This window comes from Secundilactobacillus similis DSM 23365 = JCM 2765, assembly GCF_001311075.1.
Taxonomy (GTDB): Bacteria; Bacillota; Bacilli; order Lactobacillales; family Lactobacillaceae; genus Secundilactobacillus; species Secundilactobacillus similis.
In genome coordinates this window covers 1-57,671 of the sequence record NZ_BBAD01000003.1, presented here as the reverse complement: position 1 = coordinate 57,671, position 57,671 = coordinate 1, and the positions used below count along the sequence as shown (strand labels likewise).

At 46.0% G+C, this 57,671-nt stretch carries 50 protein-coding genes and 6 pseudogenes (1 of these 56 running past the window's edge); 16 read left to right on the top strand and 40 right to left on the bottom strand.

Features of this window, described 5'->3' with window-relative positions:
* Positions 1-653, bottom strand: a pseudogene (locus JCM2765_RS01410) (NADH-dependent flavin oxidoreductase) (it extends 531 nt beyond the left edge of the window).
* Between the two features lie 127 nt (positions 654-780).
* On the opposite strand from JCM2765_RS01410, the gene JCM2765_RS01405 reads away from it, so the two are divergent.
* Together JCM2765_RS01405 and JCM2765_RS01400 are read left to right on the top strand one after the other, a co-directional pair.
* Positions 781-1,698 (top strand): LysR family transcriptional regulator, encoded by a 918-nt coding sequence (locus tag JCM2765_RS01405; RefSeq protein WP_054732896.1) that lies wholly within the window; start codon positions 781-783, stop codon positions 1,696-1,698.
* A gap of 226 nt (positions 1,699-1,924) precedes the next feature.
* Positions 1,925-3,109 (top strand): oxidoreductase, encoded by a 1,185-nt coding sequence (locus JCM2765_RS01400; protein WP_054732894.1) that lies wholly within the window; start codon positions 1,925-1,927, stop codon positions 3,107-3,109.
* Positions 3,110-3,132: 23 nt separating this feature from the next.
* On the opposite strand, the gene JCM2765_RS01395 is transcribed toward JCM2765_RS01400, so the two are convergent.
* From JCM2765_RS01395 to JCM2765_RS01355, 9 genes and pseudogenes are all read right to left on the bottom strand, one after another.
* Positions 3,133-4,047: a LysR family transcriptional regulator gene (locus JCM2765_RS01395; protein WP_054732891.1), complete on the bottom strand. Its 915-nt coding sequence runs from the start codon at positions 4,045-4,047 to the stop codon at positions 3,133-3,135.
* 111 nt (positions 4,048-4,158) lie between these two features.
* A pseudogene (locus JCM2765_RS01390) lies at positions 4,159-5,453 on the bottom strand (Y-family DNA polymerase).
* Complete coding sequence (locus JCM2765_RS01385; RefSeq protein ID WP_054732888.1) at positions 5,446-5,820, bottom strand: hypothetical protein; 375 nt, start codon at positions 5,818-5,820, stop codon at positions 5,446-5,448. The pseudogene JCM2765_RS01390 and the gene JCM2765_RS01385 overlap by 8 nt, the downstream one beginning before the upstream one ends.
* A gap of 140 nt (positions 5,821-5,960) precedes the next feature.
* On the bottom strand, positions 5,961-6,170 hold the full coding sequence (locus JCM2765_RS01380) for a hypothetical protein (protein WP_369404022.1): 210 nt from the start codon (positions 6,168-6,170) through the stop codon (positions 5,961-5,963).
* Positions 6,171-6,297: 127 nt separating this feature from the next.
* On the bottom strand, positions 6,298-6,750 hold the full coding sequence (locus JCM2765_RS01375; protein ID WP_054732886.1) for a hypothetical protein: 453 nt from the start codon (positions 6,748-6,750) through the stop codon (positions 6,298-6,300).
* A gap of 97 nt (positions 6,751-6,847) precedes the next feature.
* Positions 6,848-8,449 carry a FlxA-like family protein gene (locus JCM2765_RS01370; protein WP_054732883.1) on the bottom strand — a complete coding sequence of 534 codons (1,602 nt, stop codon included), beginning with the start codon at positions 8,447-8,449 and terminating at the stop codon, positions 6,848-6,850.
* Between the two features lie 454 nt (positions 8,450-8,903).
* Positions 8,904-10,265, bottom strand: a complete 1,362-nt coding sequence (locus JCM2765_RS01365) for an amino acid permease (protein WP_054732881.1) — start codon at positions 10,263-10,265, stop codon at positions 8,904-8,906.
* A 95-nt stretch (positions 10,266-10,360) separates the two neighbouring features.
* Positions 10,361-11,184: pseudogene (locus tag JCM2765_RS01360) on the bottom strand (bifunctional 5,10-methylenetetrahydrofolate dehydrogenase/5,10-methenyltetrahydrofolate cyclohydrolase).
* A 340-nt stretch (positions 11,185-11,524) separates the two neighbouring features.
* Positions 11,525-11,769: pseudogene (locus JCM2765_RS01355) on the bottom strand (YdeI/OmpD-associated family protein).
* A 294-nt stretch (positions 11,770-12,063) separates the two neighbouring features.
* On the opposite strand from JCM2765_RS01355, the gene pnuC reads away from it, so the two are divergent.
* A complete protein-coding gene (pnuC, locus tag JCM2765_RS01350; protein ID WP_054732878.1) occupies positions 12,064-12,807 on the top strand; it encodes a nicotinamide riboside transporter PnuC in 744 nt (247 codons plus the stop codon).
* A complete protein-coding gene (locus tag JCM2765_RS01345; protein WP_054732875.1) occupies positions 12,804-14,360 on the top strand; it encodes an alpha-L-rhamnosidase-related protein in 1,557 nt (518 codons plus the stop codon). The genes pnuC and JCM2765_RS01345 overlap by 4 nt, the downstream gene beginning before the upstream one ends.
* A gap of 118 nt (positions 14,361-14,478) precedes the next feature.
* Here the strand turns inward: JCM2765_RS01345 and JCM2765_RS01340 are convergent, their stop codons facing one another.
* The 15 genes from JCM2765_RS01340 to JCM2765_RS01265 all read right to left on the bottom strand — a co-directional run bounded on the left by JCM2765_RS01340 (position 14,479) and on the right by JCM2765_RS01265 (position 30,385).
* The gene (locus JCM2765_RS01340; protein ID WP_054732872.1) at positions 14,479-16,170 is read right to left on the bottom strand and encodes a mucin-binding protein; all 1,692 of its coding nucleotides are present in this window, start codon (positions 16,168-16,170) and stop codon (positions 14,479-14,481) included.
* A complete protein-coding gene (locus JCM2765_RS01335) occupies positions 16,157-16,399 on the bottom strand; it encodes a mucin-binding protein (RefSeq protein WP_054732868.1) in 243 nt (80 codons plus the stop codon). Before JCM2765_RS01335 ends, JCM2765_RS01340 begins: the two co-directional genes overlap by 14 nt.
* Positions 16,378-17,949, bottom strand: a complete 1,572-nt coding sequence (locus JCM2765_RS01330; protein WP_054732860.1) for a mucin-binding protein — start codon at positions 17,947-17,949, stop codon at positions 16,378-16,380. Before JCM2765_RS01330 ends, JCM2765_RS01335 begins: the two co-directional genes overlap by 22 nt.
* Positions 17,946-21,032, bottom strand: a complete 3,087-nt coding sequence (locus JCM2765_RS01325) for a hypothetical protein (RefSeq protein ID WP_156301632.1) — start codon at positions 21,030-21,032, stop codon at positions 17,946-17,948. The genes JCM2765_RS01330 and JCM2765_RS01325 overlap by 4 nt, the downstream gene beginning before the upstream one ends.
* Positions 21,033-21,040: 8 nt before the next feature.
* Complete coding sequence (locus JCM2765_RS01320; protein WP_054732855.1) at positions 21,041-21,499, bottom strand: KxYKxGKxW signal peptide domain-containing protein; 459 nt, start codon at positions 21,497-21,499, stop codon at positions 21,041-21,043.
* 405 nt (positions 21,500-21,904) lie between these two features.
* On the bottom strand, positions 21,905-22,555 hold the full coding sequence (locus JCM2765_RS01315; RefSeq protein WP_054732851.1) for a phosphatase PAP2 family protein: 651 nt from the start codon (positions 22,553-22,555) through the stop codon (positions 21,905-21,907).
* A 5-nt stretch (positions 22,556-22,560) separates the two neighbouring features.
* Positions 22,561-23,505: a glycosyltransferase family 2 protein gene (locus JCM2765_RS01310; RefSeq protein WP_054732848.1), complete on the bottom strand. Its 945-nt coding sequence runs from the start codon at positions 23,503-23,505 to the stop codon at positions 22,561-22,563.
* An 803-nt stretch (positions 23,506-24,308) separates the two neighbouring features.
* Positions 24,309-24,530, bottom strand: a complete 222-nt coding sequence (locus JCM2765_RS01300) for a hypothetical protein (RefSeq protein WP_054732843.1) — start codon at positions 24,528-24,530, stop codon at positions 24,309-24,311.
* 84 nt (positions 24,531-24,614) lie between these two features.
* Positions 24,615-24,827, bottom strand: a complete 213-nt coding sequence (locus JCM2765_RS01295) for a hypothetical protein (RefSeq protein WP_054732839.1) — start codon at positions 24,825-24,827, stop codon at positions 24,615-24,617.
* A 257-nt stretch (positions 24,828-25,084) separates the two neighbouring features.
* Positions 25,085-25,306, bottom strand: coding sequence for a hypothetical protein (locus JCM2765_RS01290; RefSeq protein WP_054732835.1), 222 nt, complete (start codon positions 25,304-25,306; stop codon positions 25,085-25,087).
* 14 nt (positions 25,307-25,320) lie between these two features.
* Entirely contained in the window at positions 25,321-25,908 is a 588-nt protein-coding gene (locus JCM2765_RS01285; protein ID WP_054732833.1) for a hypothetical protein, read from the bottom strand.
* Between the two features lie 28 nt (positions 25,909-25,936).
* Positions 25,937-26,371, bottom strand: coding sequence for a MarR family winged helix-turn-helix transcriptional regulator (locus JCM2765_RS01280; protein WP_054732831.1), 435 nt, complete (start codon positions 26,369-26,371; stop codon positions 25,937-25,939).
* 6 nt (positions 26,372-26,377) lie between these two features.
* On the bottom strand, positions 26,378-27,763 hold the full coding sequence (locus tag JCM2765_RS01275) for an MFS transporter (RefSeq protein WP_054732829.1): 1,386 nt from the start codon (positions 27,761-27,763) through the stop codon (positions 26,378-26,380).
* A 496-nt stretch (positions 27,764-28,259) separates the two neighbouring features.
* Entirely contained in the window at positions 28,260-29,672 is a 1,413-nt protein-coding gene (locus tag JCM2765_RS01270) for a sensor histidine kinase (protein ID WP_225351910.1), read from the bottom strand.
* An 11-nt stretch (positions 29,673-29,683) separates the two neighbouring features.
* Positions 29,684-30,385: a response regulator transcription factor gene (locus tag JCM2765_RS01265; protein WP_054732824.1), complete on the bottom strand. Its 702-nt coding sequence runs from the start codon at positions 30,383-30,385 to the stop codon at positions 29,684-29,686.
* A 340-nt stretch (positions 30,386-30,725) separates the two neighbouring features.
* On the opposite strand from JCM2765_RS01265, the gene JCM2765_RS01260 reads away from it, so the two are divergent.
* The 4 genes and pseudogenes from JCM2765_RS01260 (at position 30,726) to JCM2765_RS17380 (ending at position 34,042) form a co-directional block, all read left to right on the top strand.
* Positions 30,726-31,403 carry a VTT domain-containing protein gene (locus JCM2765_RS01260; RefSeq protein WP_082404939.1) on the top strand — a complete coding sequence of 226 codons (678 nt, stop codon included), beginning with the start codon at positions 30,726-30,728 and terminating at the stop codon, positions 31,401-31,403.
* A complete protein-coding gene (locus JCM2765_RS01255; RefSeq protein ID WP_054732821.1) occupies positions 31,384-32,064 on the top strand; it encodes a phosphatase PAP2 family protein in 681 nt (226 codons plus the stop codon). The genes JCM2765_RS01260 and JCM2765_RS01255 overlap by 20 nt, the downstream gene beginning before the upstream one ends.
* 949 nt (positions 32,065-33,013) lie before the next feature.
* A pseudogene (locus tag JCM2765_RS19350) lies at positions 33,014-33,115 on the top strand (hypothetical protein); the annotation flags it as partial.
* A gap of 57 nt (positions 33,116-33,172) precedes the next feature.
* Complete coding sequence (locus JCM2765_RS17380) at positions 33,173-34,042, top strand: hypothetical protein (protein ID WP_162231381.1); 870 nt, start codon at positions 33,173-33,175, stop codon at positions 34,040-34,042.
* A 140-nt stretch (positions 34,043-34,182) separates the two neighbouring features.
* Here JCM2765_RS17380 and JCM2765_RS01240 read toward each other — a convergent pair whose 3' ends face one another.
* From JCM2765_RS01240 to JCM2765_RS01220, 5 genes are all read right to left on the bottom strand, one after another.
* Positions 34,183-35,595 (bottom strand): DHA2 family efflux MFS transporter permease subunit, encoded by a 1,413-nt coding sequence (locus tag JCM2765_RS01240; protein ID WP_054732813.1) that lies wholly within the window; start codon positions 35,593-35,595, stop codon positions 34,183-34,185.
* Between the two features lie 195 nt (positions 35,596-35,790).
* A complete protein-coding gene (locus JCM2765_RS01235; RefSeq protein WP_054732810.1) occupies positions 35,791-37,176 on the bottom strand; it encodes a HAMP domain-containing sensor histidine kinase in 1,386 nt (461 codons plus the stop codon).
* Entirely contained in the window at positions 37,166-37,867 is a 702-nt protein-coding gene (locus tag JCM2765_RS01230) for a response regulator transcription factor (protein ID WP_156301631.1), read from the bottom strand. Before JCM2765_RS01230 ends, JCM2765_RS01235 begins: the two co-directional genes overlap by 11 nt.
* 67 nt (positions 37,868-37,934) lie before the next feature.
* The gene (locus JCM2765_RS01225) at positions 37,935-38,576 is read right to left on the bottom strand and encodes an alpha/beta hydrolase (protein WP_054732807.1); all 642 of its coding nucleotides are present in this window, start codon (positions 38,574-38,576) and stop codon (positions 37,935-37,937) included.
* On the bottom strand, positions 38,576-38,776 hold the full coding sequence (locus JCM2765_RS01220) for a hypothetical protein (RefSeq protein ID WP_054732803.1): 201 nt from the start codon (positions 38,774-38,776) through the stop codon (positions 38,576-38,578). The genes JCM2765_RS01225 and JCM2765_RS01220 overlap by 1 nt, the downstream gene beginning before the upstream one ends.
* Before the next feature lie 282 nt (positions 38,777-39,058).
* Between JCM2765_RS01220 and xerS the strand changes: the two genes are divergently transcribed.
* The gene (xerS, locus tag JCM2765_RS01215) at positions 39,059-40,141 is read left to right on the top strand and encodes a tyrosine recombinase XerS (RefSeq protein WP_054732800.1); all 1,083 of its coding nucleotides are present in this window, start codon (positions 39,059-39,061) and stop codon (positions 40,139-40,141) included.
* Positions 40,142-40,213: 72 nt separating this feature from the next.
* Here the strand turns inward: xerS and JCM2765_RS01210 are convergent, their stop codons facing one another.
* Positions 40,214-41,110 (bottom strand): 3-hydroxyacyl-CoA dehydrogenase, encoded by an 897-nt coding sequence (locus JCM2765_RS01210; RefSeq protein ID WP_054732797.1) that lies wholly within the window; start codon positions 41,108-41,110, stop codon positions 40,214-40,216.
* A gap of 79 nt (positions 41,111-41,189) precedes the next feature.
* Positions 41,190-41,606 (bottom strand): DUF5839 family protein, encoded by a 417-nt coding sequence (locus tag JCM2765_RS01205; RefSeq protein ID WP_054732792.1) that lies wholly within the window; start codon positions 41,604-41,606, stop codon positions 41,190-41,192.
* A gap of 580 nt (positions 41,607-42,186) precedes the next feature.
* Here JCM2765_RS01205 and JCM2765_RS01195 point away from each other — a divergent pair.
* Positions 42,187-43,362, top strand: a complete 1,176-nt coding sequence (locus JCM2765_RS01195; RefSeq protein WP_054732786.1) for a coiled-coil domain-containing protein — start codon at positions 42,187-42,189, stop codon at positions 43,360-43,362.
* A 76-nt stretch (positions 43,363-43,438) separates the two neighbouring features.
* On the opposite strand, the gene JCM2765_RS01190 is transcribed toward JCM2765_RS01195, so the two are convergent.
* A complete protein-coding gene (locus JCM2765_RS01190) occupies positions 43,439-44,302 on the bottom strand; it encodes an aldo/keto reductase (protein ID WP_054732783.1) in 864 nt (287 codons plus the stop codon).
* Between the two features lie 2 nt (positions 44,303-44,304).
* A pseudogene (locus tag JCM2765_RS01185) lies at positions 44,305-45,179 on the bottom strand (aldo/keto reductase).
* A 128-nt stretch (positions 45,180-45,307) separates the two neighbouring features.
* On the opposite strand from JCM2765_RS01185, the gene JCM2765_RS01180 reads away from it, so the two are divergent.
* The 4 genes from JCM2765_RS01180 (at position 45,308) to JCM2765_RS01165 (ending at position 50,597) form a co-directional block, all read left to right on the top strand.
* Positions 45,308-46,186, top strand: coding sequence for a LysR family transcriptional regulator (locus JCM2765_RS01180; RefSeq protein WP_054732780.1), 879 nt, complete (start codon positions 45,308-45,310; stop codon positions 46,184-46,186).
* A gap of 306 nt (positions 46,187-46,492) precedes the next feature.
* Positions 46,493-49,444: a mucin-binding protein gene (locus tag JCM2765_RS01175; protein ID WP_054732777.1), complete on the top strand. Its 2,952-nt coding sequence runs from the start codon at positions 46,493-46,495 to the stop codon at positions 49,442-49,444.
* 134 nt (positions 49,445-49,578) lie between these two features.
* Positions 49,579-49,833 carry a hypothetical protein gene (locus JCM2765_RS01170; protein WP_054732774.1) on the top strand — a complete coding sequence of 85 codons (255 nt, stop codon included), beginning with the start codon at positions 49,579-49,581 and terminating at the stop codon, positions 49,831-49,833.
* 311 nt (positions 49,834-50,144) lie between these two features.
* On the top strand, positions 50,145-50,597 hold the full coding sequence (locus tag JCM2765_RS01165; protein ID WP_054732771.1) for a hypothetical protein: 453 nt from the start codon (positions 50,145-50,147) through the stop codon (positions 50,595-50,597).
* Between the two features lie 306 nt (positions 50,598-50,903).
* Here the strand turns inward: JCM2765_RS01165 and JCM2765_RS01160 are convergent, their stop codons facing one another.
* From JCM2765_RS01160 to JCM2765_RS01135, 6 genes are all read right to left on the bottom strand, one after another.
* Entirely contained in the window at positions 50,904-51,974 is a 1,071-nt protein-coding gene (locus tag JCM2765_RS01160) for a 2,3-butanediol dehydrogenase (protein WP_054732768.1), read from the bottom strand.
* A 304-nt stretch (positions 51,975-52,278) separates the two neighbouring features.
* Positions 52,279-52,785: a serine hydrolase gene (locus JCM2765_RS01155; protein WP_054732764.1), complete on the bottom strand. Its 507-nt coding sequence runs from the start codon at positions 52,783-52,785 to the stop codon at positions 52,279-52,281.
* 35 nt (positions 52,786-52,820) lie between these two features.
* Positions 52,821-53,195, bottom strand: coding sequence for a hypothetical protein (locus JCM2765_RS01150; RefSeq protein ID WP_054732761.1), 375 nt, complete (start codon positions 53,193-53,195; stop codon positions 52,821-52,823).
* Between the two features lie 210 nt (positions 53,196-53,405).
* Complete coding sequence (locus JCM2765_RS01145) at positions 53,406-54,035, bottom strand: NmrA family NAD(P)-binding protein (RefSeq protein ID WP_054732758.1); 630 nt, start codon at positions 54,033-54,035, stop codon at positions 53,406-53,408.
* A complete protein-coding gene (locus tag JCM2765_RS01140; protein WP_054732755.1) occupies positions 54,032-54,247 on the bottom strand; it encodes a hypothetical protein in 216 nt (71 codons plus the stop codon). Before JCM2765_RS01140 ends, JCM2765_RS01145 begins: the two co-directional genes overlap by 4 nt.
* A 27-nt stretch (positions 54,248-54,274) precedes the next feature.
* Positions 54,275-55,258: a zinc-dependent alcohol dehydrogenase gene (locus JCM2765_RS01135; RefSeq protein WP_054732752.1), complete on the bottom strand. Its 984-nt coding sequence runs from the start codon at positions 55,256-55,258 to the stop codon at positions 54,275-54,277.
* Positions 55,259-55,381: 123 nt separating this feature from the next.
* Between JCM2765_RS01135 and JCM2765_RS01130 the strand changes: the two genes are divergently transcribed.
* Together JCM2765_RS01130 and rsgA are read left to right on the top strand one after the other, a co-directional pair.
* Positions 55,382-56,257 (top strand): LysR family transcriptional regulator, encoded by an 876-nt coding sequence (locus JCM2765_RS01130; protein WP_054732749.1) that lies wholly within the window; start codon positions 55,382-55,384, stop codon positions 56,255-56,257.
* 215 nt (positions 56,258-56,472) lie between these two features.
* Positions 56,473-57,543, top strand: coding sequence for a ribosome small subunit-dependent GTPase A (rsgA, locus tag JCM2765_RS01125; RefSeq protein WP_054732746.1), 1,071 nt, complete (start codon positions 56,473-56,475; stop codon positions 57,541-57,543).
* Positions 57,544-57,671: the final 128 nt, after the last annotated feature.

The window sequence follows — 57,671 nt, the reverse complement described above, 5'->3', positions numbered from 1 at the left end:
TACTTTTCGACCATGGTATGGCAAGTTTTGATGACTTCTAATGCGAAAGTCATCCGTTTTTCAACGGAACCGCCCCATTTGTCAGTTCGGCGATTGGAGTGTGGAGAGAAGAATTGCTGTAACAGATATGTGTTAGCCCCATGAAGTTCGATACCATCAAAACCAGCTTCAATTGCCCGACGAGTCGCTTCGCCAAAGTCCGTGATGATTTGTTCAATCTCGTCATTGGTCAATTCGCGTGGCGTTTCAGCGTTTGGTCGTTCAGCAGCTACGGCACTGGCGCTAACGGTTTGTTCACCACGTAAAATTTTAGAATTCGACATTCGTCCAGCGTGAAAAATTTGTAATACCGCTTTAGTCCCGTTTTGTTTCATTGCGGAAGCCATTTTGGTTAGTCCTGGTAAGAATCGGTCATCTGTGATTGATAATTCGCCTTCAAACCCTTTACCGTTTTCAGAGACGTTAGCGACTGGTGAGATAAATAAACCAACACCGCCGCTATGAATCTTAAAATAACGTAATTCATCAGACGTGATTGAACCATCTTCAAACCCAGAAGCCTCAGTCATTGGAGGTATAACAATTCGGTTCTTGACTTTAAGGCCACTTTTAAATTCAAAACCATTCAAAAAGCTGTATTTCGTTTTTGACATCATTATCATCCTTCCACGTATAACAAGTGATTTAACTTACAAATTAAGTATAGTATAATTAATCACAAAGTCGAATACCGTTTTTTAAGTAAACTCATAACAGTTTTGTTATAAAAGAAGGATAAATATGGAAAACCAAAAAACAATTGCGGATATTTTGATTGCCATTGAACATCTTGGCAGTATTACAGCTGCTGCTAAACACTTATATGTCTCACAGCCGTATGTTAGTCGACTGATTACCCAGACGGAGTCGACATTGGGGACTCAGCTTCTTGACAGAACGGCCAAGCCGCTTAAATTAACTTATGCTGGCAACATTTATTTACATGGTCTGCAAGAAATTATTTCACAGCAAGCCAGCTTAAATGAAATTATGAATGAAATTTCACAATCGAAATCAGGCAATATTTCGATTGCGTTAAGCTCGCATCTTAATCAGTTAGAAATTGGTCGGTTATTTGCAGAATTCATTCAAAAATACCCACAGTATCACCTCGAAGTCCATGAAGCTCCGTCCGTGGCCGCTGAAAAGACTGTCCGAGATAATCAAAGCGATCTCTATATCGGACCGAAGTCTAAACGTACAAGTAACTTTTCTTATCGGATTTATCGTGAAACAACCTTCAGCATCATCACGCCAACTGATTACCCCGATATTGCAACTGCTGATCAACTCAGAAAACTGGTAGAACGCCCCTACATTGCTATTGATACTTCGATGATTACAGGTGAATTGGTTAAAGACTACCTAAAGCATCAACGACTATCTTTGATTCCAGTATTAAACGTCAGCGATCCTAAGCTCGTGGTACAATTAGTCCAAAATAAAGCCGGTTGGTCGATCGTGCCGACCAGCTATCTGACGAATTCGCGGTTAATGATTCAGCGTATCGCGATACCAATCAACCAATTAAAGCATACATTTATTATGGCGCACCGTGACAGCAAGGAAAACACACCGGAAATGGACGCACTATTATCAGTATCTCAGCATGTCTATGGGATCAACCCCGACCGGCAGCAAAAGTTACATGACCAATAACAGAATTTAAATAATTATTGATGCCGTCACATCAGGAATGATAATGTTTTTATCGAGGAGAGTAATAGCCATTACTCAGCAACCTAACGATTTAATTTAAAAATAGCAATTCAATTATTAATTTTTAGGTGTTCACCAAACCTGAACACCCCGACCGCTTTCTCGATATTCCCAAGCTACTTGTGAAAAGATACACTTGGTGTATTAAATACAGGAGGCTTCAATCATGAAAAAACTCACCGATACTGTTACTTTTCGCCACGGTGCAACGATTGATACTCGAATCGCCCAATCACCAATGTTAACAAATAGTGGTTCAGACGAAAAAGTCACTCAGGATACGATTGATTACTATAGTGCGCGTTCTAAGTCCGCTGGAATGGTCATCGTCGAATACACCAGTGTTAGCCCTAACGGTGGTCCATCTCGTTCTTGGGCCCCGGATCGTGAACAGTTAGCAATCTACAACGATGATTTCAAACCCGGCTTTAAGCGAATTGCCGATGGTCTAAAGAAAGATGGTAACAAAGCAATCCTGCAAATCGTTCATTCTGGACGTGAAGCACAGTACCGTTACGAGTTAGGTGGCCGAGTTGAGGTACCAACTGACATGGACTTCCCATGGATCGACTACCCGTTGCATGAATTGACCGAAGATGAAGTTTGGGATATTGTTCATGATTTTGGCGCCGCCACGAAGCGTGCCATTGACTGTGGCTTTGATGGCATTGAGATTCACGGGGCTAACCACTACTTGCTTCAGGAATTCTTCTCTGCTTTTTCTAACCATCGGACCGATTTTTGGGGTGGTAGCTTAGAGAAACGGATGAATTTTGCGATTGAAGTGTCTCGCGAGGTCTTTAAGACCGTTAAGGCCTACGCACCTGATGACTTTATCGTCGGTTACCGGATCAGTCCGGAAGAAATTCATGGTGAAAACGTTGGCTACACTTGGCACGAATCACAGCAACTGGTTCAAAAATTGACTGAATTATTTGAATTTGACTACGTTCACCTATCAACGAATGATTATGCCAAAACGCCAACTGATTCGGACCAGAATTTTGCCCAATTACTAGGGACTGGTGTTAAAGCACCTGCCCTATTGATGATTGCTGGTGGCCTCAATACAGTTGCTAAAATGGAAGATGTTTTAAACTACGTTGACATTGCAGCCCTTGGTCGAGCAACCTTAATTGACCCACAAATTGCTGAAAAGATCAAAACGGGTCACGCTGACGATATTTTGTTAGAATTCAACAAAGAATCGGTTGATGCATCAAAGCTCACACCGGGATTGATTCAGTTACTAGCGAACACCCCTTACTTTGCAATGCCGGGCACGGATTACTTGCAAACGTTAACGGATGTTAAGCTTTCTGATGCTGTGACTCATGATGGGACTAAATAAGTTACGCAAAAAAAGAATGCCAGTCAGGCATTCTTTTTTAGTTGTGCACTTATTTCATCGATCAAGCTGCGGGCCTGTTCTGATAATTTGTGGTTCGGATTGGTCAACCAGCCAAGCACAAAGGTGTCATCGATAATGTTGCTGACGTCGATCCAGCTTAAATTGGAAAGCTCGTTGGTGCTGGAAAGGTTGCCTTGAAAGACGCGGCCAAAGCAGACCGTATTTAATTTCGTCACGACCTGTTCCATTGCCCAAGAGTCGTCGATTCTAGCAATCAGTGGCAGTGGCCCACATTGAAATTGTAGGCGGTCAAACAATCTATCATGGAACTCATCGTTAAACATGCTGAATCGCTGCGTTTTTAGATCCGCCATTGTAATTGGTCGATTTAAATGCGTCAGCTCATTATCCGGCGCACACATCAGGACTAACTTGCTGGTGCTGACCGGTGTGAATTCTAAATCAGCAATTGAGTCATCTAAAGCACTGCTAATGGCGACGAACCCAGCATCAATCTCTTGATTCGCTACACGATGGACAATCGAGCTGAATTCGTGACAGCTGATGTTCAACTGCAAATTGTGATACTTGGTCGAGTAACCATCAATAAAAGTGGTCATGAATGGCTTAAGCATAATGTTCATGTATTGAATGGACAAGCTTTGATGCTCTTGGGGACTAGCAACCACCGAAGCGATGTTTTCGAGTTGATTTTTATCGCGCAAAATATCGGAAACCGATGATAGTAATTGGCGGCCTTCAGGCGTTAATTTGGTTCCACTGGTCGATTTGTCGAAGAGTTGTACGCCCAGCTCAGTTTCTAACTGACTGATGGCGCCACTCAAACCGGATTTGCTGATATGCAGGGCATCCGCAGCCTTTTGCATCGAGTTATGCTGAGACAGGACTTCGGTGTAGAGTAATTGTTCAAAATTCATGGTGGTTGGCCTCCAGCTTCTTGGATATTCACGGAATCCTTACCTATCCAGTTTATCATAATGGGTGAAATTTCCAGTGAGCGTATGTGAAACGAGACCTAATACCATCAATTATGCATGGTGTCCCCCAACCAACCCACTCCGTTCAATTGCTGTGCCACCCGCAGTCAACGATGACGCGCGAACCAGCGCCTTATACCCGTATTTCTTCCGGATACGGTCAATCGTAATCGCTAGTTGCTGCTTATGTAACGTTAATGCCGGGTCCTCAAATAATGAAAACTGAATCAGTCGTTGCTGAGAGACCTTAGCGCACCGTACCCCAACCGAGCGCACTGGACTGCATCCCACTTAGCATATAGGAGGTACCAGATGGCTTCAGTGAGCTGGCGGGTATCATTGGTTGCTTCCACGTGCATTTGAGCCGAGAATCGGGTTTTACCGGCTTTATCGGTATCTGCAAAGCCAATCGATAAACTGACCAGTTCACTGACGACGTGATGGTCGCGTAACCGAGTAGCGACCTGATCCGCAACTTCAGCGAGGACCGTTTCTAGTTCGCGTGGGTTCGTGTAATCACGCATCAGAATTTGGGAGTTACCGTAGCCCTTGTTATCGCTACGGGGGACGTATTTTTTACTGAGATCCGAATAATCGATGCCCCATGCTTGGTAGTAAAGCTGTTCACCTAGAACGCCGAATTGGCGCTTTAAGCGCTTGATATCGGCGTGCGCCAATTCGTTCACGCTAAAAATACCGATGGCGTTCAGGCGCTTCGCAATTTTATCCCCAATCCCCCACATATCAGTAAGCTTCGGAATCGCCCAAATGGTTTCTGGTACCCGCTCATACCCCCATTCAGCAATCCAAGGCGCCTGTCGCTTAGCATCGTTATCTAATGCCAGCTTTGCCATCAATGGATTCGGGCCAATGCCAATCGTGGTAATGATTCCTGTCTGGTTGAAGACCCGTTGCTGAATTTGACGCGCAATCGCTCGATTATCACCAAACAGGCGGTGGCTGGCACTGACGTCGATAAAGGATTCGTCGATCGAATACGGAAACCAGTGCGCGTCATCAGTGAACTGGCGGTAAATGGTGTTAATGCGGTAGTTGAGTTTGATGTAGTCCTGCATATGTGGCTCGACCAGTTCAAGGTTCATGGTGTCGTTGAGTTCAAAGCGACGCGTTCCCAGTTTGACCCCATAGGTCTGTTTGCTGTAGGGACTCGCCGCTAGGATTAAACCACCACTAGACTCCTCACGTGACAGGACTGCAATCTTGGCGGAGGTTGGAAATTCACCGCGTTTGATGGCTTCAGTTGACGCATAGAACGATTTGCAGTCGATGCACATGACATCGTGAACGGGTAGGTAATCAGGATCTGATAAGGGCGTCTCAAACATCTTGCACCCACCACTTTTCCCGTTTGATTAGTTCCGCGTGGCGAATCGCGTTAAATAAAATCGTCAGCATGCCGGTATCCGTCTGTAAAAAAACAAAGGGCCGTTCAAACCCGATGATGATTCCCTGATGGTTGGCTAGATGATTACTGACCTCAATTTGTAAATTAACGGTCTTAGTGTGTTCCCAGCTTTGCTGTAGCAGTGAATCAATTGTTTCGGCTGGTTGTTGAGGTAACCGCGTTAACGCTTGTTCATTGGCGCGCTCCTGATCCATAAAGTTGGTGTGATCAGACATGAAAAAGCCCAGCCATTTCACCATTCCGCGGTCGCGGTATAGCCATTTTTCTTTAGGTACTTCGTGAATCATGCTGATCACCCCTTTAAACTTAATCTGTCAATCTTATCCATGGCCGTGAATGGGATCGTTAGTGATGTCTCTGGTCGGATGGATAAGCTGATGCGTGTTGCGGTAATAGATCGTTAACGCTGAAAATGAGTGCAAGTCGGCTAGTACGTGTTCGTATAAGGCTTATCTCTGGGAATTGCTAGCAACTCGTGCGAATGTAAGAGCGCCGTTCCCAGTTTCTGCTTTTCGAGAAAGAAGTAGTACTGGTCGAAGAAATGATTATCAACTACTAGTAACCAATAGCGGAAACGATACTCACGTAGAAAGTAGTAATCATATTGGGCCTTCAGTTGCCTAGATTCCTTTATCATCCCAACCACCTCTTGAATATATTATACGAACGTATGTTCTGATAGTCAACTATTCTTGAAAAGTGGGTACGAACACGCAAAAACGACCCAGTCTCGAGGGTGAGAGCTGAGTCATTTGTTGTTCAAGTTATTGTTTGTAGTATAGATGGCCTTCGGGACCATAACCCTTGGTAAACTTGCTATTGTGATAAATGAGATAGTTGGTGGCTTTGAACTTATTACCAACTTTGTAGAAGCGATAATAGTATATGTCATGACCAGCAGTATACAACCATTCATGTCCGCGAACGTAGTAATAACGACTACCGGCCTTGTGGTGATAAGCAGTCTGCTTTAGATGCGTCCCATCACCAGGGCCACCGCCACTTGATAGCGTTGATTTACCTAAGATAAAGTTATAACGGAACTTATATTGAGAAACCGGTTTAGTTTCCCAAGTTCCTCGTAACGCAACTGGCGTACCCTTGTGCCAAGTTGTCGCATGGGCAGTTGTAGTTCCGGCAGTGCTAACGCCAATCAATAGGCCAGTTGAAGCAACTACTCCCAAGAACAAGGCTTTAACGTGCTTATTCAATCCCATCTTTGATTCATCCCCTAATCTTATCAAGATATCTTATTATAGCATTATCTATCTATAAATTTTAGGTAGTTGATTGTTTGATGCGTTGCTTAAAGCGTTATTTGCTAAGATCCATGTTTTGCCAAGTTTTGGTTGTGGCATTATAGCGCCATTGAATTGTAACACCATACTTAGCGTTCAAACTGTATTGTTTATAATGAGCATCATTTGCCAGTGGAAATTTAAAACTTACATCTTTTGGTTCGATGGTTCCCCAACCAACATCATCAGGTAGATTTGAAAGGCAATAATAACTGGTATTTACAGCAATTTGACTTACAACATAATCTGGAACGTACCCTTGTTGGCCGTTAATTTCTACTGGGAGTGTATGAACATGATTATCTGCGTTCCAGTACGGCAAGGTTTCGTTATTTTTTACAGGTGGTAACTGTCCGAATACCTTAATACTCTTAATTCTGTCTGCATCATTACGAGGTGAATTCATAATTTTTGTAGCGTATCCCTGGGCTTGTCTATCGGGAAATAAATAAAAATCACCGTATCCTTCAATATAGTATTCGGTTGGTGTACCTGAGAATGGGTCAGTAGTATCAGTTTCATTATCTTTATCGATGTTAGAACTTGTAGAATGCCATTCGTTATCCCAACTCTTAGTATCAGCATGGTAATACCAATACTTCTCGTTACCGTTTGTACCGTTCATGGTAATTTGTGTCCAACGAGCACCGTCCATAGGTGAATGCGTAAATTTAACCTCATCAGGTTTCATCGTTCCAGTGCCTAGATCATCAGGTAAATTAGTCAAGCGGTAATAGGAATCTCCAACTGCAAGACCTTTTAACGAATCCATTTGCACATAGCGCTTTTTACCGTTAACTTCAATCAACATTGTGCCAAATTTTGATGACGGGTAATTAGTGTTATACCATGAGGGGAGTTCTTTATTGTTTTCAGGTTTTGGTAAATGGCCATATATCTGAACAGTTATCATTTTTGATTCCGAATCAGTTCCCTGTGTAAGAATCTCAGCCTGCCCTTTTCGCTCCATATCTGGATACATATAGATTTTTCCGTATGGATAGATATAATATTCTGTTGTTTTTTCATCGAATGGAACTGTTGGCCTTTCGTTATCTAGTTCAGTTGTATCTTTTGAAAAATTATTTGATTTGTTACCAGCCTTGCTCTGCGCCACTTTCGCCTGAACAGCAGCCAATTCATTTTTCAAACTAGCAATCTGATTCTTTAAATCACTCGATTGTACCGATACATCCGTATTGTTTGTGTTACCCAATTGAGCCAATTGTTGCTGCAATGCATTGATCTGACTTTGTAGTGCCGTAATTTGCTGGTTAGTTTTAGCGGTCGTCTTAGGCTTAACAACATAACGCTTCAACACCTTACTCTGATACCCCTTCTTAGTAGCCACCACCTTATAATGCCAGCCACCTTTGAGCTTAACCTTGGCTTTAAACTTAAACGTCCCCTGCTTGGTTGCCTTCCCCGTCGCATACGTCTTAGCATACCGCGTCACTCGAATTTTCGCGCCGGGTGTGGCCTTTCCAGAAATCGTCTTCGCCCCGAATTTTAACGTAGTGACCTTCAAGTTGACGGTCTTGGTCTTGGCATTGACCGTTGGAGCGCCGCAAATTGTTAATGCGGTGGCGGCAGTTAATACTAAATATCTACTTTTCATGATGATACCCCTTTCATTGATAAATTAACTCTAACAGATTAATAAAATAGAATATATAAAAACTTGAGTCATCAAGGGCGTAAACTATTGATTTACCGGCATAATGCCGTGAAAACCATGGCAATGAATTAAAGTAAAATTATAAAAATTATGGAAATACCATCATCCCTCCAATTGTCATTAGTTGAACCATTGAACTTCCGTTGTGAACAATAGTTTTTTAGCACAACTAACTTTTTAGATGATAAACTTAAGGCGTAATGATCATTACGAGTCCTTCGACGGATGACTAACAGCTGACCTTCCAACGGGGTCAGCTGTTTTTTAATTACGTGGCATCATGACCATTTGCTTTATTCAACGACCATTTTTTCTGAAGCACACAAAAATAGCGCTCAAGCACCTCCCCGTCAACTGACGGTAGCTGCTTGAGCGCTATTTGAATTTAATTTAATTAATCATTTTCAGCAGCCCAACGTTTCCGGTTCAACCAGTAGGTCAAGGAAATGAAGGCCAGAAAGGCGATTCCGATGAAGACTGGAATTCGCGTTTCGGGATTTAAAACCATGAACACTAAGGTGACACAGAGAAACGCAATGGTGATGTAGTTTGAAAATGGGGCTAACGGCATCTTGAATGGATGGTTAGCGATGATGTCGGGATGTTGCTTGCGGAACTTGAGTTGACTGATCAAAATCACGAACCACGGTACCATTCCGGGTAGCACACTCGAACTGTAAACTAGAACGAAGATGTCACTGGCGTCCTTAATGAAGTGTGGCAGCGTCATGTTTAAAATGACCCCGAGAAAGATGCCAAACGCAATCGTCATGATGGCGTACAGTGGCACCCCGTGACGGTTCAACAACGCAAACTTACGCGGCAGTTGGTGATTATTCGCCAACGTGTACATCATTCGGCTAGTACTGTAAATGCCGGAGTTGGCGCCAGATAAGGCCGCCGTGATAACCACGAAGTTGATGATCGTAGCTGCGGCAGTGATGCCGACCTTCGCAAAGGTTTCAACGAACGGTGAACCAATTTGACCTAATTTGTCCCATGGGTAGATACACAAAATCACAAAGATTGCCCCGATGTAGAAAATCAGGATTCGAGAGACCGTTGAGCGAATCGCTCGAACCAGTGCAGTTTGTGGATTATGCGCTTCCCCTACCGCGATACCGATAAACTCAATCCCTTGATAGGATGCCAGCACGATGGATAATGCAAACACAAAGCCTTTCACGCCACCGGTAAATACCCCATGACGCCAGAGGTTACTAAATCCAATCGCGTGACCGCCATTCCCAAAGCCAAACAGGATCAAGCCAAGACCAACGATGATCATCAAGACGATGGTTACCACTTTGATCAGTGAGAACCAAAATTCTAGATTCCCAAAGGTCTTCACAGAAACGAGGTTAGCCAAACACAGCGTGACGATGGCAATCAACCCCGGAATCCAGCCCGGTAGATCCGGCCACCAGAATTTGACGTAGTTCCCAATCGCAATCATTTCGCTCATCCCAATGGCAACCCACTGGAAGATGTTACTCCAAGCAGTAAGGTAGCCAAAGAACGGATGCATATATTCGGACGCAAATTTCGCAAACGAACCGGTGTCAGGATCAACGTACAGCATTTCACCGAAGGCCCGCATAATAAAGTACAGGGCCAATCCGGAGACGGCGTACGCCAATAGGACTGAGGGACCGGTCCACTTGATCGTTGACGCGGAACCCATGAAGAGTCCCACCCCAATGGTCCCGCCGATGGCAATCATTTGGATCTGCCCGGCGTTAAGTTGTCGTTTCATGTCGTCATCCTTCCGTTAATTAACTTAAAATTAAGCTACAATAAACATTTTACTATACTTAAATGAGAATAGCGATGTTCAAAACTTAACTAAAATTAATGAACGGAAGTAAGGACTCGGCGATTAGCGACCTTGGCGAGTTCGATGGTTTGCTGCATCAGAGTGGTGATGGTCATGGGGCCAACGCCGCCGGGAACTGGGGTGATATTACCGGCAACTCTTACGGCGTTATCATAATCCACGTCACCGACCAGCTTGCCATTTTCATCGCGATCCATGCCAACGTCGATAACGGTCGCGCCGGGTTTGATATCCCCTGCTTTAATGAGGTGCGCAACACCGGTAGCTACGACCAAAATGTCAGCGGTACGGGTAAATGATGATAGGTCCTGCGTCAAAATATGGGTGTACGTCACCGTAGCGCCCGCGTTCAGTAACAAGGCCCCCATTGGCCGGCCAACGATGTTGGAGTCACCAACGATGACGGCGTGCTTGCCTCTGGATTAACGTTGTAGTGGTCAAGCATCGTCATAATGCCCTTTGGCGTGCAGGAAACGGGATAGTGCTCGTGACTGTTAGCAAATAGCTTACCGACGTTTTCGGGACTGAACCCGTCAACGTCTTTTTTCACGTCAATGGCGCGAATCACGGCGGTTTCGTCGATTTGTTTTGGTAATGGCAGTTGAACAAGGATGCCGTGAACTTGGTCATCCGCGTTGTATTTGGCAATCAACGCCAATAAATCAGCCTGTGTCATGTCGGCTGGCTTGCGTTCAATGATGGAACGGATGCCGAGCTTCACGGCCTTACGGTGCTTGTTACGTACGTAGATCTGGCTGGCGGGATCGTTGCCGACAATGATCACAACTAAAGTCGGGTACAGGCCAGTGGCGTTTAAATCAGCCACCTCCTGCTTCATGTTTACGTCTAACTGATTGGATAAGGCTTTACCGTCAATAATCAATCTCCATACCACCCTTTCGTTTTTGGTGCGCGCTCATCATGCTGGTGCCGGTGCTTTCTCTCTAAATCGGAACGTTTTTCAGAACGATTCTGATTAATATTCGTATTATAACCGATTTTACATGATATGTGGCTAAATGTTTACTGAAAAATCCTTTAATAAATAGTACAAATGATATTAATGTGCGTCTTTTACTAGGTTTTAACGTTAAAAACGAATATTTAGTAGCTCAAAAAAGCAAAACCTCGACAACTTAGGGTTCAAGTTAGCCGAGGTTTTTGTCAGGGCACATTAATTAATCCTTTGGTCGTGAATCGTAAGCTCGCTTAGATTTGTAGCCGGCTTGGAAGACCGTTTTCATTTGTTCGATGTGGCGTTGCTTGGTTGCTTCCGCTTTGGCGCCGAAGATAAAGCGCGCCACTCACGTTGATAACCGGGGGTCAATGCGTTAAAAAAGTCGGCCATGGTTGAGTCGTTGGCGAGAAGTTCTGCAACGGCTGGGATGTCGACTTCATACTCGGATAATGGTTTTTGTGGCATAGGGGCCACCGCCTTTCTTGTTCAGTTGATTCCAATTAAATAGTGTAACATAGTTGCGAGTAATTGAGAGATAAGATGCTGTTTTAATTGTCAGTTAAGGCTGTTTTAGATTAAAACCGATGTGATTGGGGTAACTCACGTAAGCTGACTAGCCACCAACTATTATCCTGATTTGAATTAAACCCATTTAAAAAAATGATTGACAAGCCACCCTACTTTGACGTTAACTATTGGGTAATAGCCATCGTGTCTTGACACCTATAAAATCTAAGATGGTTTGAAAGGATTTCACTCATGGAAGTTAAGCCCAATATCTGGCGGGCGGGTTTGACCCGAACCTTTTCGCCTAAGTATCTGTTTAGTGATTTATTCAAAGTTAGTGGTCAAAAACGGGTGTATTTACTGGCACTGTTAGCCATCCAACTCGTGTCGTTTTTCATCGTGTTCAGCAATGGCCATTTTTTGGTTCATGCCAATAACACGACGATTGGCAACATTAGTTTATTGGCTAGTGTGACCGGAGTTTTTAGTGTTGTGCTGGTTGCGAATGGCCGGATCACCAATTATTTTTGGGGAATCTTGAATAGTTGTGCCTATATTTACGTGTCCTTTGATAGTCACCTGTATGGCGAAGTGTATTTGAACTTATTTTTTATCGTGATGGACCTGGTTGGTATTTATCAGTGGACTAAGGCGGATCAGCAACAAGCCAAAACCAAAGCAACTCAGGAAAAGGTTGTGGCACGGACGATGTCGGTGAAGGGCTGGCTGTTGATGGCGGTGGTTTTAGTGGTGAGTTGGCTACTTTTGGCCGCCTTTTTATCTAGGGTACCATTCATCACCGCAACCATTGACCCACATCCGTACATGGATTCAATGAGCACCGTCTTACAAGTTGGCGCGATGATCTTAATGGCCTTCCGCTTCGGCGCTAGTCAGTGGGTGTTATGGAACATTTCGCACGTCGCTGAACTCGTGCTTTGGACGCTCCAATTGCGGGAGCAAAAAGTAACCGATGAGGCGGAGGTGTCTGAATGACCGTCTCGTTTAACTTGAATAGTGAGGAGAAGTTTCAGGAAATTAGTGATCAGTCGTTTGCGGTTAACCACGAGTTGTTGTCACGCGTTGACTTGACACAACCGTTGCAACATCGCGAATGTGTTCCGATTCGACAAGCCATCAAAACGGCCGCAACCTGTGATTTTCAACCTGTTTCACAATCAGTCACCTTACCTAACGAGACTCAGCTAGTCTATGATTTAGGCGAATTAGTCGTCGGCCACTTTGCAGTTGATCTTCAAGCGACAGGCGCACCAATGGACGCCCCGCTATTGCTTCACGTTCGGTTTGCGGAAACGCTGGCAGAACTCGATGAAGATGCAGCAACTGTCGACAGTTGGCTACCGCTATCTTGGATTCAAGATGAACAACGGCACGTTGACGTCTTACCACAACGGCTAACGTTTGAGCGGCGGTACAGCTGCCGGTATATTGCGCTGGCAGCTGTTGGTCAATCTCGTAAGTGGCAACCGCAGTTTAGTCAACCGGTGTTCAACGCTGAAGGTGCTGCAATTAATCAAACTGTCGCCCCGCTGACGCAATTACCCGAGTGGCTACAAACGATTGATAAGAAATGTATCCAGACACTAAAAAATACCATGCAGGTCGTCTTCGAAGACGGTACCAAACGGGATCGTCGACTATGGTTAAGCGATTTTCGAACGCAGGCACTGGTGAATTATGCGACCTTTCAAAATACAATAGTTGCCAAACGTTGCCTTTACCTGTTTGGCAGTTTCATGGATGACGCTGGTCGCATTCCAGCGGATATCTTAACGCTAACCGGCCAACCAGTAGCAGATGACTTATTTTGGTTTGACTATGAGTTACTATTTCCGATTGCGTTAGCCGATTACGTTGACACAACGGATGATTTAGTAACGTTACGGGAACTTTATCCGGTGGCACAACGTGTGATGGCGTTTTTGAAGACGGAACTGACAGCTAACTTAGTCGGTCCCCGTCAAGACGTTTTCATTGATTGGTCCAGTCAGGTTGATAAAGAAGCGGCGGTTCAGTTACAGGCGGTAATGACGGTGCAACGGTTTGTTGCGCTTGCACGCCGGATGACGGATCCACAGTTGGCTGACTATGAAGACTGGTTAACTGACCTGACGCAGACTACGCTGGATCACTATTTTGATGCACAGCTAAATGCAGTGATCAGTGGCCCCAAGCGTGAAATTAGTCCGCTGAGTCAAATCTACGTATTGTTGGCAGATATTTTACCCCCGGCGACTACTGAAGCGATTATTGACCGGCTACTTAAATTTGACCTCGAACGAACCGTGACCACGCCGAATACGCAGGGACTGTTGGCGGAGGCGCTGTTTAAACACCACCACCAAGATGATGCGTTAGCCGTTATTCGGTTATTTTGGCAAGGCATGGTTGATCGGGGTGCCGATACGTTCTGGGAGGTCTATGATGCGCATGATCCGAACTACTCACCGTATGGCTCGATTTTGCTGAACGGGTACTGTTTTGGTTGGAGTGCTTATCCGGCGTATTTGTTGCGGCGATATCTTTAACTAACAAGCACCCCCTAAGTTCCGGTATCGGGAATTTAGGGGGTGCTTGTTAGTCGTTATAAAAATTATGATTCAAGCGTTGTGGTATCGCACGCTAAGTCTGCGTGCATGGCACAATTTAATCGTCCTTTCGCCGACGAGTTTTGCCTAAACCCAGCAGGCCAAGCAAGCTTAGTCCAAGGAGCGAAAGACCAGTAGCCGGTCGTTCATTCGTTTGTGGTAGCTTGGTAGTAATCGATTTAGCATTGGCCCCCTTCTGGTTAGCTTGAGTCAGTGCCTTTGTTGCTTGAAGACCGGTTTCGGTCGCAATTTTCCTCGTTGCAGTGGCCTGCTCTGTTGCCGATTGCAATGGCGTTGCGTTGGTTGGCGTCTTGGCTGTTGATTGAACTGGCGTAGCGCTAGCATTGATCGGTGTTGCTGGTTGAGTTGGTACATTAGTCGTTTGCGCTGACGCGGGTGTTTCAGGTGTTACCGCCGTTGCGGGTGTCTCAGTTGTTGTAATCACTGGCGTGTTGGTTGATTCGCCATCAGTGCCTCCCGGTGTTACCGTTGGTTGATAAGTAATCGGTGTATCGACATATGGATCCGTTACGATCGGTGGCAAATACCCTTTCGTCAAATCACCCGAATCAACAGGTTGCAATGGCTGTCCGTCTGGTCCAACTGGTTGATAATCTGGGACGTTAGGAATGACCGTCGTGATCGTTTTACCCGCATCAGTTGGATCATTTGGATACGTGATGGTTGGGACGTTCGGCAGGTTCGTGGTGTAGCCGCCCAGCGCTTTGTAGGTTACCGTTTTGGTGACGTCACTTGAGGTTGGCGTTAATCCAGTAACTGCTGGCACGGTTGCTTCACTAGCTAGATAACTAGTGATAACTGGTGATGGCTTGGCGGTAAAGCTCGTTTTACCGTCTTTAGCGACCCAATCGGTGTAGGTTATCTGGCCGTTAGTCAAGTCGACCGTTCCAGTTCTGGTGAACGTTACCGTATCAGTGACGGTTGGCGCGGCTGGTTGGCCATCTTTATCGTAGACGTAGTTAACGGTTTCAGTTACTACTTGCTCTAACCCGGTCTTGTCGGACCCAGCTGGCCACTTTGGTCCATCAGGATTGTTGGTAATGATTGGCTCGCCTGGGCGACCTGGTTGAGCCGGTGTGATGGTTTGGGTTTGGTGCTTGAGATGGATGGTGAATTGTTGCGGTGTGGCGTCATCGGTATCAAATACAATGATGTTATCAGTTGGCAAATCAGTGCCAACAATGGTGTACCCTAGTCTGGTTAAACCGCCTTGGATGGCAGTTCGAATTTGACTATAGTCATGCGTGCCGTTTGAGACGCTATTGATCGTATCTTGATGAACTTGTGCGCCATTGGCATCGTCATCGACGTAGGTGACGGTTGCGGTTTGTTGATCAGGGTTGTAGGTAACGGTCAACTTAAGATCGCCGGTGGTTGGCGTTACCGAATAGTCAGCTGTATTGGCCAAATCAGGTGTGTAACCAGTAATCTTTGGACTCGATTGTGAGTTGAACGTTGTGGCAGTCGTTGCCTGCCAACCGGCGTCACTTGTTAAGGTCACACTGGTTGGATCCGTTTGGTAAGCCACAAGCTGATCAGGCGCCAAGTAACCTAATAATTGGCCGGTGATTCGATCAACGATGGCTGCTCGTTGGAAAGTTACCGTTTGGGTCATGCCATCTGCCGCTTTACCACCAGATGCATAGACGTAGTTAGTGGTTTGAGTGACTGTTCGATTGAGATCAAGTGCTTGTGCGCCCTTTGGCCATTTGAGATCAGTTGATGGCATCGTTGTGCCTGGCGTCTTGTTGATCCGGCGTTACAGTAACCGTTTGGTGTTTCAAATGCACGAGGTAGGTTTGCGGTGTTGTGGCATCGTCATCAAAGGTGATGACGTTTCCGGCTGGCAAGGTCGTACCGACAATCGTGTAACCTAACTTAGTTAAATCACTTTCAACAGCGGTTCGAGCCTGACTGTAATTATTAGTACCGGCCGTTACGCCATTGATCGTATCCACGTGAACTTCGGCGCATTGGCATCGTCATCGATGTAACTGACTGTCACAAGCTGTTGATCAGGCGTGTAAGTTACCGTTAACTTAGCAGAACCCGTTGATGGTAATGCTGTGTAAGCGGTGGTTGCTGCTAAATCAGCAGTGTAACTTGCTTTGGTGGCTACCGGACTCGTGAGCGCTGCAAAGTTGGCATCGCCACTGCTGATTTTCCAACCGTCATCAATACTTGGCGTATCAGTTGGTTTAACAGCTGTCGTTTGCGTTTCTGAGTCGTTATTTTCGTAACTGATATAGTTATCAGCAACTGCAACTGGTAAGTAACCGATAAAGTCACCGCTGACAGCATCAACGATTGCAGCGCGTTGATACGTGACTGACCGAGTCACGGATGGTGCAACTTGAGTACCATCATCATAGACGTAGTTGATGACTTGGGTGATGGTCCGGCTGAGGTCACCGATTTCGGTTGGCCATTTCGTCGTTGTATTTGGCATATCGCTACCAGGAGCTGCTGGTTGATCTGGTGTTACTGCGATAGCTGCGTGTTTCAGGTAAACAGCGGTTGATTGTGGTGTATCAGTTCCGGTATAGGTGATCATGCGGTCTGAATCGGAAAGTGCGTTTCCCGTCATTTTATCGAAAACATACCCCATCGCTTCATATTTGGCTAAAGTAGCCTGGTACGTTGTATCGTAGTTTTCAACCTTGCCAACGTAACCATCTAAGTTGGCCTTTTCCAAAACTCGATTAGCGTCACTTTCATCGTAATAAGCAATTGCAACCGATTTTGGAATCTGGGCGTAGATGACTTTGACTTCAGAATTAGTATCGGTTGCCGCAACGTTTAATGCTGTTACCGTAGTTTGATTTGGAATGTATCCGGTTTTAACATCTGCAGTTGGTGAATCGACTTTTGCGAATGTTTGAGTAGCAGACCAGCCATCCGTTTTCGATAAAGCAACACTCGTTGGATCTGCTTTGTAAGCAGCCAAGCTGCTATCCGGCAAGTAGCCTAAAACCGTTCCTGTTGCATTATCAACAATGGCATCTCGCGTGAAGGTCGCTGTTTGAACGACCGGCGCACTTACTTGACTTTGATCATCACCGTAGACGTAATTGATGGTCCGGGTAACGTCCTTTTTCAGGTCAGTTGCCGTTACGCCCGCTGGCCATTGGGTTGTGGTGTTAGGAATCAGATTCCCGGGAGTTCCTGGGGTTGTTGGCGTCACGATGGTCGTGGTATGCGTCAAATGAACATCATACACGGGACTTTGCGTCAAATCATCGTCAAAGGTCAAGCTAGTCCCGTTAGTTGCGTCACTGACTAATTTGTAACCGGCTTTGACGTAATTGTTGATTGTTGGCGTGGTGACATAAGCAGTCGTTCCATCAAGTACCGGTGTCAAACTTGCGCCAGTCAGGACTTTGCTTGCGAGTGTCGTTTGGGTTATGTCATCGATATAGTTGACCGTTACCGTTTGCGTTGCGGTGTCGACGACTGGAATCAAAATGGTATCGCCATCGAAATCATAGGTGGCAACTTGGCCGATCACTGCGGTTCCGTTTTGGCCGCCGAGGTACTGTAATCAGCATCACTGTTGACGATGTTGCCGATTTTATAGGCTGCGGTGCTGTTTGTTGAGGTGATGGCTAGGCCAGTCGTGGGGTTGATTAGCCGGTAACCGGTTGGCAGATCGGTATTTTTGATAGTTGGGACTTTCAGCGTATCTTGGTTAATGTTCAAAGTTTGTGTCAGGGTCGAAGCAGGTATCGTGGTGCCATCAGGTAATTGATAAGCATACTTGACCGTTGCTTTACCACTGATGGTCATGCTAGCAGCGGAAGCTTGTTTCAACGCGATTGGGGTCAAACCATCAGCGTACGTGCCACTATCGAAATAAGCGGTTTTACCAATATCAGTTAATTGCTTGGCATCTTGAACGTTGAACACAACCCGACCTAAGTTAGTATTAGCTGCCAAACTATCAGTTTGAATCAGAATAGATTTAATTGCTGACCAGTCCGTGACATCCTCAGCGCTGACGTAGCCGGTTGAATCTGGGTTCGTCAAGGTACCAGATTGTTGGTCCTGGGCCAGAGTACTGTAGCTAACGGTGACACCGGTTGGCACGCTGGCAGCACCCTTTGTGAGTTGAACGTTATATTGAGACTTTAGCGCATCACCAATTGTTGGCAGATTGATTAGTTCGGATACATTAGTCAGTCCGTTGGCGGTTAAGTTTTGAACGTTGACTGCAAATTGGTTGTCAGCTAGTGGTTGGTAGATGGAAGTCGTTCCAGCTCGGGAATAGCCCGTGTCATTGGAGCCCTGAACCATGGTAACACCGTAGACGCCACTCATGTTTTTGATGGTGTAGGTGGCCCTTTGGATAGGAACGAAAACGGCAGTTGGATCACCAGTCATTACACCATCAGTATCAACGCCATTTGAAATATCTTGAACTTGATCCTTGACCGTATAATACATTTTAAGGGTACCGGTGCCAGCCACCGCATCCGGATCGGCTTGAATATCAAAGTCATACAAAATCCGTTGTAAAATACTATCCGAGTTTCCCAAATTAAAGACACCCGTGACACCCATCGTTTGTGAATCTCTATAGGGATTGCCAGTGCCGCTCCCTCGATAATATGGTTCGCTAGATTGGCGAGCGGCTTGAGTGAGATCGATTTTATAGCCGTTTAATCCAGTTGTAGTTGTATACTTTGTAAGTTTTACGCCAGGTAAACCATTAATAAGAGTAGCTTCATTTGTTATTAAATGCGTTTGAGCTGGTGCCACTAAATAAATGATTGGTTGGTTCAGATATAAGTCAACTGGTTGTATTGAGGTACTTGTGGTGCCATCACTGAGTTTTCGATTAGCAGAAACTTGAGGGGTAGCGCCGGCATAACTTACGGTTTTAGCGGTTAAATTTTCGCCAGCAGAAGTCGATGACTGATCTTTGGCAGAAATGCTGCTAGTTGTAACGTAAGTTGAATCAATCACATTTACCGTTTGAGTACCTGTAGCATCAATCGGCTGACCAGAGGTGTCTGTTCCAGCAATGATGACTGGAAATTGATAATCGCCCTTTTGAACGCTTGAATCAACGGTGACGGTTAAGGATGTGACTGGTAATGTATAAGTATCGTAATTGCGATCAAAATATCGTGCTGTTGCAGAGCCACTATCGGAATCATATCTACCAGATTGCATGACTGTTGAAGTAGTCGCTGGCACATCAAACTGATAGTTCAGACTCTGTACCGTTTTACCAGCAGTAATTGTAATTGCGTTGGTACCACTTATTAGCATCCCGTTCAACTTAGTACCATCTGAATAGGTAAGCTCATACGGAATGTTTTGTTGTCCGGTTACTGTCAATAAAGAAGCTGGAACGTTTACCGAAACACTTTGAGTTGTAAATCCCTTCGGAATTGAAAGTGAACTAGTTGCGTTTTGCATCGCCGGACCATGATAATTACTAATCCCGAGTGCGAGATTTAAAGTATCTTTGTCCGAACCAGCTCGCTGGACAGAGATGTATTCGGTGTTGGGAGTCGAATCAGGTGCAGCATAATCGTATTTTCCAACAGGTGTGCTACTTGAATCATTGCCACTTTTGTAATTGAAAACGTTGAGGTTAGTAGAGGTTGAACTGTATGTTTCACCACTGTTTGTAACAACGGTGAAGACGTTACCTGCAGAAGCAGTTACTGAAGTATCAGCTACATATTTAGTAAAACTCCCACTGACGGAAATGAATGAATCGTTTGTTACTGGATTTGAGGTATTGGTTAAATCGTATTCAACTAAAATATCACTCGAAGATGGTGCTTGGACAACGTTAAGGCTCTTACTTGCATTTAATGCCGCAGTTGCTGTTTCATCTAATTTAAAGCCATCGGGCATTGCAACCCGGAATTCAGCGGTTTTAGCATCGAGTTTATTTAAACCAGCTGAAGTAGCTACGATAGATTGATTAACGTCACTTAGTCCGAATGGAGGTAGTACAAATGTAACAGGTGAATCACTGTATACTGTTAGCGGGTTGTAGTTACCGCTTTCGAGTAATCGCAACGGTGCAACGTTGTAATTTACCGAGTAAGTATAGTCTGCCGCCTTTACGCCGTTGATATTGACCACGATTTTCTTATCAACTGTTACGGTACTTTTAGTAGTCGCAGTTGGTGAATACTGAGTATAAGTATTATTAAGTTTCAGATTAAATGGCTGTGCATAGGTACCATCCTGAGTGATGTCATTGGTAATGGATGGCACAGTGCCAATACCTGAGTGGACACTCGTAGTAACACCCATGGTTGCTTTGGCAACGTTTGAAACAGACATGTATGATCTGTAGGCACCATCAAACAAGGGACTGTCAGTGTCAGCACCGTCCACATATACCTCAACCTTATCGCCAGCAGCCGCAGTGAATTTCAATGTAAACTCGGTGCCACTCGTTGTTACCACATTACTCCCAGTATCGGTTGTCGGCGCAATGCTGGCGGATTCTGTTACGCCCGATTTAACCGTTGGTGTTTTATAGACTTGCTGGTTATCGGGTTGCGTTTCGACATTTACGGATGCGGCATCATTGGCATCAATTGAAGTTTTGGTCGAATCCACTGCCGAGTTTAGCACAGTGGTATCAGCAGTATCAGAATTTGGCTGCTGTGAAGTAGCTGATGTAGCCGTCGCTTCTGGCTGATTACCACTGTTTCCATTATCAACAGTGTTAGCGTTCCATCTGAAATCGAGTTTGCCGTAGTTATACGACTAGCATTCGCGTCAGTTTCATCGCTTGTGACTGGTGGTTGAGCTGCTGCATTAGTATCCGCAGTTGAAGTTGCATTCAAAGTGACCGTTTTGCCCTGTATATCGCTACTTGTACCTGCATCGGCCACACTCGTTGTTGGGTCTGATGTCTCGGTCGTAGCTGCTTGCGCCTGTTGACTTCCTCCAAATAGTAATCCAGCACCGACTGTGAGTGCTGTAATGCCGGCAAAAACCCAATGCTTACCTACTTTATATGCTTTATAGTGCACGACCGTGTTATCACGCACAAGCTGTTGGTGATTATTTTTCCCCATCATAAAAATACGTTCCCCCTAACGTTTGATCCGTTCCTATTCAATTCCCATCGTTGGTCGACGGGCCCAACTAGCGATTTATCAACTGTTACTCAGTCAGGAATCGACTGCTAATCTAACTGAAGGTCCCCAACCTTAGTTGATGCAATCCTAGTTGAAACTATAAGTTATCAAGAGGCTCCTAGGCTCCGTTAACTTATAGCTTTATCTGACCTCATAATAACAGGTACGGGTCTTTTTGGCTACGGTTATTGGCAAAAAAAATTCAGATGATCAAACAATCGAACCCCTGCAATAGCGAACGTTAAAACGATTTCACAAATTACCGGTAACAACAAATAACAGCCGTTCATAAACGAAAAATTAATTTCCGTTATTAACGACTGTTATTTGTTAATGATGATTTATTTAATTGATATTTTGCACAACCTGCCGTGATCGATACCGCTCAAACCCATACCGCACCGTCTGCCAGCAACTCCATGCCAGCAACATCGCCCCCACAACATCCGTAGGATAATGGGCCTGCAAGTAAACTCGAGAAAGTGCAACGAGTGCCAACCAGCCGATGGCAATCACGAGTTCTAAGACGCGATTCCGCACCGTTTGCGGATGCCAGTAGTGACAAATGATCAACACCAACATCGTCGCGCCGACCACGTGACCGCTAGGAAAACTAAAGCCCTGGGTCAGCGTTAAACTGGCTAATGGTCGCGGACGTTGAATCACGTGTTTTAGACACCAAGCGATGACTTGAACACCGAGGACGCTACTGAGCACCAGTGCGGCGTGGGTCAAATCCTCCCGGCTGATAAACAGTAAGGCAATCAGCATCCCGAGTACCAACGTTAAAATCGGACTTCCGCTAAGTGTCACCCCATTAAAAATAAACGTTCGGCTTGCCGTTGCCCATTGATGAACCCAGTGGCTGGTTTGTTGGTCAAATTGCTGGAGCGGTAACCAGAATTTAACGCTTAGACTCAGGAGAATCATTGCCAGCCAATCGACGACCAGCCAAGGTAGTTGAGGTGTTGTATCTGAAGTTGTTTTTAGTCTCATGCCGCTCACCGCTTTTCCTTAACGAGGTAAATTGGCCGGTGCTTAGATTCGAGGTAGATTTTACTAATGTATTTGCCAATAATCCCTAGGCTAAATAGTTGAATCCCACCAACCAACAGGATAATCGAAACGATTGACGGCCAGCCCATTGTCGGGTTGCCGTACAATAACTTCCGACTAACCACGATGATGAGACCGATAATGGCAAAGACACAGGAGACGATGCCCGCCCAAGAGGCGAGGTTCAATGGCACTTCCGAGTAGTCCATGATGCCAGCCAGTGAGTAATTAACGAGCTGCTTCATTGACCAGTGAGTTTCCCCCGCCACTCGCGGTTGGTTCGCGAACTCCAAGGTTTCCGTTTTGAAGCCGACCCAACCGAAGATGCCCTTTGAAAACCGGTTATATTCCGGTAATTCGCGAATCGCATCAACGACTGAGCGCCGCATTAAGCGATAATCACGCAGACCGTTTTGCATTTTGACCTGTGAAATGTGGTTGATCACGTTGTAGAACTGGTTGGATAACCACGAGCGCACGGCGGGTTCGCCCTTCCGGTTGGCGCGCCTGGTGGCAATGACGTCGTTATCAGTGGTGTTAAGTAGGCGAATCATCTTCGGCAGTAATTCTGGTGGGTCTTGTAAATCAACGTCCATGACGGCAATGTAGTCGCCACTGACCTGATCTAGGCCAGCTTTTAACGCGGATTCTTTACCAAAGTTGCGAGAAAAATCGACGTAGTGCACTTCTTTTGGATTTTCAGCGTTTAGAATTTTAAGTTGGTCCAAGGATTGATCAGTGGAGCCATCGTTAATGAACCAGTACTCCCACCGGTAAAGTTCGGCTTCGTTTTCGCTAAATTTGGTTAAAATCCCTTCAACGGTTTTATAGAATAATGGAATGGCGGCTTGCTCGTTGTAGCAAGGCACGACGATTGAAATTGTTTTCATGGCGACTGTGCTCCTTTGCGTTAATGAATACCCGTAGTATAGGCGCAGTTGGTCGATAGAAAAACTGGTTCAAAAAAAGAAGTTTCTGAGAGATTCTCAGGTTGGCGGATGTTGCGCATTAAGTTGGTTGCTGAGTAGATTATTTCAGTAAAGGCTTATGCTAACAGAAAAACAATTTAATTGATCATGTTAACTATGCTAAAATTAAACCAAATAACTGTTTGAGGTGACCCATGTTTAGCAAATGGAAAGTAGCCATCACTCGAAAATTTGAAGCAAACGGCATCAAGCCACGCGGCATCGAACTTTATGCGGCGATATTTACGTTGGCCATTTATTTTTGTATCTGCAATTTTATGTTGGTTTATCCGTGGCATAATATTATGGTGGATACAGGTATCCTAGCTTATTTGGTTTATTTAAAAATGTTTTTGGATAGTTTATAGCAGCAGTTCAAAGGGGGCCTTCAAGAAAATCAACTGATTTTCCTTGAAGGCCCCCTTTGAAATTTTTATTTGTGGTGATTTTGACGATAACTCACATAAATACTGTACACACCCAGCAGCGTCACCAAATGAACCATAGTGATCATTGGCCAGCGACTACCAGGAAAGTATGGACTAATGAACAGCGCAAAATTCAACGCAATTAAATAAATAATAACGAGACCTTTCGGAGTGACGTCACTGTTGAAATGTTGATAATTGCGTTTTTGATATAGTTGAACATTGAAGACCTCGCGTCAAATTAATTTCTAAGTACCTTAATGCGTTTGACAAAGCTAAAAAAACACGGACATGCATCTATTTTTTCAGTTGCTTATTGTGGTAGATACCATAAATACCCAGCAGCATCGCAAAGTGGATCCCAGCCACTAGCGGCCAACGGCTCCCAGGATAGTATGGGCTAATAAATAGCGCAAGGTTCAACGAAATCAAATAAACCATGAGCAAGCCTTTCGGGTTCACGTCGGTGTTGAAATGGTTGATCATTGCGTTTTTGATGTAATTAAATATTGTTAACATTGAAAACCTCACTGTCAGATTTTTTTAGATGTTATCGGGTGTTGGATGGAACTGAAAAAAAGTGGGCAAGCACTCATACTAGGTCTATTTCTTCAATTGCTTATTGTGATAAACACCATACAAACCAAATAATGCAACCAAATGAACGCCAATCACCATCGGCCAACGGCTACCAAGAAAATATTGACTAATAAATAGCGCAATATTCAAATCAACCAAATAAACCACGAGTAAGCCTTTCAGGTTCACTTCACTTTCCAAGTGGTTGATAATCGCCTGCTTTAAAAAATTAAACATGAGGAACCTCGCTATCGAATAAATTTTGGTGCGCAGCCACTAAATGGGCGTACGGGAGATGACCATAGTTTCAAGCGTACCAGAAAGCCGATTTTTTCAAAGCGACTGATTGTTTGCTATTTCTCGAATTTCAACTATGCCAATATCAGAACACCAAAAAAGGCTACCCGATTTTGGATAACCTTTTTTGGTGTTCTGATCAATTATCCAAGGTGAAACGCCCGTCGTTTCGCATCAGCGTTCTTAGCCCTATTTTCCTAGTCCAATCGTTCCCCCAACGCCTCAAGTTGCACCGTTAAATGGTCAGCTTGATCACGTAACGATTCAATATCGTCCAAAATTTCCTCAACGGTTTCCCCAGCGGCACTGTAGCCCTTGTACATCGCCGTCATGTAATCCACGTTTTCCAACCGTTCAATTCGATCATTGACCTGACCTAACTGTGAAATGAGTTGTTCCAGCTTAAATTCGTTATCCATGAACGGTTTCCCCCTTAAGCTAAGGCCTCTGGTGCTGCTGGCTGTGGTCCCTTGCCCTCGTAAGCAAGCACCCAGTTGTCGTAGTTCCACTCTTCAGTTGACCGGCGACTGAGGAAGTAATCCCAGTAGGATTCACGTTCCATCTCGATCACCTGACCACCAGCACCGACTGATACCCAGTTATAACTGCCATTTGGGTGGGCAAATTTGACCCATTGAATTGGAATCGTGACGAGTTGGTCGTTGTCATCGAGGTAGGCCCGGGTCAGTAAATCGGTTCGCATATAGCTGAGTTCGCTAGCGTACTGGTCATCAAGCGCCGTCATAGTCGCTAACGCAATCTTGGCGGCCTGGCGTTTCGATGGTAATTTGCCAGAATCATCGGCTAGCGAAAAGTTGTTAAAGCTGAGCAAGCGATGGTCTTCGCCCCAAACCAAAACGGCGTGTTCGTGATTCGGTTGTACGTCTGTGTCACGCTGATAACGCTCCACCAAAACGGGTTCGTCATTTCTAGTTCGCGTGTCACTGGCCACTTTTTTGAATTCATCTGGTAGAATCAAGTTAGGTTGGGTAATGCCATTGATACTGAGTGCTTTTAACATGGTAATCATCCTCCGTTATGCCAAATACCTACTCAACGATGTTTTGATTAATTTGTTGCAAAATCGTGACTAACTGATCTTGTTGCTGCGTGGTTACGCCGTTAAACATAGCAGCATTTGCGTCCGCTAAGATCTGGTTGAGTTGCGGGACTAGTTGTTGCCCCGTAGCTGTTAAATTGATCAACCAGCCCCGACCGTCATTTGGATCACGTTGTTTCTCAATCAATCCCCGGTTGATGAGTTGGTCCAAACGACGAGTTACGTTACTTGGGCTGAGCTGAATCTGTTTAAATAACTGTTCTTGCGTCAAAGTTTTCGCCCGCGCAATTTTAAGGATAAAGTAGTAGTTACTGGCGGTTAAATTTAATGGTGCCAGCACGTTATCCAAATAAGCAATCGTCAATCGCGACGTACTGTTTAATGTTGCACTGATTCGGTCAATCGAATCCTTATCCGTTAACACTCGCTATCACCTCCTTTCAAGTCGTTTAATATATCGCATGGCAATCAGCAATAACAGCAACGCCAGCGCGTAAGTGAGACTTTGCGCTGCCAGCAACGGTCCCTTGGGTACGTTGATTGCATTGACGATGGGTCTGCCAGCAGTCAGCGATAACTTACCGTAAAAATTAAGACTGACCAACACCGTACCAAGTACCAGCCCAAATTCACGAACCAGTGACGTGACCGCCCCAACCATTCCCCGTTGTTCCGCAGATGCACTTCCCATAATGAAGGTGTTGTTGGCAGTTGAAAATAGCGCCGTCCCAATGGCGGACAGTCCGGACCACCCTAAGACGGCCCAAGGTTCATGGGCACCATTCAGTGTCAAAAGTCCGATGCCTGCAATGATCAAAATGCCCATGCCAACCGTCATCACGTGAATGCGCGAAAAACGATCGGTCAACACCCCTGCCAACGGATTAGCAAAAACGGCAATAATTGGGGCGCCCATTAGAATACCACCGACAATTTGACTGGGCAATCCCACCACGAGTTGCAGGTAGATTGGTGCCAACAGGGTGAAAAAATAAGCCGCAATGAAGCTGAAGAAAGCCGCCAGCGTTGGTAATCGAAGATTTGGCTGTTTGAGCAATGTCACATCCAGTAATGGTAGCGTGACGCGTTGCTCGTGCCGCCAAAAATAGCCGAGAGCAAGTAGAAAAATACCGAATAAACCGCTCGCAAGCCAAGGATGGGTCATCATCACGCTAGACATAGTGTAAAAGGCCGTGGCCATTACCAACAGTACCAGCATCCCTTCCCAGTCAAAGCGTCCGGTTACGGGCCGCGGTGGCTGTTGCTCAAACAACCACCAGGCGACGCTAACGCAAAGGATTCCCACTGGTAAGTTACACCAAAAAATGTACGGCCAGCCCCAGTAGTGAAGCAATAAGCCCCCCAGTCCTGGTCCAGCTAACGCGCCCATCGAAATAAATACGCTCTCGACCCCAAACGCTCGACCCAGTTCATTTGGCGGAAACATGTCCGTGACGATGGCGTAACTATTGGCCATGACCATACTGGCGCCCACGGCCTGAATGCCCCGGGCTAGCAGGATGATGCTGAGCGACCGTGCACTACCCGAAAACCACGATCCTAATAGGAAAACAATCATGCCGAATTGAAAGAGTCGAATGCGCCCAAACCGATTACCCAATTGACCAAACGGTAATAATAAAGCGCTGATGACGATCAAATAAACCCCAATAATCAAGTTGGCCTGCGCAGTGCCGACATGAAAAGCCTGCGCCAACACTGGAATCGCGATTGTGACGATACTACCGTCCACGATGATCATGAAGAAAAACAGCCCTAAGATAACCAGACATAGCCAACGACGAACCTTTCCCATCCCGTGCTCCTCCTTTCAAGTTCGACGATAGTATAGCATCTTTTATTTGCTTGCGCAAACAAAAAGAATAATTAATTAATGTCACTTTGTCTTCTGGCATGCTTCATCGATAGTTGCTGTCGCTTGTGTCCAGCGTAAGTGTGCGGAGCGAGACGGGTTGAGAGCGGTGTGTAGGGGCACTTCGGTGAAAGCGCCCGGGCCTGGCGGTTTTATCGAAGTGCCCCTACATACAGCTCTCAGTCTCGCGCAGCACCATTCGGCGCGGTGGCCAGAAAGTGCGTGATTGACAAGTTCCTACAACTTCAGGAACCCTAGAAATGACAGTTTAAGTGGCGCCGAATTTTGTAGCCTGAGAGCGCCGGTTTTCGTGCGGCTTTGGCGAGCGAAGCGATGACAAACAGCCTTCACCCAAAATCCGCCCAACACTTACGCTGGACACAAGCAACAGCAAAAAAAGCCCTGAAGAATTTTTCTCCAAGGCTTTCTTATTTGCTGTTTAATTACCAACCGCACCACTCGGTGAGGCTGAATCAGCCATCCCCTGTTTCGGATTAGCAAACGTCAACGTAAACACCGTTCCAGTGGGTTCAACCGGTGCCAAACTCAACCCAATTCGGTTCAAGGTGGCTAACCGTTTCGCAATTGATAGGCCTAACCCAGTACCGTCGATTCGTTGATCTCGAGCATCGTTGCCTCGGTAGAACCGGTCGAAAACGTGCTCACGTTCATCGGCGGGAATGCCGGTCCCCTGATCCTTGATTGAAATCGTAATGTTGGCGGCGGTTGTCGCCAGCTGAACCTGAATCAGGCTATCCTTTGGTGAGTATTTACCCGCGTTATCGATCAATGCTCGGAGAATCTGTTGAACATTGTCCGCGTTGGTGTAAGCGATGGCCGCTTGGTCGCCGGTGACCGAAATGGTTTGCGGAAGCACCGCCCGTTCCTCTTCGACTGTTTCGAACACGATATCGGATAAGTTAATGTAGCTTAACTCTGGTTGCGCACGGTCTGCGCGGGACAATACCAGCAACTGGTTGACCAGCTGCTGCATCCGCGTCGCTTCATCGGTAATGAAATCGACCGAATGCGCCACGATTTCTGGATGGTCGGCGCCCCGCCGCTGAATCAACTTACTGTGCCCCAAGATGACGGCAATTGGGGTGCGCAACTCATGCGCGGCATTATCAACAAAGGCTTTTTCCTGCTGATTCTTGGCGTTAATAGTTGCCAACAGTTTGTTGAAACTGGTGGCGAGTTGTTGCGCCTCTACCGGGGTTGCTGGCGTTGGTAATGGTTCTGCATAATCGTTATTGGTTTCGCTTTGCGCTTGCGCGACTTGGCTTAGGTGAGCCAGCGGTCTGGTCAACTTTTGGGCAATGAGGGTGATTAAATACCCCCCAATGGTGATACCAATTAAGAGGAGCACCGCCACGGTCACGATGACAGAGAGTAGGATGGTCGTTACGGAATTTAAACTCAGCCAAATTTCAGACTTAATGCCTAAGCGAGTTCCGGATCGGTAATAGACGAATCCGACATCATGGACGTAACTGACAGCTGAAAAAATGGGCATTTCAATGCGCTTATGCGTCAGAAATTTTTGGGTGCCCTTTGAGTAATAGGTACCAGGCACTTCGCCAATTTTAGCATTATGAACTCGGACGTAGGTATTTTTAGTGTTGATCGTGCTGCTCTTACGCCACTCATTCCAATCCGGCCGGTCGTCAATGATCGAGCGTTTCAGACTGCTGAGAAGTTGTACGGATTCTTGTTGCCGTTCGCGCACGAGTTGAACTCCAACGACCCCCACGACTGCAATCCCAATCATCAGGGTCACTAGGGTGAAGAGGACGAAAAAGTTTCGTTGAATCGCCTTGGCAGTTGTGACGGGTTGTGTTGTTTTAGTCACCACATCGCCCCCTAGCTTTGATAATTAGCACTCAACACGTAACCAACGCCGCGAACAGTGTGGATGAGTTTAGCGCCAAAATCGCGATCAATTTTATTTCGGAGGTAGCGAATGTAAACGTCCACCACATTGGGCTGACCTTCAAAGTCGATCCCCCAAACGGTGTTGAGCAAGTCATCGCGGCTCATCGTTTCACCAGAGTGTTGAATCAGCGTCAGTAATAGTTCGTACTCTCGCTGGGTGAGCTGAATGATTTGGTTATTACGGGTAACTTGACGCAGTTTGGTGTTTAAAATCAGGTCATCGATTTGGTAACTACTCTCCTGTGATGGGCGAGTTTCCGTTTTCTTGTGTCGCAAGATCACCCGTAATCGGGCTAAGAGTTCTTCGATTTCAAAGGGTTTCGTGATGTAGTCGTCTGCGCCGGTGTCTAGGCCAGCGACTTTATCGCCAACGTAATCGCGAGCGGTCATCATGACTACGGGCATATCGCTGGTTTTGCGAATTCGGCGCAAAACTTCTAGTCCGTCTAGTTTCGGTAACATCCAATCGAGTAAAATCACGTCTAACTGGCCGCGTAAGTTTTCAAACGTGCTAAGGGCGGTCTTACCGTCATTTGCAACGTATACGGTATAATCTTCAAATTGTAGTTCAGTCCGTAGGTAGTCAACGAGCCCCTCCTCGTCTTCTACCAATAATAGTGTGGTTGACATGCTAGGTTCACCTCATTGTTTTTGATCTCGTTAGCTAACAGCCAACATTAGTTTAGCATAGTCGTTCTCATTAATCTTAGTTGACTAGTTAGCATTTGTCCTGTGAAATTCTCATTTTTAATTCAAGCAAAAAATTTTGTAAAAATTTAAGCTAAAATTAGCCACCTTTTCACGGAAGTACGCTATCCTATAGGAGCATTAACTCGGGGAAACCGCTTTTTCTGTGAATTTCTTATTTTTGCTTCAGATTAGCCCACTTTTTAAAGAATTGGAGGTTGTCTAGAATAAGGGTAAATTCACGTTGCTGACCACGAATCAGCAGAAAAGGAAGGAACCCGCTATGCTAACGACTTTATTTGCGTCTATTTTAAATGCGAACCACTTATTGCCAATTCTCATCAGTCAGTACGGCAGTCTTGTCTATCTCGGTCTGTTTGCGATTATCTTTATTGAGACTGGGGTGGTCATCTGCCCCTTCTTACCGGGCGACTCACTGCTGTTCTTAAGCGGCTCTATCGCCGCAATGAGTGCGCACAGTTTGAATCCGGTGATTTTAATCGGCTTGTTGGCGATTGCGGCCATTTTGGGTGATGGGCTCAACTTTGAAATTGGGAAGCACTTTGGTCACCAGTTGACGAAGCCTAAGTGGCAACGGTGGGTAAAACCACAGTATTTAAAGGACGCCAGCACGTTTTTTGAAAAACACGGTAGTTGGGCGATTTTTCTCGGTCGGTTCATGCCATTGATTCGGACGTTGATTCCGTTCACGGCCGGAATCAGTCGGATGCCATACCGCCGCTTTGCATGGTTCAATGTGTTAGGTGGTATCAGCTGGGTCAGCGTCGCTGTTTTGGCGGGTTACTTCTTCGGCAACATTCCAGTCGTTAAGACCCACTTTGAATTGATCATGATCGCCATCGTGGTGATTTCCCTCTTACCAGCTGCCATCATGGCGTTAAAGCAACGTGCTCAAAATCGAAGAAAAGGAATTGAGTCAAATGTTAACGAAATCAAATAACCACGGTTGGCTGATTGCCGGCACCGTGGCGCTGCTCATCTTTTTGGGTCTCGCAGTCGGGGTAGCGCTGCACGCTAGTTGGTTGACCGCTATTGATCAGCCGATTCAACAAGCGGTTCGACCGCTGGCCTCACCGCAGCGCACGCACTTTTTTGCAACATTAGCGGCGTTTGGTACGCCAGTCGCAAACTTACTGGTGAGTTTACTCATCATGGGCTACTTTGCCTGGCACCGTGACTGGTTCACCACCGGTTGGCTAGTCATTGTTCAAGCCGGAATCGGCGTATGGACCTATCTTGGCAAATACCTGTTGCACCGCGCCCGGCCTATCGGTAAGTTAGTCGCACAGGGTGGGTTTAGTTTTCCCAGCGGTCACACCACCGGGACGGCAACCCTAGTGCTGATCTTGCTATTTGTGGTGATTCCCCTATTTAAAAACTGGGAAGTGCAATTGCTGTTATCACTGATTTCAGTGATTTGGCTTGGTATGATGGGCTTTGATCGCATCTACCTTTTCGTGCACTACCCAACGGATGTGTTAGCCGGACTCTGTCTCGCAATCACTTGGTGGGCAGTTGCACGTTGGGGCTACCTACGTTGGGCGCCACAGTCAACACTAGTCGCGCAACAAGCAACACAACAACCAGCATCGCTGGAGTAGTTTAATTGGGGGGAATTCTTATGGCACGTCGTCGAACGGTGTCTAACTGGCTGGGGTTGCTGTTAGCACTTGCACTGATGATCGGCATTTTTTCAAACATTGTCTATCCACAAAACTTTAAGGCAACGGTATTAGTGTTACTGGGCTGTCTGGTCGTTTGGGCCGGCCACCGTTGGTACATTCAGCGGGTCAACCAGCTGTCGACGCAATTGGTCAATCGACTGATTGTGATTGCGTTTGTGGTGATGGTTTTAGTTCAATTGTTTGTGTTGAACTTCTTACCCGCCTCGGTCTTTCATGATCCGTTCCGGGTTATTTATCAAGCTGAGCAACTCAGTGTGGGTCACTATGATTGGGGTAGTTCGCTGTACTTTTGGCGCTTTCCCAATAACGTTCCGTTAACGGTTTTGTTGGCGGGATGGCTTAAACTGGCTAGTTTAGTTCAGCTTGGCACAACTACCGCGATTCACGTTTTATCACTGATTTTACTGGATAGCTTAATTGCTATGTCGCTCTGGACGGTGCGCTACTTGACGAAGCATCAAGCAGCCGTAGTTACACTGGCGGTTTTCTTCTTAGTAAGCCCGTTTGCGTACACCTACTACTTACAAGTCTTTTATTCAGATGTGCCAACGTTACTGTGTTTGAGCATTGCGTTCAACATCCTACTGCGGTGGCCCCACTACTCAACTCGGCAACGGTGGCTATTCGGCATCGCCTTGCTCATCGACATTGTTTTGGGTGGCGTGATCAAGCCAAATCTAATCGTCATGGCGGTCGCGGTTGTACTAGCCGTTATCGTGCTGGCAATTCGGAGCCGTAAGATTCTCAAACGTTACTGGGTACCGTTTGCAGTGATTATGCTGGCATTTGCCTTGATGATGCCAACTGCTGCTGGCCTAAAACGCGCAGGCACTTTACCGCTCACCCAACCGAACAGTTTCCAACGATGCACTGGATCTGGATGGGTTACAACCCAAACTATTCTGGCAAATACAACTTTAGTGATGTTCAAAAACTCAGCCAACTGCCGAACATCCAGCAACGACAAACGTATCTTAAACACGCCCTCCCTGCTCGGCTCAAACAGCTGGGTGCTTGGGGCATTGTGAAGCGTTGGGGATTGAAGGCGGCTATCTTGCTGAACGTGACACGGCTTCAATCAGCTTATACGGGCGGTTTAGTATCTTCGCCCGCCTGGTATCAACACGTTGAGGCGCCACTGAGTATTATTGGCTCGACAATCATGAGAATTGGGTTCATCATGTTGGATCTGTTGGCCATTATCAAATGTCTTCGGTATTGGCGCCAACCTAAGCGGCATGATGATCCGGTCATGACCCTCGCCATTTTAACTGCGTTAGGTTACATTGCCTTTCACACCTTGCTTTGGGAAAGTGAACCACGGTATGGTCAAGCAATTGCACCACTGCTTCTATTGATCAGTACGATGCGGCTCCCTGATGTGACACCGATTCGAGAGGCTTGGTCGCTCAGGCGACGGATGATTGTGACTGGGGTACTCGGCCTTGGCTTGGCGGGGATGTACGTTACCGAAAGCGTGCCGCTACCACGACCAAACAAAGTGATGGTAGCGAGTCAAATGAGTCAATTGTCGTTACAGTTCGACGCGAAACGAACGCCGATTGCGGCCCACGAAACGGTTTCACAACGAGTTAGACTTAACGTGGCGGCTCGTAAAATGGCCGTTTCAGTAGCGCCACATGCCCAATTTGATGGCATCTTAGTGAACGAAAAGACGCATCAACGTTATCACTTGCTGCGAACTCAACGCGCACTCGTATATCACCACACCATTCCAGTTGGCCACTACCAAATTCGCGTGACCAACCAACTTAATCGAACTCAGGGCCTCCTGCTATCAAAGACGATTGCCTACCGACTGGCCCCTGAGCCACTGGTTTACCAACATCGAAGTCGCCCGTTTGAGTCATTTGTGTATGAATTTTCACGCTGATGCGCCCCACCCATACCACGGGAGGTGATAAGGACGACCAATGGTAACGGGCGGTTGAAGCTAACGCAAAAATAAAGGTTCATTGAATGCCTGACTTGACATTCAATGAACCTTTATTTTTGTGTGCAGTAACTGATTGCTTAGTGTGCTGTTACGCTGTTCTTTTCCCGTGTCGTTGTCCAAATGATCAATCCGAATTCGATGATCAACAAGATAGCAAACAGGCCAAATGCGTTCCAAGAACCAGCGGCAGTTAACGTTGCTTGACTACCGGCATGGGCCTGACTCGTTGCGACGATGGCAGCGGAGATGCTGGTTCCCAAAGCGGCCATGAATTGTTGAGCCGTGTTATAAATGGCATTGCCATCGCTATTTTGACTTGCAGTTAAATGTTGTAAGCCATTGGTCATTAGATTACCGTAGTGCAGTCCCATTCCCAACATAAAGAACAGATACAGGCCAATGATCATCACATCATTGAGGTGGTGACCCCACAACCAAAACCCTAGCATGCCAATCACAGTCAGGCCTGAGCCTAATCGAAGTGGCAAGTTGGCGCCAAGGCGGTCGTAAAGTTGACCACTGATTGGTGCCAAGACGGCGCCAAGTGCGGCCCCTGGTAGGACCAACAAACCAGCCATTAAGGTGCTTTGCCCGTTCACGAGTTGGATATAGTTTGGCAGCAAGAATGACAGCGCCAGTGCGGCCATTTGAATCAGGCAGAAGCAGATGAGGTTCCGTCTAAAATCAACATTACTGAATAACTTTAAATCTAAGATGGGTTGCTCAAGTTGACGGCTTCGCGCGACAAATAAACCGAGGCTGATAATGCCGATTAGTAGTGCCCCGCCGACAGATATGCTTAAAAAGGCTTGGCTACCAAGGTTGCTGATCCCGAAAATCAATCCAGCAAACGTAACGATGATGAAGATAACGCTAAGCTGATCGATGGTTGCGGCACTGGTGGGCACTTTTTGTTGAATGCAAAAGATGCCTAAAATCAACGCAATAATCAAAAGCGGCATTAAAAACGCAAAGATGTAACGCCAGCCTAAGGTTGCCACAACGATCCCCCCAAAGGTTGGGCCGATGGCGGGTGCAACACCAGTGATCAAGGTGCCGACCCCCATCATCGTCCCCCGCTTGGCGAGTGGTACCTGTTCAAGAATGATGTTGAACATGAGTGGCAGCGCGATCCCGGTACCAAGGCCCTGTACAGCTCGACCGAGAAGCAGTACCCAAAATGCGGGCGCAATGCCATCTAAAATGACCCCGATGATAAACAGGGTGATCGCAGTTAAAAAGAGCTGTTTCATTTTGAAGCGGCGCTTTAAAGTTGCCGAAAGCGGCACCATAACGGCCACAACGAGGAGGTAAATCGTTGTCATCCACTGGACGAGATTGGTGGCAACGTTAAATTCCCGCATTAATGTTGGAAAGGTAATATTCATTGCGGTTTCAATGATGACGCCACAAAACGACATGAGACCGGTGGCAATAATGGCGCCGATGACTTTTGGTGGAATTTTATCAGATTGTTGAGTTGTTGCCATGAGAGGTTCACGTCTCCTTAGAAATCAATTTATGTTAGCAGGCTAACAAATATCTAGTTTAGCAGGATTCTCAGAGAATGCAAGGTTTAATTTGATTTGCGGCTTGAAACCACGGCTTGATAGCTAGATGTCAAAAAACCGCGTTGCCTGCAATGCTGCAAATCAACGCGGTTTATTAATGATGTCAATTGTGTGCTAAATAGGAAGCTTAATGACGAACTTAGTCCCAGTCGGATGGTTATCGCTGACTTCAATTTGACCATGGTGCAAGGTAACGAGTTGCTGCACGATAGCTAGGCCTAAGCCGTTACCCTCAACGGTTGCCCGTACTGTTTTGGCACGGTAGAACCGATCAAAAATGTGCGCTTTTTGGTCGTCATCAATCCCCTGCCCTTGATCAGTCACACTGAGTTGGAGGCTGTGTGGCGTACTGGTTAATCCGACGACGATCGTTGATTGGGTCGGTGAGTACTTCTGGGCGTTGTTTAGCAGGCTAACTAAGATTTGCTCAACGCTGTCAGCATTGACTTCAGCCACGATATCAGGCGCAACGTGAACGAGAACGTCTTGAGAGAGTGAAGCACCGTAGCCATCCACCGTGTTCGTTACGAGCTGACTAACGTTAACGGGGGCCGTCACTAGTGTCAACTGATTGGCTCGAGACAGTTTCAGCAAACTTTGTACCAATCGCTGCATCCGTTCTGATTCCTGATCGATGAACTCAAGGGAACTGGGAATGACTTCTGGATGATCCTTACCGCGTCGTTTAATCAATGACACGTGGCCACGAATCGTTGCGATTGGGGTCTTGAGTTCATGGGAGGCATTTGACACGAACTCTCGATCCGCCCTTGCCTGTTGGTTTAGCGATGCCAGTAGCTGATTGAAGGCTTCACTCAAATCGTGCACTTCTTGCGGCGATTTAGGGACCGGCAGTTGGGTTTGGTACTGGTTGGAGAGGTCGTGGTTAATGGTTTTGGTGGTTTCGGTTAAGTCTGCTAGTGGCCGGTTTAACTGACGCGCCAGTAGGTAGATTAGCCAAATACCTAGTGCGAAGAACGCAAGCACGATGAGCAGAATCAACCGAATCAGGAGCCATAAGAGGTAAATGACGCCGTTCAACTTTAACCAGACGTCGTATTGGACGTGAGCGATGCCATTATCGCGATCCTCATCGGTGGCACTTACGTGATAGTAGAGACCAACCTTAGACGAATAACTGATATTATCACTGAGCCGGTGGGTTTTAGCAGCTTGTTGCTGTGCTAAAAAACGCTTCGTTCGCGGTGACTTCAAGGCATAGGACTTCTTCTTCGTGGGCGTCACTTGAATGCGAACAAAGGTGTTGTGGGTATCGGTCGAATTACCCAAGCGCCACCAAAACCAGTCGTTGCGATTGGCGATAAACGACCGCTTCAGTCCTCTGGCAACGCCAACCGCTTGTTGGCGCTCTAACCGGTACTGTTTATACCCCACCACCGAAACGATCGTGATGCTGAGAATCAACGTGATCCCCAGCAAGAGCAGACCATAGACCTTGGTGATTCGGGCCGCGCTAGTATTGAGTAGTTTACGCTTCATGCTCATCAGCACTCCTTAGCCGATACCCGACGCCCCGAACGGTTTCAATCAACTGCCCATCGAGTTGGGGGTTGATTTTATTTCTTAAATACCGCACGTAAACGTCCACAATGTTGACTTGCCCCTCAAAGCTGGTCCCCCAAGCATCATCCAGTAAGTCATCCCGGGTCAAAACCTCTCCCGGATGTTGCATGAACGTGAGTAGTAAATCGAACTCGCGTTGGGTCAACTGCACTTCGGTTCCCTGATACAGGACTTGACGGGTTTTGATGTCGAGTTCGAGGTCACCGACCCGGTATTTTTTATTCGTGATATTACGCTGATTATTGTGCCTGAGAATCACCCGAACCCGGGCGAGAAGCTCCTCGGTTTCAAAGGGTTTGGTGATGTAGTCATCGGCACCAGCATCTAGGCCGGATACCTTGTCGCCAACATAATCACGGGCGGTCATCATCATGATGGGCACGTCGTAGTGACGGCGGAGTTTGCGAATCACGCCCAACCCATCAATGCCGGGCAACATCCAGTCTAAAATAATGAGTGAGATATCATCCGGGTGCGCCGCAAATTCACTTAAAGCAGTTTCACCATCCGGGACGGCAATCACGTTGTAGTCTTCAAAGCTTAACTCAGACTGCAGGTAAGACCGTAATCCTACTTCATCTTCAACTAACATAACCGTTACTTTCAATTGTCTGATCCCCTTTTTGACATCATTTCTTTTTCTTAGTGTATCATGCGAGCTTGTTAAGGGTTTGTTAATTTTGAGACTGCCACAAGAAAGTGTCCGTTATCTCGGCAACTTGTGGATTGCGTCGTAGCCGCGAGTGTTGGGCGTAAATGCCATAAAAGACGTGTTCGTGATAACTGCCGACCCGGTCTCGAACGAGGTAGCCGAGTGACCGAGAACTGGCGTTGAGAATCTTACCATCTGAATCACTGCCATCCGCAAGATTGCCATAAAGATTAAGGATCCGGGTGTGTTGAAGCCGGAGTTGGCCTTGGTGAGTCAACGCGGCTTGATAAGCCGGTGTTTCCCAGGTTGGCCGCCCACTTGGTAAAATTCGGTTGGGATGTTGGTGCCGGTGTTGACCGGGAATGCCATCGAAGTTGCCGGCAATGGCGACGTATCTGGCTAACTGCGGCAGTTTAGAATTGTCGCTATTTTGAAGTAGGTACTGAAGTACAGCACTGTTCCCCAGCGAATGGGCTACCACGTTAAATTGTTTAAACTGGTACCGCGCTTGTAGTGCCACCAGCACGTTACGCAACCAACGACTTAACTGTTTGGCATCACGGGTATGGTTATCGGTGAAAATCACTTGAATCAGCGGATGGCGGTTGTGCGCCCGCCAATCACCGCGTAGTTGAACTTGGCCAGTTGGACTGACGGTTGCCACTAACGCAGACTGCGCCGGGCGTGCTCGACAGCTTGGTTCATTAAAAATGCCATCGATTTGGGTCCACCACCATAACCGTGAAGATAAAGTGTCGGTGTGGTCCGCGGCTTGGGCGTCGCTTCAGCAGCCGGTGCGATGATATTAATGCTGATGCCAAGTAAAACCAATATTGTAACGATAATCATAATCAGTCGTTTCACGGTACAGTTACCTCCCTAGATACTCATTACAGCCAGTTTAGATAAACTGGCGGTTCCCATCACTCAACTGGATGTTAATGGGTGATGAGAAATTCTCATAATTGGAGTTTGGTTCTCGCTGGATGCGAGTTGAGTGGTGGTAACTACGGTGAAACGATGAATTGTGTTTACAGCAATTTGCAGCGTTGACGCTCGGTTTAGCGGCCGTATTGGGTGATTGAATATGCTATAATAAAAGGTGAACTCAAGTTCGGTTAACAAACCATTTTTGGAGGTGGCAACATGGATCAGGCCAGCTATGTGAAGCACAACGACGCCCTGGTAGCAAAGTTGCCCGATTACGTTGGCGACTACTATTTAACGAAGTCAACCGTGCCGCTGTCGCCAGCGACGTTGTATCAGTATTTAAATGAATTTCACCGGTTCTTTACTTGGATGATCGATACCGAGATTAGTCAGGCATCAACGCCTGCTCAAATCACACTTGAGGAGTTGGCCACGTTTAAGAAACAGGATATGGAATTATACAAATCCTACCTATTAAATCGTGGAAAGCAAACGGCAACTCATCCGGAAGGCGCGCTATCTCGGCGAACGGTCAATCGTTCCCTGAACGCGTTGTCGGCCCTTTTTCGGTATTTGACCGAAGAATCGGAAAATGCCGAGGGCGAGCCCTACTTTTACCGGAATGTCATGAAGAAAATTGCCTTGGTGCAGGATAGTGAAACCTATGCGACTCGGGCGCGGCACATCAAGGATCAGTTGATGATGGGTCACACGGATGTTGATTATCTTAATTACATCCAGTCTGGTTATGGCGAAACCCTCGATAGCGAGCGTAAGCAACGTTATTATCAGCGGGACCGCGAACGTGACGTTGCCATTAACGCGTTGATGCTGGGGACTGGCATCCGGGTATCTGAACTGACGAATATGGATGTGAAGCACCTCAGCGTCAAAGCAGCCACGGTTTCCGTCCGGCGCAAAGGCGGTAAGTGGGATTCAGTACCCATCGCCAAATGGGTGCTCCCCTACGTTCAGCCATATCTGGATATCCGCCAAACTCGGTATCAGGCAACGGCTCAAACGCCAGCCCTCTTTTTAACTAAGGGCACGGAAGCCCCTCGCCGCATCACAACCGCAACGGTGGAGTTGTTGGTCGCCAAATACTCACAAGCCTTCAACCACGTGCGAATCACGCCACACAAACTGCGACATACGTTAGCCTCGAAGCTCTACCTTGAAACGAAGAATGAGCACCTTGTGGCCACTCAATTGGGCCAAAGCTCGACTAGCGCAACTGGGTTGTATACTCACGTGGTGGATACAAAGCAGCGAGATGCGTTGAATCGGTTGCATGATTAATAAGCTGACACACAAAAGCACCGCCACTTTCCAATTTGGAAAGTGGCGGTGCTTTTGTGTGTCAGCTTTAATTTAAACTTGCGTAAACGCCGCAGCCTGATACTCCGGCTCCGGATAGTGATAGAACCCCTGCCCGGTCGCAACGCCCAGTTGATTAGCATCAACTAGTATCTGCAATTTATCAATGATACGTTGATAACGCTCATCGTTGGTATTAGCGAGGAATCCTTTCTCAATATTAATCGCGGTGTTCAGTCCCATGATATCTAGGAAGCCAAACGGTCCCCGGTCAACGCCCATGCTGACCATCCAGTTTTTATCGATCGATTGTGGATCAGCAACGTCGTCAGCCCATAGAAATAAGGCAGCGTTGATCATCGGTAGGAAAATCGAATTCATGACGTAACCAGACGTTTCCTTTTGAATGAGGATTGGCAGCATCTTGATCTGTTTCGCAAAGTCGGTCGCATCATCGATCGTCGTTTGTGGCGTAGCTGGGGCCCACATGATTTCGGCCACGTTATGCACCCAAATTTGATTGGCAAAGTGCATTGCTAAGAAGCGGTTAGGGTTAGGTGCAAACCCAATCAGTTGGCTTGGCAGTAACGTTGATGTGTTGGTTAACAACAACGTTTCTTCACCAATGTAGGGTTTTAAACTCTTATAAAGCGACTCTTTAATTGAAATTCGTTCCGAAACAGCTTCAACAATGACATCAGCACCGGTAATAGCCGATTCTAAGTCCAGCGTTAATGATAACCGTGCCTTGGTTTCAGCTAATTGTTCAGCCGTTGCCCCTAAATCATGCGCATACTGATCCGGAAACTGATCGAGCTTTTGCTGAGCGGCGTCAATAGCGGCATCGTTAATATCGTAGATAACAGTATCAATACCTGAAAATGCGGACTGATAGGCAATTTGGCTTCCTAAAACGCCACCGCCTAAAACAACAACTTTGTTAGCTTTCATCAAAATGGCCCCTTTCTGGGTTGACGACAGTTTCGCAATATTGCACAGCTAGAATAGAATGATTATTAGTTAAAGTCAATCAATCGCTCTCGGGCTGATTTTGAACAACTTCGGCTTCAGGTGAACGCGTTCGAGCGGCTAAATACTGGTTGAGTTGATCGACGAGCGCTGGCGGTAATTTTTCATCCGTGTATTGTGTAATCCGGCGTAACCGATTGGCCTGAATGAGTTCATTAGGTGAGACAACTTCTTTGGCAACGAACGTTGAGTCAACGATGACGACCCGCTTATCCCCACGGTAAGTCTTGGCAATCGCAATTGTGCCAACTGTTGGCTCAGTGTTTTGCGCTGGTTCCCCATTGGCAAAATAGGTATGTGCACCAGTTCGCCACTGGTATTCATGAGTCAAATTGAGGGTTAGTTCACCTGCTTCATCCTTATTTAAATGAACGGCAGAGATGACCCGTCGAGATTTTCGTGGAATTTGTTTTGCCATATTGCTCACCCTCCGTTTGTGAACTAATTTTTGAATGCGTTAAGCTGTAATTGGTTTCGTCAACATTGTATGAGTTTACCTCCGATTTGTGTTGCAAAATGATTTCATTTCTAGGTAAGTCGGTATATTGAGCATGGAATGTTTCATAAAATGACAAAATTGGTTTTTGTTCATGATTTAATTGCTGGCGACCTGTTCGCTTGTGTTTTTAGGTGAACATGTTATGCTTAAATTAGCCATTTAAGAACGTATGTTCGATAGAGACTGGAGGTCCGCTTTGTGAACACCAAAAACGTCATTGCCGCTATAATCGCCATTTTCAAACCACCCAACAAACTCGCCTTAGCCCACAGGAACGTGCTAAGGCGCTGCTTCAACAACGACAGGAAAAGTCGATACCTGATTCAACGGAAACCTCAGCCGAGCCAATCGTTGAATCTACGCCAACTTCAACGGATGCAGCCTTGAAGAGGCAAGTTCGGCAACTTAAAAAAACACTTAAACGCGTAACGGTTCAAGAACAAACGCTTAAAACGCAACTTGCTCACCAGATACAGGAAAATCGGCGCCTAAAGTCAGCTTGGTAACCGCTCAACAGACCGCTCAACGTGAGCAAAGTGAGCGACAAACTGCTGAACAACAGCTAAAAGCGCAGCAATCACGCGTTCAAACTGACTACGTGACCAAGCAACAGCATCAAGCCGATATCGATGAGTTAACGCAGGCGTTAACGGAAGCGCAACAGCAAAATGGGCAACTCCTTAGTCAGCGTGACCGGATTGGTAATCGCCATAATCGGTTAAAGGAACAGTATCAACAACTGAATGCCACCTATCAAGACATACATCGAGTGTTAGCCAACAATGAACTCACGATGGTCATTGATGCACTCAATGGCGATTATCGAAATTTACGAAATCAATATCAGAAACTCCTACGCCGCTTTCTTCAAGCCAACGAAGAATTACAGCAGCGGCGTGACAAGCGGCATCGCGATTTATTGCAACTGCTGTATCGTGACAATCACTTGGCACCATGGCAGTGTCGCCAGTTATTGCGACAGATGGACACGCAAGTTTTAGCTGATTATTTTGAACGGTATTTGCCACTTGAAGCACACGTTGCCATGGTGACTGACTTAGTTGATCAAGAAAACATTGCTCAGGTGTTAACGCTACTTCGACCGCTGATTCGGCAACTTTCAACCCATTATCAGCAGTCAAATGCAATTAACGCGACCACGTTAACTGAACTTGAACAGTTGGCGCACCAAGAGCAAATTCAAATTGCTCAGGATACGACCCTCAATCAGCGGATTCTCCCAAAACTGCTCGCTAAAAACAAACCACTTCGCATTAAAACGAAGCAATCAGTACCACTAAATGATGACCAAATTAAACAACGCGTGCTGTACAGACAGGTTTTGAAGAATCGGTTGATCGTGGTCATCGACTGGACAACCACTGCCTCGTTGGTTAGGCGGCTAACGCAGTATGGCGCTCGAGTCGTTGCTTTTAATGATGCTCATTATCCGACCGGCCGGGTACAATCAGTGCTGGCGGATGCTAAAACTGACTTGATCATTATTAATCCGGATGGCATGCACCATTCAGTCTCAAGTGACATTAGTCAGTTGAATGCAACTACGCAAAAGAAAATTCTCAACGTTAAACAAGCGACTACCCAGAACCTTTGGGATACGATTATTAGCCGCTTGTATCACCTGACCTTTCCAGAAGGGACAATGCGTGAGTAACTAAAAATGAGTTTAAACATGTGCCATCACGGGAGCACTGTTTAAACTCGTTTTTTAGTTGGGCCGAATTAGTGAGTTAGTCGTTAGCGTGCACATCATAGGCTGACAGCATCTCTTGAACGCCAGGTGCATCCGGATCATGGCGCCCCTTACCGGTATCTAACATCGTTAACTGAGCCATTTCGGTATCCGTTAATGTGAAGTCAAATAGATCAAGATTGCTTTGAATCCGTTCTTGGTGAGTTGACTTAGGTAATACAATGACGCCGAGCTGATTTTCAAATCGAAGGATAATTTGGCCAGCATCTTTGTTGTATTTAGTAGCTAAGCTGGTAATCACCGGGTTGGTTAACAAGGTTTGATCACCTTGCCCCAAAGGTGCCCAAGCTTCCAATTTCACGTTATCGGCTGCAATCAAGTTTCGGAGCTCAGTTTGCTGGAACAATGGGTTGAATTCGACCTGATTAACGGCGGGTTTGACATCAAATGCGGGCACGAATTGCTGCCAAATTTTGGGCGTCATGTTTGAGACCCCAATCGAGCGAATTTTACCGGCTTTTTGTGCGGCCGTCATTGCTTGCCAAGCCCCGGGAACGTCGCCGTAAGGTTGGTGAATCAGGTATAGGTCAATGTAATCTAAACCTAACTTTTTAAGTGATAGATCGATGGCGCGAGTTGCGGGTTCTACGCCATAATCCTGAAGCCAGAGTTTGCTGGTGATCCAGAGTTGATCTCGAGGAATCCCACTATCTCGGACGGCTTGGCCGACTTCAGTTTCGTTGAAATACGCGACGGCGGTATCAATGTGACGGTATCCCGCTTTTAAGGCTTTGCTGACGGCTTGATAAGTTGACCCATCGGCTGGAATTTGAAACGTGCCAAAGCCAATTGCGGGAATTTGGTTACCGTCGTTGAGTTGAATCGTTGGTGTTGTGCTCATAGTTAATTATCCTCCTTAAGTTGACGCAGACTAGAACCAAAAATCTGCTCGATGGTGACTGGATCACGGTGATCGAAGAATTGACTTTCACGGCGGTCTAAACTGGTGATGGTCGTCATCTCATCGGGCGTCAGCTCAAAATCAAAAACGGCGATGTTTTCAATCATCCGTTCCCGGTGCACCGATTTGGGAATCACAGTGATGCCACGTTGAAGTAACCAGCGTAAGATGACCTGCCCAGTTGTCTTTTGATGGCTGCCAGCAATCTCTGCAAGGGTTGGGTCCTTAAAAATGTCGTGCTTACCTTCCGCAAACGGTGCCCAGGCCTCAACCCGAACGCCTTCAGATTGATTAAAGGCAACTTCGGTTGATTGCTGGTACCAAGGGTTAACCTCAATTTGATTAACCGCTGGTGGCGTGGTCATTGTTAATTCGAGGTTTTTAAGTTGATCGGCATAGAAGTTCGATACGCCAATGGCCCGAATTTTCCCAGCCTGTTGGGCTTCTTCTAATGCACGCCAAGCGCCATTGTGTCGCCGTAGGGTTGGTGCAAGAGATATAAATCGAGATAATCTAAACCCAAACGAGTCAGTGAAGCGTCAATGCCTTGCTTTGCGCGTTGATACGTGAAGTCAGAGACCCATAATTTTGAGGTGATGAAAAGGTCGTCTCGCGAAATACCACTCTTTTGAATGGCTCGCCCCACTGCCGTTTCGTTTCTGTACGCGGTCGCCGTATCGATCAGTCGATAACCGACTTGTAGCGCGTTTGTAACTGCCTGTTCACATTCTGACAAGTCTGGAACTTGAAAGACACCGAAACCGAGTTGGGGCATTTCAATACCGTTATTGAGTTTAATTGTTGGGACTTGAACCATAATGACGCACCATCCTTTGTTTAGTTGATAGTGTCACTATAGTCTGAATGTGATGGGTTGAAAATTACCAATTAAGCATGCTAGTATACGAGTAACGTATACTTCGACTAGAAAGTGGTGATTTTTAAATGCTGGACAATTATCTGCTAGAAGAACTCGTGACCTTTGCGCAGACAGGAACGTTAGCGCAGACTGCGGCGATGCTGAACGTGACTCAGCCAACGGTGACGCGCGGGCTGCAAAAACTAGAAACGGAACTGGGCGTCATTTTGTTTGACCGTCAACCTAATCGACTTCGGTTAACGGCAACTGGTAAGTTGGCAGCCAAAGAAGCCGCCGCCCTATTACAGGCCAATCAACAGGCGGTGAACCGTATCCGTAATTTTGAAACCAGTCAACGAATTCTGACTGTGGGCGCGACCCTCCCAGGTCCGTTGTTTGTGATGGCTCATCTGTTACCGGAACTCTCGAATAACGTGAAATTACGTCCTTTAGCAAATTTGACCGATTCAACTGAAGCGATTCAAGCGGTTTTGACCGCGACCTATGGGTTGTTATTTAACAATCATCCGCTTGTTGATGCGCAAATCGAATCGCAATTGCTAGGAACGGAGCGACTAGCGGTCAATTTGAATCAGTTTATGTTTCAGGCCAATCAGGCGACGATTACCTTTGCCGAAATGAAAGGCCTGAGCTTTGTCGTTTTAAGTGATATTGGTCCTTGGCGAGCGGTCATCCAGCAAAACATTCCCGACGCAAAATTCTTTTATCAGGCACAACAGGATGCATTAGCCGAAATCACTAGCTATTCGGATTTCCCTTATTTCAGTACTAATGTCAGCCAGTTAGAAAAGTCGTTGGATGATCACCCATCAACTGATAGTCGTGTTTGTTTGCCGATTACGGATGCAGCTGCAAAAATGCCAATTTACGCGAATTATTTAAGAATGAATCGCGCTCAAGTGGCCCCGATTGTTGATCGGTTTCGGGCAGCTTGGCCAGCATAAGGACTTAAATATTAAGCCAATGAACGACTTGATTAGCGAATCAAGTCGTTTTTTGAGTCGAATTTGAAGAAAAACTGGTAAATGTGAATTTTTTGTGAAGAAAATTGCAAGTTATGTTACAAAAAGGTTGTGCTTTGTAATATAACTTGTTACACTAGTGATGGACAAATGCCAATTAATGTTTCATACAAGTAGGGATATTTGGGGATGATTTAGTTTAATGAACTGAGTCTGGTACCCTTACTTGCTGGCATAGTATTAGATACGGTTGATGGGTTCAATCGTCATCTCTTGGAGGAGATCAATATGAGAATTAAACAATTAGCACGTGAGGGTAAGCTTAGTTACCGGTATAAGATGTTTAAAGCCGGTAAATTCATGATGACGTCAGCGTTAGCAAGCGTTGCGCTTTGGGGAGGGTTAGCGCTAACCAATCAAACAGCAAGTGCGGCAACAACTCAGGTTGATAATGCTGTAACGGCAACGGTGGCGGATACATCAGCTACTGCATCGAATGTTAGTGATGATAATACGAGTCAGGTAACTACTGGTGATGCAACGACAACTAATGATACTAGTGCTTCAGTAACTAACACGACCACTCAGACGACTGATGACTCAGCTGTTGTTAATGATGATCATGCTACAACGCTGGATAATACGACTTCAGGCACAACTGCGCTCGCTGATACTAATACGCAGACGGCTGAAACGACTACTAAAACTGATGATACTCAGGTAGCAAGTACTAGTGATACGACTGCTGTACAATCATCAATCGCCAAGGATGACTCAGTGGCTACTGATGCTGTTCAAAGTGATGATTCGACTGCCGCGGCTTCTTCTGAAGCTTCTAAATCTGAAGATGCCCAAGTGGTTGACGCTACTTCAGCTACATCAGCTACAGCGGATGCAACTCATGAGGTAGCAACTGATTCAGTTGCTACCCCTACTGATATTGATCAAACCGCAACAACAATCACTTTACCTAAAAACGTAACTTTGGATGAAACAACCGCAACCGCTAAAGTTGGCGGAGAAATTAGTGATGCTGATTTAGCCTCGTTGAAAACGGCTTTAGCAACCAAGGCCGCGGCTTTAGGGGTGACGCCTAAGATTGAAATGTTGGCGGATGATGTGGTCAATCCTGAGTTATCGGGTGTCATTAACATTAATGTCTATTCAACACTGCACTCGATGGATCCCGACATCAGTGTTCTGGTTGGCCGTTTATCCATTAACGGCGTGCCCGATTCATCGGTGAGTTTAAAATACGTTACTCAATTGGCAGGATTTTCAAGTAATGGGTATACTTTATCTAAGTTGGTTGCACCAACAAATGGTAATTTTACAGAAGTTACAGATGCAACGTGGGATACACCACTTACGTATGTTGAAAATAATATCTGGGCATATAATGTTTACTTAGTGCCCATCGTTACCGATGATGGTGAAGTCACCGTCACACGGACCATTAACTATCAAGTTGCAGACGGCAGCGAATTACTTGGTGAGACACCACTACCAGATTCAATTACTGAATCAATGACTTATCACGCATACACCAACCATGGAACAGGTACATCTTGGTATGAACCAGTTGCCGGCGCTGATACGTATTTAGAACATGACACACCTGAAATTGAGGGTTACACTGCTGATAAAACTAGTGTAGCTGGAAAAATCGCGATGGTTGTAGATAATGCGACTACGCCTACCGATGAAGTCATCACGGTGACTTACACCGGCAATACCGTAACGAGTAATGTTAATGTCCCAACAACGGTTATCGGTGCCGAACAGCCAACGAAGTCAACGAGTTTTACGGACGTTACCGGTAACATTGGCGAAACCTTAACGTTGACAATGCCCGCGCTTGAAGGCTATACACCAGATAAAACAACTGTTTCAGCTACTGTGAATTTAGATGGCACAATTACTACAAATGATACTGTAACTTACAATCCAAACGAAGCAACTTCTGACGTCACAATTCCAGCAACCGTTGCTGGTGAAGATGCGCCTCAAACGGTTACCAACGTTACCGGTAAAACTGGGGATAGCTTAACCTTGGATGCCCCTACTGTTGAAGGCTATACGCCCGATAAAGCAACGGTCACGGCAACGGTTAATCCGGACGGGACGATTACGACTAAGGACAATTTAGTTTACTCACCAAATGAAGTCACAACTGACGTTACGGTTCCAGCAACGGTTGCTGGTGAATCAGCACCACAAACAATTAAGGATGCGACTGGTAAAACCGGCGATACATTAACGTTAGACGTTCCGGCTGTTGAAGGTTATACGCCTGATAAAAGTACCGTTACGGCAACGGTTAATCCAGATGGCACGATTACAACTACTGACAAGGTGATTTACACGCCAAACGAAGTGACGACTGATGTCACCATTCCAGCAACTGTTGGTGATCAAAGTGAACCGCAAACGGTAACTGGTGTCACTGGTAAAACTGGTGATACGCTGACCATTACGGTACCAACAATCAAAGGCTACACGCCTGATAAGACGACCGTGACGGCAACGGTGAACCCGGACGGTACCATTACGACCAAGGATAATTTGATTTACACCGCTAATTCGGTAATTGCCGATGTTACCGTTCCTGCAACGGTTGATGGTCAATCACAACCACAGACGATTAAGGATGCCAGTGGTAAAACTGGTGACACGCTGACCTTGGATGTGCCAGAATTACCAGGCTACACGGCTGATAAGGACACGATTACGGCAACGGTTAATCCAGATGGCACGATTACAACGGAAGATAACGTTGTTTACACCGCAATTCCAACCACGCCAACGGATAACGGTTCAACTGGAACGACCCCTTCCGATAATGGGGATGTTGATTCAACAACGCCACCTACTACTGGTACTGATTCTGAAACTACCAATCCAGTAGTTTCTGGTTCAACGAGTGAAACCGTGGTACCAAACACTGACGATCCTGAAACGCAAACTGGCTCAACTTCTAAGACGTTCGCTGAAACGCAAACTGTTACATCTCAAACGACTACTGGTCGTCAAACCGTAACGAACACTGTTGCAGCAGCGCAAGTGCCAGCAACGATTTCGGCAGAAGCACCGGTTTCCTCAACCACAACAACTGCCCCAAACGAGGTAGCCAAGTTACCACAAACTGATGAAGTTGCGAAGACGCCAGCTTCATTACTTGGCTTGGTTCTCCTCGCACTAGCAGGTCTAGGTTTTGGTAAGTTCAAGCGTCACGAATAAAATGAGTCTAATAAAGGTCATCCGTGAATGGATGGCCTTTTTCGTATTTCAGAAAAAATGGTAAGCTTAAATATCTCGGCTCAGTCGAATTGCATGCTATGATAAATGCAAATACCCGAATCGAGGCGGTCATCATGGATCAATTAACGGAATCGCAATTGCTAAAGCAACTTAATCAGTACAGCCAGGAAATGGAGCAATTTTCTCGAGACACGCGCGAATTTGCGTTAGCGGTGAAAGCTTATAATCAATTGCTAGATCCGTTAAATGTCCGTGATGAGTTGCGGCTTGTTAATCAGCTCGGCCGACCATTGACGAACGCTGAATTGGCGAAGCTGATTTTGGCGGCGCGTGATGGAAAAGATGTTTTTCAAGCACTGATCGAATGAATTGATTTTAATTACTGCTATTAATAATGGACACGAATAAATGACGCTAATAAAATATAAAACGCACCCAATTTTGTAATCGCTGGGTGCGTTTTATATTTTATTAGCGTCATTAAGAATTCTTAAATAGTCAAGTGAAGTTTCGTGACGCCGTCCCTTTTCGCTGTTTTTCCCTTTAGCTGATTAGCTAAGAATTAAATTGACTCGCTTCATTTTGTTGTTTAATGTTATTATAATTTTAAAGTGATTGACACTTGCGCAATCGTTTTAAACTTCTGCTTATTAATTTGCCTAGTTTAGGGGGATAATTTATGAAACAACTAGTAATTGGTCTTGCGGCCGGAATCGCAGCCTTTTCAATTGGTAGTATAGGTCTTACCCATCAGGTGCAGGCCAAAACGACCTACTTACCTGCCGGAATTCGCCATCACGTTTGGTACAGAACCACATCAGGAACTGAAGGCGGTTTTCACGATCGAACCATCTTTAAGGGAAATACATTGACGTTTAAAACGCTGGGATATGCGCATGCGAATAGTACTAGATTAACGATGGTAACGGTTCACTGGCAGTTTAAAAATTTAAAACATACGAGTAAATGGAATTATTATGGCCGAAAGTATTACACGAAAACAAAGTATGAGCTGGTGAAAATTCATATTAAAAATGCGCATCAATTTGATTTAATTCCAAAGCACTTTGCTCAATTACGTGGGAATTATACTGGTAATGAGGATTATGGTGCTACAATTTTTAAACGGTAGTTAATGATAAGATCTTAGCTAAGATTGCTAGGGTCTTTTTGAATTTATGGCCCATTATTTTAAGTGGTTTGATTAGTGGTTGTTTTTTTATTTTTTAGGTTAAAGTAACATTTTATTATTAACGTCTAATTAACAACATTTATCGTTCCATGTTTCAGTTTACCGACATCACCTCGCATCTTCCCCGTCTTCATTCCCATCTGCCCTCACACTCCTATCTACGCGCATCGCTCTCATATTGTTTTTTTATTTCAAATTAAATAGGTCACCCAATTAACTCAGGTGACCTACCCCACTCATTTCACATTACAAATCTGGCGATACCAAAATCTTCACTTGCGATTTATCCTCAGACAAGGACTTGATGCCCTCATCCACTGCTTGATCTAAGCCAATTTCCTTAGTGATGATCTTCCGGAAGTCCTCTTGGTTATTGTTAATGATCCCTAAAACAGCCGGGAAACTGTTGTTGTAGCATAACGTGGTAATGATATCGATGCCTTGCATGATCACAGCATCCGTCATGTTCATTGAGACGTCTTGACCAAACAAAGCAACCACTTGAAGCACCCCGGTCCGTTTCGTTACCTTCAGTGCGGTATCAAAGGTTGCTTGCGCCCCGGCACATTCAAAGGTAATATCAACACCGTTTGGCAATTCCTTACGAATGGCATCATTCACGTCGACTTCTTTAGGATTCAACGTCTTTTCGATTCCCAATTCCTTTGCTTTTTCCAACCGAACTTCAGAAACATCGACGATATAAATATTGTTCGCACCACTGATTTTAGCCAACAAAGCCATCAACAGTCCAATTGGGCCAGCGCCCATAACGGCAACGTCTTGACCTTCTTGGAGACCACTCTTTTTCACGGCTTCATAAACCACGGCGGTAGGTTCAGCAACAGCGCCTAATTTAGGATCCATGCCTTCTGGCAGTTTGTGCGCAAAGACGCCTTGAACGTTTGCGAACTCTGCAAAGCCACCATCTTGCGAGAAACCGAGGAAGTTTCCAGAGCCATCGGGACCCACAGCGTTGTTACAGAAGTTGTAGTCGCCCTTCCGACAGTTTTCACACTTGCCACAGGCAATCAATGGTTCGATTGCGACGTTATCGCCTAACTTCAGATTAGTCACATCTTTCCCGATTTTGACCACTTCACCTGAAAATTCGTGGCCCAGCGTGATTGGCACCGTCTTCCCGGTTAACGGATGAGGTACAGTCGGCAAACCCCAGCCTTCCAAGTAAGCATGCAGGTCACTCCCGCAGATACCGCAGTACTTAACCTTAACTTGAACTTCATCGTCTTTGGGATCCTCAATCGCAACATCTTCGACCCGAATATCTTTTTCGCCGTAAATTCGAACTGCTTTCATGTTGATGGCCTCCTAATAAATGATAGAACAATATTTAATTACAAATACATGATAAACCTCACAAATTCGTAACACAAGCTATTTTTGATAGCGCTTTCATCATTTTGGAAATTAGTTCTTGTAAGCGGCTACCGTTCAGGTATCTCAGCGCCTATCATCTTCGCTGATTGATGTAAAAAAGAGCCGAATACCAGCTCTTTTAACGAAACACTATTTTTCACAAATATAACACTACTTTCTGGCAATCGCTTCACCCGTGTACGCGTGGTTACCATCATTCAAATAACCGCTAGAAGTGATCTGCTCATTGGTACAGTGCCGCAACTTTTTGAGACGTCGATGCACCATAGACAATTTTTTGCACATTCTTAGTAATCGTCGCAATCCGTGGAAAGCCGCTAAACCCACTTTGACCGTGACCGTGCGTCATGACAACGAGAACATAGCGCTGGCCATTGGGCAATGTCACAATGCCGGCATCGTTATTAAACGAATACAGCCACCCAACTTTATCCGCCACTTTGCTTCCCTTATTTGCGGCCGCTGCCCCCTTGGGAATTCCAGAACGATAAACTTGTCGCCGCATCAACGATAATAACTGGTTACGGCTGGTTGCATCGTTGAACGGATATTGTTGCTGATCCAGCTTTCGAACTACTGAAACTAATGTCGCGGCCGTTGTGCGGGCTGCTCTGCCCGTCGCAAAGACGTGTGAATACCAATTCTGATGGGCATTGAACGTGTTCACTCGATCATAACCATGCGTTTGCAGATAGTGTTCCGCAAATTCGTTGCGACTATGCAGGATCATTTCCTGAAAACCCGTGGTCTTGGTGATACTTCGACTTAAATTTTGATAGTGGATGCGCGAGTAGATATTCGCCGCCACGAACAGCTTATAGGTACTAGCCGAAGTGTAGGCTTATGGGCATTCTTGCTATAAACCGCTAGCTTACCAGGAGCATAAAAAGCCCGGCTTTGCGCACGGCCAGCTGGCGTATTGCTGTATGCACCCAGATTATAAAAGGCCACACTAGCGGTCCCATCCTTGGTGACCCGATTGATATAAGTCTGCAACTGATTTTTAACTGTCCGTTGTTGCGCCGTAACTTGCTGTGGCGTTGCTTGTGCGTGTGCTGTGACTGCAATCCCGCCGGAAACTAACGCTGTAACCCCAACCGTACTCACGATAATTTTTTGGATCAAGTGAACTAGTCGCATATCATCCCATCCTTAATCATCAATTAGTATTTAACACCATTAGTATACCTTAAGCTGTGAAACTTACTCAATCAATTTCTTTATATTTCTTATCTCTACTTAAGTTCCATGTCATCTAAATTTGACGGATGTGAAGTGAACTCTAGCAACGCAAAAGAGCCGACAATCGGCTCTTCCGTGGAATGATAACTTTCACAAAATCAATAAGCATTACTTTCCAGCAATTACTTCATCAACGTATTCGCTGAAGGTCTTTGCTGGCCGGCCCATTAAGGCGTTAAAATCAAGCGGGTTGCCCTTATAAGGATGGTTGCCGTGATATGCCGCGATCCGACCAAATTGATCGTTGGCGTGCACCGTTGGAAAATCAGGAACTGGAATCTGGTTAATTTGGAGTTTTTGATTGGTCTTATCACAAATCTCTTGCGCGTATTCCCGCGTGGTCCTATTGCCAGCTGAACAGAGGTCCAATGAGCAAGCATAGTACTCGTCATCACTTAACAATACTTTTTCATTGGCAGCAGCGATGTCCGTCAAGCTAATCATATTGGATGGTTGGTCAACCTTGATAAACGTTGTGTAGACACCGGTTTCAAAGACGCTATCTGGGCCAGTTGGAAAATGTCCTTCCATGTAACCACTTGGTTTGGTGATGGTGTAATTGAGCGTGGATCCCATCAGCGCATCTTCGATTTCGTATTTTTCCCAGTGCTGAACCAATTCCATAACGGTGTTGAGACACGATGAGAAGACGAAGTGTTTCACATTGTATTTTTCCGCGGCCGCAATGATTCGCATCGCCATTGGGACAATGCCCGTTAACGCATCCGGTAAAATCAAGAGAATTTTATCGACGCCTTCAACTGCCTGATCAATAATCTCATCCCGCGAATATCGCCAACGATGACTTCCTTGGCACCCAATTTCTTTAATGCTGATTCATTCGCCGGATCAGGATCAACTGCCCGGACCTCAACGCCATCGGCTGCCAATAACGGAATAATGGTTTGGCCAATATGACCGAACGATGCGGTTACTAAAACTTTTGTCATGTGCTTTTCCTCCTAAATTAAAGTCAATTACTCACGCCACTTGAAGATCGGGTTGTTAATCGTGTTATCATGCTGCAAAACTTTACCATACAGCATTTTGATGTTTTCATCCGTTGGTTCATAAATCGTATCAGCGTGTTGTGGTGCCTTGATCTTACCTGCACTCAGCAACCAGAGGAAATTACTGATTGCCTTACGTTGCCGGTCCCACTCAGTGTTCACGAAATCGCCCTTTAACGTTAAGTTCTTGATGAACAATTCACCGTAACGCAACGTTTGATCATCATTATTGGCGGTACAGAAAATCACTTCACCTAATGGCTTAGCGAGTTGAATCGCGAGGTTCATCCCAGCATTACTCCCAGAAACGTCCAGCGCTGCATCGACACCGCCACCCAGCTCACTGATCAAGCTCTCGATAGCCGCCGAATCATTTGGATCAAGTACATAATCCGCGCCAGCATCCTTAGCTGCCTGACGTCGTTGTTCTTGAATGTCAAACGCAATAATGGGATGCAACCCATCCGCCTTAGCGCCCTGAATCGCAATTTGGCCAACAACACCGGCGCCGATAATGGCAACTGATTGACCTAAATGTAACGCCGCTTTATCGAGCGTGAAGAGTGCGGTCATGCCCAAATTGTAGAAAACCGCATCATCTAATGCGACGTTATCCGGCACATGGTACGTGTTGATTTCGTCCACGTAGGTATAGTTGGAATGGGCGCCAGTGACGGGTGCGCCAATGACTTTATCCCCTGGTTTAAACTTCGTGACATTTTTGCCAACCTCTTCAACGTACCCCGCAGCACTGTAACCCGGGATAAACGGGAAGGTCGTGCCCAACACCACGTGGGCCTTATCGTTCACGAACCAACTATGTTCACTACTCTGACTGATCAATGAGTAGTGGTTTGCAATCAACACTTCATCGTCCTTAACCGGTCGAGTTTCAGATTCGTGGTATTCCGCAACGCCGGCCGCTGACCAATAAACCGATTTTCTAAGCATGATAACTGCCTCCTAAGTTCTTTTTTGAGTACAGTTTCATTCTAAAAGCGTTTACAATAAAGTGGAAATACCGGATAATGATAACGGATCATAAGTGAAATTTATAACAAAGAAGGTGCCTAAATGGATTTTGATTCACTTAAATACTACGTTGACGTCGCTAAATCATTGAACTTTACTAAAGCGGCACGAAAAAATTTTATTTCACAACCGGCAATTAGTGCCAAAATTAAAAGTTTGGAAGCTGAGCTCGATCAAACATTATTGATTCGCGACCACCATTCGGTCACCTTAACTCCGGCCGGCGAAAGTTTTCTTCAGTCAGCTAAAAAAATTCTAGCAGATTATAATCAATCATTAGTCGATCTCTGGCAGGTTGGGCATCAAACTGCTAAACCATTGCGAGTTTCAATGTACGTCACCCCACAGTTTCAGGTTTTTATTAATCAACTGATCCATTTTAAAACGGCCTTTAACGTTGACGTCAAACTTAATCAACGCTATTCATCAGACGCCATTGGAGATGTTTTAACCGGGAAGGCCGATCTTGGGCTGGGCATCGTCAATCATGATGCGCCACAACTCAATTGGCGCCAAGAGTCGCCGGACCAACTAATCGTACTGGCAGCCAAAAAGGAACTTGACCGATTCACGCAACCACTCAATCTAAAAGACCTTCAGCAATTCGCCTACCTTAAATTAAGACACGGTCCTGAAGGTTTTGTCTACCAACAACCCACGTCTTTGCTAACCGAAGCTGATTTTAATGGACAAATCAAGCAATATTCATCACTAGACCTGATGCTGACCGAATTACTGATGGAACCAGCCTTCACGATTTTGCCACAGTCTCAAATTCCCCAAAACGTCCCCGGTCTCGGGTACGCGACGATTGCGACTGATCTGTCGACGACGATGAGTTTAGGTTGGTGTTATCCTAAGTCAGCAGCTAATGAGACTGTTTCAGCGTTCTTATCGTTCATTTCATATAATGCTTAGTTTTTTTGTCCATCGATATCGTGAAATCATGTCACTAATGTGTTGATTTTCTTATCGTTATGTTACACTACTTTTAAGCCTCACTCGCACCAAGCCGGTGAGCGGAAAGGAAACCGTGTATGTTAATCTCGGATATTGTTGTGAACCCCGTCTTGTTACAGGAGGGCAATGCTCACAACTAGCACCCTCCAGTTATCTCTAGGAGGAGCAACAAATTGAATTTTAAACCATTAACTTTAAGTCAACTCGGTGCCAGCTCAGAATTAGCGGCCCAACTTACTTCGTCATTAAGCCTCGGTCGCGTTATAAGCGTTAACCGAACGCTCTTGACGGTGGCAGCCGATGAAAAAATCGCTCAGGCAACCCTTGCCGGTCGGTTACTTAATACGGCATTTGAAGCGGAAGACTACCCAACTGTTGGTGACTGGGTCGGGCTTCGTGAAGTGGCTGACACTGCGGTGATTGAGCGTTTATTGCCACGCCAAAGCTTGTTGATGCGAAAGGCCGCTGGTCGCACTAGTTCGGCGCAATTAATTGCAGCCAATGTGGACGTGTTACTGATCTGTATGGCGCTTGATCAAAACTTTAACCTGCGGCGACTTGAACGTTATTTGTCATTAGCACATGCATCCGGTGCTCTCGCAACGGTTGTTTTAACGAAGGCTGATCAGGCTAGTGATTTGGAGAATCAGCTGCTGACCGTTAACGCCATCGCCGGTTCATCTCCCGTTGTCGTCTGTAATGCCGTTGCGGCTGATGGTCTTCGATCCCTTGAACAACTATTGAAACCTCAACTAACCTACGCTTTGATTGGGTCATCGGGTGTCGGCAAAAGCACCCTAATCAACCGATTGTTGGGCAATGGGACCTTAGCCACCCAAGCCGTTCGTCAAAGTGATGCCCACGGCCGTCACACCACGACTGGTCGCGATCTCTTTCAACTACCAACTGGCAGTCTGGTGATTGATACGCCGGGTATGCGTGAACTGGGCCTGTTAGATGCCGACGTTGACGCAACCTTTCAAGATATTTTAGCGTTGGTCGTCAATTGCAAATTCAATAACTGCACCCACACGCATGAACCCGGTTGTGCCGTTCAAGCTGCCGTTAACACTGGTCAACTTGATGCTCAACGGTTAAGGAACTACCAGCAACTCACCGACGAGCAAGCTGAAAACACCGCTCTTCGTGGTCGCGCGCGTGAAGAAGCCAAGATCAACCGAATGTTTGGCAGCAAAAAAGCCATGAAAACGGCGATGCAACAAGCACGGCGAAAGCGACATTAGCTAAATTGAACCACTAAAAAACAGTTCTGAGGACCTCGGCGTATACCGTTGTTCTCAGAACTGTTTTCAATTTACTGAGGATTGGGCGTAATGCCCCGGTTTTTAAACCGGGGATGTAAGCCCGTTTA

Bases quoted from the DNA above. Each gene is read 5' to 3' on its own strand.
- JCM2765_RS01405 (WP_054732896.1), top strand. From the start codon at position 781: ATGGAAAACCAAAAAACAATTGCGGATATTTTGATTGCCATTGAACAT.
- JCM2765_RS01400 (WP_054732894.1), top strand. From the start codon at position 1,925: ATGAAAAAACTCACCGATACTGTTACTTTTCGCCACGGTGCAACGATT.
- JCM2765_RS01395 (WP_054732891.1), bottom strand. From the start codon at position 4,047: ATGAATTTTGAACAATTACTCTACACCGAAGTCCTGTCTCAGCATAAC.
- JCM2765_RS01385 (WP_054732888.1), bottom strand. From the start codon at position 5,820: ATGATTCACGAAGTACCTAAAGAAAAATGGCTATACCGCGACCGCGGA.
- JCM2765_RS01380 (WP_369404022.1), bottom strand. From the start codon at position 6,170: ATGATAAAGGAATCTAGGCAACTGAAGGCCCAATATGATTACTACTTT.
- JCM2765_RS01375 (WP_054732886.1), bottom strand. From the start codon at position 6,750: ATGGGATTGAATAAGCACGTTAAAGCCTTGTTCTTGGGAGTAGTTGCT.
- JCM2765_RS01370 (WP_054732883.1), bottom strand. From the start codon at position 8,449: ATGAAAAGTAGATATTTAGTATTAACTGCCGCCACCGCATTAACAATT.
- JCM2765_RS01365 (WP_054732881.1), bottom strand. From the start codon at position 10,265: ATGAAACGACAACTTAACGCCGGGCAGATCCAAATGATTGCCATCGGC.
- pnuC (WP_054732878.1), top strand. From the start codon at position 12,064: ATGGAAGTTAAGCCCAATATCTGGCGGGCGGGTTTGACCCGAACCTTT.
- JCM2765_RS01345 (WP_054732875.1), top strand. From the start codon at position 12,804: ATGACCGTCTCGTTTAACTTGAATAGTGAGGAGAAGTTTCAGGAAATT.
- JCM2765_RS01340 (WP_054732872.1), bottom strand. From the start codon at position 16,170: ATGCCATCAACTGATCTCAAATGGCCAAAGGGCGCACAAGCACTTGAT.
- JCM2765_RS01320 (WP_054732855.1), bottom strand. From the start codon at position 21,499: ATGATGGGGAAAAATAATCACCAACAGCTTGTGCGTGATAACACGGTC.
- JCM2765_RS01315 (WP_054732851.1), bottom strand. From the start codon at position 22,555: ATGAGACTAAAAACAACTTCAGATACAACACCTCAACTACCTTGGCTG.
- JCM2765_RS01310 (WP_054732848.1), bottom strand. From the start codon at position 23,505: ATGAAAACAATTTCAATCGTCGTGCCTTGCTACAACGAGCAAGCCGCC.
- JCM2765_RS01300 (WP_054732843.1), bottom strand. From the start codon at position 24,530: ATGTTAACAATATTTAATTACATCAAAAACGCAATGATCAACCATTTC.
- JCM2765_RS01295 (WP_054732839.1), bottom strand. From the start codon at position 24,827: ATGTTTAATTTTTTAAAGCAGGCGATTATCAACCACTTGGAAAGTGAA.
- JCM2765_RS01290 (WP_054732835.1), bottom strand. From the start codon at position 25,306: ATGGATAACGAATTTAAGCTGGAACAACTCATTTCACAGTTAGGTCAG.
- JCM2765_RS01285 (WP_054732833.1), bottom strand. From the start codon at position 25,908: ATGTTAAAAGCACTCAGTATCAATGGCATTACCCAACCTAACTTGATT.
- JCM2765_RS01275 (WP_054732829.1), bottom strand. From the start codon at position 27,763: ATGGGAAAGGTTCGTCGTTGGCTATGTCTGGTTATCTTAGGGCTGTTT.
- JCM2765_RS01265 (WP_054732824.1), bottom strand. From the start codon at position 30,385: ATGTCAACCACACTATTATTGGTAGAAGACGAGGAGGGGCTCGTTGAC.
- JCM2765_RS01260 (WP_082404939.1), top strand. From the start codon at position 30,726: ATGCTAACGACTTTATTTGCGTCTATTTTAAATGCGAACCACTTATTG.
- JCM2765_RS01255 (WP_054732821.1), top strand. From the start codon at position 31,384: ATGTTAACGAAATCAAATAACCACGGTTGGCTGATTGCCGGCACCGTG.
- JCM2765_RS01240 (WP_054732813.1), bottom strand. From the start codon at position 35,595: ATGGCAACAACTCAACAATCTGATAAAATTCCACCAAAAGTCATCGGC.
- JCM2765_RS01235 (WP_054732810.1), bottom strand. From the start codon at position 37,176: ATGAAGCGTAAACTACTCAATACTAGCGCGGCCCGAATCACCAAGGTC.
- xerS (WP_054732800.1), top strand. From the start codon at position 39,059: ATGGATCAGGCCAGCTATGTGAAGCACAACGACGCCCTGGTAGCAAAG.
- JCM2765_RS01210 (WP_054732797.1), bottom strand. From the start codon at position 41,110: ATGAAAGCTAACAAAGTTGTTGTTTTAGGCGGTGGCGTTTTAGGAAGC.
- JCM2765_RS01205 (WP_054732792.1), bottom strand. From the start codon at position 41,606: ATGGCAAAACAAATTCCACGAAAATCTCGACGGGTCATCTCTGCCGTT.
- JCM2765_RS01190 (WP_054732783.1), bottom strand. From the start codon at position 44,302: ATGAGCACAACACCAACGATTCAACTCAACGACGGTAACCAAATTCCC.
- JCM2765_RS01180 (WP_054732780.1), top strand. From the start codon at position 45,308: ATGCTGGACAATTATCTGCTAGAAGAACTCGTGACCTTTGCGCAGACA.
- JCM2765_RS01175 (WP_054732777.1), top strand. From the start codon at position 46,493: ATGAGAATTAAACAATTAGCACGTGAGGGTAAGCTTAGTTACCGGTAT.
- JCM2765_RS01170 (WP_054732774.1), top strand. From the start codon at position 49,579: ATGGATCAATTAACGGAATCGCAATTGCTAAAGCAACTTAATCAGTAC.
- JCM2765_RS01165 (WP_054732771.1), top strand. From the start codon at position 50,145: ATGAAACAACTAGTAATTGGTCTTGCGGCCGGAATCGCAGCCTTTTCA.
- JCM2765_RS01160 (WP_054732768.1), bottom strand. From the start codon at position 51,974: ATGAAAGCAGTTCGAATTTACGGCGAAAAAGATATTCGGGTCGAAGAT.
- JCM2765_RS01155 (WP_054732764.1), bottom strand. From the start codon at position 52,785: ATGATCCTGCATAGTCGCAACGAATTTGCGGAACACTATCTGCAAACG.
- JCM2765_RS01150 (WP_054732761.1), bottom strand. From the start codon at position 53,195: ATGCGACTAGTTCACTTGATCCAAAAAATTATCGTGAGTACGGTTGGG.
- JCM2765_RS01140 (WP_054732755.1), bottom strand. From the start codon at position 54,247: ATGACAAAAGTTTTAGTAACCGCATCGTTCGGTCATATTGGCCAAACC.
- JCM2765_RS01135 (WP_054732752.1), bottom strand. From the start codon at position 55,258: ATGCTTAGAAAATCGGTTTATTGGTCAGCGGCCGGCGTTGCGGAATAC.
- JCM2765_RS01130 (WP_054732749.1), top strand. From the start codon at position 55,382: ATGGATTTTGATTCACTTAAATACTACGTTGACGTCGCTAAATCATTG.